This is a genomic window from Nitrospira sp., from assembly GCA_030653545.1.
GTDB lineage: Bacteria > Nitrospirota > Nitrospiria > Nitrospirales > Nitrospiraceae > Nitrospira_D.
Genome location: JAURZE010000015.1, coordinates 57205 through 103233, shown reverse-complemented (window position 1 = coordinate 103233; position 46029 = coordinate 57205). Strand labels below are relative to the sequence as shown.

At 57.3% G+C, this 46029-nt stretch carries 40 protein-coding genes (1 of these 40 only partly in view); 8 read left to right on the top strand and 32 right to left on the bottom strand.

Annotated features, from left to right (window positions below):
- Positions 1-182 precede the first annotated feature (182 nt).
- The 29 genes from Q7U39_06060 to Q7U39_05920 all read right to left on the bottom strand — a co-directional run bounded on the left by Q7U39_06060 (position 183) and on the right by Q7U39_05920 (position 36916).
- Positions 183-1625 carry a sigma-54 dependent transcriptional regulator gene (locus Q7U39_06060; protein MDO9117500.1) on the bottom strand — a complete coding sequence of 481 codons (1443 nt, stop codon included), beginning with the start codon at positions 1623-1625 and terminating at the stop codon, positions 183-185.
- Entirely contained in the window at positions 1622-4801 is a 3180-nt protein-coding gene (locus Q7U39_06055; GenBank protein MDO9117499.1) for a PAS domain S-box protein, read from the bottom strand. Before Q7U39_06055 ends, Q7U39_06060 begins: the two co-directional genes overlap by 4 nt.
- Positions 4802-4919: 118 nt before the next feature.
- Complete coding sequence (secF, locus tag Q7U39_06050; GenBank protein ID MDO9117498.1) at positions 4920-5837, bottom strand: protein translocase subunit SecF; 918 nt, start codon at positions 5835-5837, stop codon at positions 4920-4922.
- A 55-nt stretch (positions 5838-5892) separates the two neighbouring features.
- The gene (gene secD, locus Q7U39_06045) at positions 5893-7536 is read right to left on the bottom strand and encodes a protein translocase subunit SecD (GenBank protein MDO9117497.1); all 1644 of its coding nucleotides are present in this window, start codon (positions 7534-7536) and stop codon (positions 5893-5895) included.
- 162 nt (positions 7537-7698) lie between these two features.
- Positions 7699-8037: a preprotein translocase subunit YajC gene (gene yajC / locus Q7U39_06040; GenBank protein MDO9117496.1), complete on the bottom strand. Its 339-nt coding sequence runs from the start codon at positions 8035-8037 to the stop codon at positions 7699-7701.
- A gap of 19 nt (positions 8038-8056) precedes the next feature.
- Positions 8057-9223 carry a tRNA guanosine(34) transglycosylase Tgt gene (gene tgt, locus Q7U39_06035; protein MDO9117495.1) on the bottom strand — a complete coding sequence of 389 codons (1167 nt, stop codon included), beginning with the start codon at positions 9221-9223 and terminating at the stop codon, positions 8057-8059.
- A gap of 17 nt (positions 9224-9240) precedes the next feature.
- A complete protein-coding gene (argS, locus tag Q7U39_06030) occupies positions 9241-10965 on the bottom strand; it encodes an arginine--tRNA ligase (GenBank protein MDO9117494.1) in 1725 nt (574 codons plus the stop codon).
- A gap of 83 nt (positions 10966-11048) precedes the next feature.
- A complete protein-coding gene (locus Q7U39_06025; protein MDO9117493.1) occupies positions 11049-12062 on the bottom strand; it encodes a glycosyltransferase family 9 protein in 1014 nt (337 codons plus the stop codon).
- Positions 12062-12673 carry a molybdenum cofactor guanylyltransferase gene (locus tag Q7U39_06020; GenBank protein MDO9117492.1) on the bottom strand — a complete coding sequence of 204 codons (612 nt, stop codon included), beginning with the start codon at positions 12671-12673 and terminating at the stop codon, positions 12062-12064. The genes Q7U39_06025 and Q7U39_06020 overlap by 1 nt, the downstream gene beginning before the upstream one ends.
- A 93-nt stretch (positions 12674-12766) precedes the next feature.
- Complete coding sequence (locus Q7U39_06015) at positions 12767-14557, bottom strand: c-type cytochrome (protein MDO9117491.1); 1791 nt, start codon at positions 14555-14557, stop codon at positions 12767-12769.
- Positions 14558-14594: 37 nt separating this feature from the next.
- Entirely contained in the window at positions 14595-15632 is a 1038-nt protein-coding gene (locus Q7U39_06010; protein MDO9117490.1) for a cytochrome c, read from the bottom strand.
- A 38-nt stretch (positions 15633-15670) separates the two neighbouring features.
- Entirely contained in the window at positions 15671-16981 is a 1311-nt protein-coding gene (locus Q7U39_06005) for a c-type cytochrome (GenBank protein MDO9117489.1), read from the bottom strand.
- 78 nt (positions 16982-17059) lie between these two features.
- The gene (locus Q7U39_06000; protein ID MDO9117488.1) at positions 17060-18970 is read right to left on the bottom strand and encodes a cytochrome ubiquinol oxidase subunit I; all 1911 of its coding nucleotides are present in this window, start codon (positions 18968-18970) and stop codon (positions 17060-17062) included.
- A 68-nt stretch (positions 18971-19038) separates the two neighbouring features.
- The gene (locus Q7U39_05995; GenBank protein ID MDO9117487.1) at positions 19039-19164 is read right to left on the bottom strand and encodes a hypothetical protein; all 126 of its coding nucleotides are present in this window, start codon (positions 19162-19164) and stop codon (positions 19039-19041) included.
- 58 nt (positions 19165-19222) lie between these two features.
- A complete protein-coding gene (locus Q7U39_05990; GenBank protein ID MDO9117486.1) occupies positions 19223-19345 on the bottom strand; it encodes a hypothetical protein in 123 nt (40 codons plus the stop codon).
- Between the two features lie 176 nt (positions 19346-19521).
- Complete coding sequence (locus Q7U39_05985; GenBank protein ID MDO9117485.1) at positions 19522-20469, bottom strand: SUMF1/EgtB/PvdO family nonheme iron enzyme; 948 nt, start codon at positions 20467-20469, stop codon at positions 19522-19524.
- A 5-nt stretch (positions 20470-20474) separates the two neighbouring features.
- Positions 20475-21392: a formylglycine-generating enzyme family protein gene (locus Q7U39_05980; GenBank protein ID MDO9117484.1), complete on the bottom strand. Its 918-nt coding sequence runs from the start codon at positions 21390-21392 to the stop codon at positions 20475-20477.
- Between the two features lie 39 nt (positions 21393-21431).
- Entirely contained in the window at positions 21432-21827 is a 396-nt protein-coding gene (locus Q7U39_05975) for a hypothetical protein (protein ID MDO9117483.1), read from the bottom strand.
- Positions 21828-21847: 20 nt separating this feature from the next.
- Positions 21848-22504 (bottom strand): DUF3047 domain-containing protein, encoded by a 657-nt coding sequence (locus Q7U39_05970; protein ID MDO9117482.1) that lies wholly within the window; start codon positions 22502-22504, stop codon positions 21848-21850.
- 19 nt (positions 22505-22523) lie between these two features.
- Positions 22524-24404 (bottom strand): cytochrome ubiquinol oxidase subunit I, encoded by a 1881-nt coding sequence (locus tag Q7U39_05965; protein ID MDO9117481.1) that lies wholly within the window; start codon positions 24402-24404, stop codon positions 22524-22526.
- Between the two features lie 4 nt (positions 24405-24408).
- The gene (locus tag Q7U39_05960) at positions 24409-25488 is read right to left on the bottom strand and encodes a hypothetical protein (GenBank protein ID MDO9117480.1); all 1080 of its coding nucleotides are present in this window, start codon (positions 25486-25488) and stop codon (positions 24409-24411) included.
- A 90-nt stretch (positions 25489-25578) separates the two neighbouring features.
- Positions 25579-26073 carry a PCP reductase family protein gene (locus tag Q7U39_05955; protein ID MDO9117479.1) on the bottom strand — a complete coding sequence of 165 codons (495 nt, stop codon included), beginning with the start codon at positions 26071-26073 and terminating at the stop codon, positions 25579-25581.
- Positions 26074-26077: 4 nt separating this feature from the next.
- Positions 26078-26791, bottom strand: a complete 714-nt coding sequence (locus Q7U39_05950; protein MDO9117478.1) for a DUF420 domain-containing protein — start codon at positions 26789-26791, stop codon at positions 26078-26080.
- A 7-nt stretch (positions 26792-26798) separates the two neighbouring features.
- Complete coding sequence (locus Q7U39_05945) at positions 26799-27785, bottom strand: methyltransferase (protein MDO9117477.1); 987 nt, start codon at positions 27783-27785, stop codon at positions 26799-26801.
- Positions 27786-27953: 168 nt separating this feature from the next.
- Complete coding sequence (locus tag Q7U39_05940) at positions 27954-28751, bottom strand: hypothetical protein (protein MDO9117476.1); 798 nt, start codon at positions 28749-28751, stop codon at positions 27954-27956.
- Positions 28752-28968: 217 nt separating this feature from the next.
- The gene (locus Q7U39_05935) at positions 28969-30333 is read right to left on the bottom strand and encodes a HEAT repeat domain-containing protein (GenBank protein ID MDO9117475.1); all 1365 of its coding nucleotides are present in this window, start codon (positions 30331-30333) and stop codon (positions 28969-28971) included.
- Positions 30334-30352: 19 nt separating this feature from the next.
- Positions 30353-30997, bottom strand: coding sequence for a hypothetical protein (locus Q7U39_05930; protein MDO9117474.1), 645 nt, complete (start codon positions 30995-30997; stop codon positions 30353-30355).
- Positions 30994-31935, bottom strand: a complete 942-nt coding sequence (locus tag Q7U39_05925) for a carboxypeptidase regulatory-like domain-containing protein (GenBank protein ID MDO9117473.1) — start codon at positions 31933-31935, stop codon at positions 30994-30996. The genes Q7U39_05930 and Q7U39_05925 overlap by 4 nt, the downstream gene beginning before the upstream one ends.
- A 139-nt stretch (positions 31936-32074) precedes the next feature.
- Positions 32075-36916, bottom strand: a complete 4842-nt coding sequence (locus Q7U39_05920; GenBank protein ID MDO9117472.1) for a multicopper oxidase domain-containing protein — start codon at positions 36914-36916, stop codon at positions 32075-32077.
- A gap of 392 nt (positions 36917-37308) precedes the next feature.
- On the opposite strand from Q7U39_05920, the gene Q7U39_05915 reads away from it, so the two are divergent.
- From Q7U39_05915 to Q7U39_05880, 8 genes are all read left to right on the top strand, one after another.
- On the top strand, positions 37309-38382 hold the full coding sequence (locus Q7U39_05915) for a sensor histidine kinase (protein ID MDO9117471.1): 1074 nt from the start codon (positions 37309-37311) through the stop codon (positions 38380-38382).
- Positions 38379-39014: a response regulator transcription factor gene (locus tag Q7U39_05910; protein MDO9117470.1), complete on the top strand. Its 636-nt coding sequence runs from the start codon at positions 38379-38381 to the stop codon at positions 39012-39014. The genes Q7U39_05915 and Q7U39_05910 overlap by 4 nt, the downstream gene beginning before the upstream one ends.
- A 128-nt stretch (positions 39015-39142) precedes the next feature.
- Positions 39143-39559, top strand: a complete 417-nt coding sequence (locus Q7U39_05905; protein ID MDO9117469.1) for a response regulator transcription factor — start codon at positions 39143-39145, stop codon at positions 39557-39559.
- 18 nt (positions 39560-39577) lie between these two features.
- Complete coding sequence (locus Q7U39_05900; GenBank protein MDO9117468.1) at positions 39578-39808, top strand: hypothetical protein; 231 nt, start codon at positions 39578-39580, stop codon at positions 39806-39808.
- 72 nt (positions 39809-39880) lie between these two features.
- Entirely contained in the window at positions 39881-41704 is a 1824-nt protein-coding gene (locus Q7U39_05895; protein MDO9117467.1) for an APC family permease, read from the top strand.
- 23 nt (positions 41705-41727) lie between these two features.
- A complete protein-coding gene (locus Q7U39_05890) occupies positions 41728-42831 on the top strand; it encodes a PKD domain-containing protein (GenBank protein ID MDO9117466.1) in 1104 nt (367 codons plus the stop codon).
- 115 nt (positions 42832-42946) lie between these two features.
- Positions 42947-44089, top strand: coding sequence for a hypothetical protein (locus tag Q7U39_05885; protein ID MDO9117465.1), 1143 nt, complete (start codon positions 42947-42949; stop codon positions 44087-44089).
- Positions 44090-44385: 296 nt separating this feature from the next.
- Entirely contained in the window at positions 44386-44583 is a 198-nt protein-coding gene (locus Q7U39_05880) for a ribbon-helix-helix protein, CopG family (GenBank protein MDO9117464.1), read from the top strand.
- 156 nt (positions 44584-44739) lie between these two features.
- Here the strand turns inward: Q7U39_05880 and Q7U39_05875 are convergent, their stop codons facing one another.
- The 3 genes from Q7U39_05875 to Q7U39_05865 form a co-directional block, all read right to left on the bottom strand.
- The gene (locus Q7U39_05875; GenBank protein ID MDO9117463.1) at positions 44740-45006 is read right to left on the bottom strand and encodes a type II toxin-antitoxin system death-on-curing family toxin; all 267 of its coding nucleotides are present in this window, start codon (positions 45004-45006) and stop codon (positions 44740-44742) included.
- A 122-nt stretch (positions 45007-45128) separates the two neighbouring features.
- Positions 45129-45299 carry a hypothetical protein gene (locus Q7U39_05870; protein MDO9117462.1) on the bottom strand — a complete coding sequence of 57 codons (171 nt, stop codon included), beginning with the start codon at positions 45297-45299 and terminating at the stop codon, positions 45129-45131.
- A gap of 58 nt (positions 45300-45357) precedes the next feature.
- Positions 45358-46029 carry the end of an HEXXH motif-containing putative peptide modification protein gene (locus Q7U39_05865; protein MDO9117461.1) on the bottom strand. The gene runs 894 nt beyond the window's last position, so 672 of the gene's 1566 nt are visible here — the last part of the coding sequence; the start codon falls outside the window, past its right edge; its stop codon occupies positions 45358-45360.

The window sequence follows — 46029 nt, the reverse complement described above, 5'->3', positions numbered from 1 at the left end:
CGCCCACTGCGCCAGTTGCTGGCGTTCGGGATCAGTCAGCTGCAGGGACGGGGCAATGCGCATAGGCCAGTCCTCCTCTTGGGGAGGAGTATACCCGTACGGTATAATAAGTAAAGCTATTTATGTATCACTACACTAGGGGGAAGGGAGTAAAGACAAGAGAGCCGGAAACAAAATGCTCGCTATTCCTCTTCTCCCTCATCCCTCGCCGAAGGGATGCCGTAGCGTTTGCACTTTTCCCACAAGGCTTTGCGGGAAAGACCGAGGATTTTCGATGCGGTGGTGCGACTCCCCTCCACCCGTTCCAAAACAGAGAGGATGTAGTCCTTCTCAAAGGCTTCTCGGGCGGTCGAAAGCGCGGTGAGAGAGAATTCTTTCTTTTTGGGCTTTCCGGTTAACCCCTCATTACAAAAGCCACAGGACTCTTGCGGCTCACCGCCCAGATAGGGGCAGGCCTGAAAGCCGCACAGATCGGACGGCTGAATCGGCTCCCGGTCGCGGCCCAGCGCCACGGCGCGCTCAACCATATTTTCCAACTCGCGCACATTACCCGGATAGGAATAGCGCAGCAGCAGCTCGCGCGCCGGCTGGGCAAATCCCCGCAGCTTCTTATTCATCTTGGTTGAGCAGGTCTGCAACACATGATCGGCGATGACGGTAATATCCTCCTGCCGCGCGCGCAGCGGTGGAATCACCACCTGCACGACGTTCAAACGGTAGAAGAGATCCTCCCGGAACCGGCCCGCCGCCACTTCTTTCCGCAAGTCTTTTTGCGTCGCGCAGACCAGCCGCACATCCACATCGATCGTCTGGTTACTCCCGACCCGTTCGAACTTCCGCTCTTGGAGCACACGCAGCAGCTTGACCTGCACGACCGGAGAGATTTCCCCGATTTCATCCAGGAACAAGGTGCCACGATTGGCCATTTCGAACCGGCCCCGTCGTTGACGCAACGCGCCGGTGAAGGCGCCCTTTTCATGACCGAACAGCTCCGCCTCCAGCAGCGATTCTGGAAGGGCCGCACAACTCACCTTGATCAAGGGATAGTCCCGCCGCGGGCTGTTCTGATGCACGGCATTGGCCGCCAGCTCTTTCCCTGTCCCGCTTTCGCCCAGGATCAGCACCGTGGAATCCGTGGCCGCGACCGTCTTGATCTTGTCCAGCACCGCCCGCATTTTCGTGTTGGATCCGAGAATACCGCCGAAACTGAACTTATCCTCCAGGATCTCCTTCAGATCCTGATTCTCTTTGCGAAGTGCGACCACGGTTCCCGCCCGTTCGACAATCAGCAACAGCTCATCCATTTTGAACGGCTTGGTAATGTAGTCGAAGGCGCCGAGCTTCATCGCGCCCACGGCGGTTTCGACGGAGCCATGCGCCGTGATCACCACCACTTCGGTCTGCGCCCGCGCCTCTTTCGCTGCCTTCAGCACCGCCAGCCCGTCGGCGCCCGGCAATCGCAGATCGGTGATCACGAGATCGTATTCCCGCCGGCGCGCCTCTTCGATCCCTTCGGTTCCCGTGGCCGCGGCGCAGACGTCATGACCGACCGCTTCAAGCGCATCGACGATGGACAAGCGCATCAAGGGTTCGTCGTCGACGATCAGAATCGTAAGCGGCGTCATGAAACCCGCTCCACCGGCTGCCGCTCGCGGGAGACGGGCAACCAAAGAGTAAAGACTGTGCCTTTGCCGACTTCACTATCCACAAGAATCTTGCCTCCATGACGCTCAACAATCCCGAGACTCACCGACAAACCCAACCCCGTCCCTTCACCTTCGCGCTTGGTCGTGAAGAACGGATCAAAAATCTTCGGCAGCACCGCCGCCGGAATACCGGACCCGGTGTCTCGAATTTCCACCAGACAGATCCCCTCTTCGACCCAGGTCCGGATCGAGAGGACGCCGCCCTCTTTCATCGCCTGGACGGCATTCAAAATCAGATTCATCAAGACTTGCTCGATCATATGCCGGTCGATCATGACCGCCGGCAACCCGTTGCCTAGAGAGGACTCGAGCACAATCCGATTCGGCGCGAACAAATGGGTCGTCAGCACCAGCACCCGTTCGATCACCGTGTTGATGTCGGCCGGCGCAAACTCCGGCTGATGCTGCTGAGAGAAATCCAACAACTGCCGGACGATCTTCTGCACACGGTGCAATCCGTCTTCCATCGAAGCCAAATACTCCTCGCGCCGGGCCGGTGCGATCGTCCCCTTTCCGAGATTGTAGAGGCAGTTCAGGATGCCACCTAACGGATTGTTGATCTCGTGGGCCACTCCCGCCGCGAGCTTGCCGACGGACGCCAATTTCTCCGAATTCCTGATTTGCTGTTCCAGTTTTTTCGTGTCGGTCATATCGCGGGCGATCCCGAGGACGCCAAGTATCTCCCCGTCCACCCCGTGCAACGGCGACACACTCACCATAACAGACCGGGCCTCGCCCGTGCGGGTAACCACTTCGACCTCGTACACCTGCTTTGCGCCGATATCGAGCGTGCTCTTGAGCCGGCGCCCCCGGTGCCGCTTAGATAACAGGGACAGGTAGGGCCGGCCAATGAGGTCGTCTTTCCGGTAACCCCAGGCTTCAATCTTACTGTTGACGTAAGTGAAGCGCTGTTCGGTGTCCAGCGTGTAAATGACATCGTTCGCATTTTCAAGCAGGTTTTCTAGATACTGCTTCGTCTCTTCGATTTCCTTCGTGCGCTCCCGGACTTTCACTTCCAGTTCATCTCGGTAAGACCGCAGCTGCCGTTCCATCCGCTTCCGGTCGGTGATGTCGCGGAGCTGCACCATAATCAACGGGGCCTCGGCGGCGCCGGTGCGAATCAGATCCATTTCAACCGGGGTCTCGACACCGGCGGCGGTGAGAACAGCGATCTCGTGGGTAGGGACCTGCCGCTGCCCTCCGGCCAATTCCATCAACAAGGCACGAACCCCCTCGCGAAACGCGGGCAGAGCGATGTCGAAGATACTGCGCCCAACGACCGACGACTCCGAATAGCCCAAGGCCTGCTCTTCCCGCTGGTTGACCGCCACGATCTTCCCGTCGCGATCCACCATGAAGACGGAGTCGGCCACAAGATCGAAGAGCGCCTTATAGCGCGCCTGCGACGCGACCAACTGCTGAGTCCGCTCGGAGACGGCCGTTTCGAGTTTGCTCGTATATTGCTGAAGCTGCCGCTCCAACTGATGCCGCTCGGTCACGTCCCGTACGAATGCGCGCGTATGGACGATGCCGCCCCCCTCCTGATCGAACAACGCCGTGGCATGGATCTCCACGTCGATCTGACGGCCGTCCTTCGCAAGAAAGATCGTTTCAATGGTGTTGCGGCCTTTCACCATGAGCCGTTCAAGATAGCTCAGGACATGCCCCGCCTGGTCCGGCGGCACCACGTCCCAGAGCCGCATGGCCAACATTTCGTCGAGGCTGTACCCGAGTTTCTCCAGCCCGGTCTGGTTCACATGGACAAATTGCCCTGCCCGGTCCAGCTGATAAATCATTTCCGGGGAATGCTCGATCAGATCCCGATACTTTTCCTCCAACCGCCGCACTTCGAGCATCCGCTGTTCGATTTGCGCAAACGACAACTTTAGATTAGCGGCCATCTGATTGAAGGCGCCGGCCAGGTGTTCGATCTCATCCCCTGTTCGGATCTGCAAGGTCTGATCGAGCCGGCCGCTGGCGATCTCCAGAACACCGTCGTGCAAGATTTTGATCGGCCTGGCGATCCGCCGGGCCACGATCAACCCCGTGCCCACCAGCACGGCAAACACCACCACTCCATACAGCAACACTCGGCCGACGAGACGTCCCAGAGGAGCGTAGGTCTCTTCCGGATCCTGCCGAATGACCGTTACCCATTGTTTTCCGCCCATACTGCCGGGCGCCAGGGGTTCGCTGAACCGCACCGGAGCGAATCCGATCAAGGCATTGTGGCTCCCATGGGAGTCGTCAGGCGCGATGGCCCAACCGGCCTTCTCCTGCACGATGGTCCTGACCAGTTCCGGCGTCATCGTATGCTCTTCAGGCGACAACACCGGACAAATCAAGGAAACGCCGTCGGAGTTGAAGAGCATCGCGTGGCCGGATGAGCCGATCGACACTTCGCCGATCGAATGGAACAGCGTGTCGCGCCGGAGCAAAATGGTCACGGCGCCGATGACCCCCCGGCCACCGTCCTCAATGATCGGCACCGCCACGACCACGACGTGCGTTCCGAAGGCCGGATCGAAGGCGATATCGCTGACGTACGGACGGGATACTTGCGACTTCACCAGCGCCGTCCACCAGGGCGTCTTGCCGTAGAAATACTCCACCTGGGGGATCGAACTCACCACGAGGGCGCCGCGGGCGTCCGTCACCAGAATCCCGACGTAATCGGACTTCCGGATATCGTGCCAGCGGATGAGATAATTCGTGACGATGCGGTTGATGAACAGCGGGAACTCGCTGCGGGTGTCGCGCTGGCGCCAGCGTTGCTGCCAGTCTTTGATCATGGCATCAATCGCACGCTCGTCCTTCCCCTCATAGGTGCGGTTCGACTCCGTCACGGCCGTGCGGAGGAAGGGGGTGGTCCCGAGTTGCTGCGCTTCGTTGATCCCGCGCGTCACATGCATCTCGGTCCGACGCGACGCCTCGACCGCCACTTCCTTGAAATTGGCGCCGATAGCCTCGCGGAGGGCCCGCCGTTCTTCCACGTAACTGAGCAGGAGGGAGAGACTGAGTGGCAGGAGACCCACCATCACGATCGCCGTGATGATTTTCTGCTGGAGACTGTGAGACCGACTCCAGAGTGTCATACTGATGCCCCAAGCAGCATGCGGACAGAAACCGACGGCATCCGGAATCCGGGGGGTTCGCGCCTGCCGACCAACCGGCGTCGGCGCACAGGCGCGAACAACGAGCGCCCCGTTTCCGTTAGCTCCGCTTCATCATCCGTCCGCTGGCGCCCGGCCAGAGGAGAAGCAACGGACTGGCGACGAACACCGACGAATAGGTTCCGAAGATGACGCCACTCAGAAGGGCGAGCGAAAAATCATGCAAGACTTCGCCGCCGGCCAGCGTCAGCGGGATCAGCACCAGCACCACCGTCAAGCTGGTGACAATCGTGCGGCTGAGGACCTGGTTCACCGCGCTGTTGATCATGCTCTCTTCCGAGTCCCGCCGCCTGATCCGCAAGTTTTCTCTGATCCGGTCGAATACCACGACGGTATCGGTCAGTGAATAACCCGCCAGCGTGAGCAACGCCGTCACCACGAGCAGGGTGATTTCTTTATCCAGCAGATAAAAGGCACCCAGCACGGCGAGCACATCGTGGAACGTGGCCAGGGCGGCCGCGACGCCGAAGCGCAACTCGAACCGGGCCGCAATGTACATGATGATTCCGGCAAACGAGATGACGATCGCGATGAGCGCATCTTCCTGCAGCTTCTTCCCGATGGTCGGGCCGATTTCCGTCGACGCATCCACGACAAATTTATTATTCGGGAATTCTTTTGAGAACACCGCCATGACCCGTTCGGCCGTCTTTTCCTCAATGGTGGTCGAGGCTTTAATGCGGACGAGCAATTTATTGTCCTGCCCGAATTCCTGCAACTCCGCATTGCTCAGCCCGTTCGACTCCAGAGCCTTCCGCGCCTCCTCGATCCGAATCGCCTGATCAAACTTGAGCTGCACGGCCGTCCCGCCGGCAAAGTCGATCCCGAGATTGGCGGCCCCGCGCGAGATCTGCACCAGAGCAATCAACCCGAACAACACCATAATGCCCGAAAAGATAAACGCGATCTTGCGCTTACCCATGAAATCGAAGTTTGTTTTTCCGAGAATCTCTAACATGCTCACTCCCTTTTCGTCGTGTTCAGCTCTCAGTCTTCCGCCATCAGCATCACGGCTAAATGCTGAGCGTGTCCACTTTCTTACCTTGATTCAGCAGATCAAATACGACCTTGGTTCCGACGAAGGCCGTGAACAGATTGATCGCGATCCCCAAGCACAACGTCACGGCAAATCCTTTAATCGGACCGGTGCCGAACAAGAACAGCGCCACGCCCGTGATCAACGTCGTCACGTGCGCGTCGATGATCGTGAGCAGCGCCTTGTCATAGCCGCCGTCCACCGCCAGGCGCACGGCTTTTCCTGCCCGCAATTCTTCGCGAATGCGCTCGAAGATCAGCACATTGGAGTCCACGCCCATACCGATGGTCAGCACAATGCCCGCGATGCCCGGCAACGTCAGCGTGGCGTTCAGGGCCGAAAGCGCTCCGAGCAAACAAATCAGGTTGAGCAAGAGCGCGAAATCGGCGATCACTCCGGACAAGCGGTAATACACGATCATAAACACCACCACCAGCAGTCCGGCGATGAAGGTGGATTTCATACCCTGATCGATAGAATCCTGTCCAAGCGACGGCCCGACGGTGAGGTCTTGAATGATCTTCAATGGAGCCGGCAATGCGCCGGCGCGAAGGACGATGGCCAAATCGTTGGCCTCCTGCGTGCTGAACGTCCCGGTGATCTGAGCCCGTCCGCCGGAGATCCGGTCCTGAATTACCGGCGCAGAATAGATCGTGTTGTCGAGCACGACGGCCATGCGCTTCTTGATATTCTCACCGGTGATCCGCTCAAACTCCCGACCGCCTTTGCCGTCAAAGGTAATAGAGACATAGGGGTCGTTGAACTCTCCGATGGAGACCCGCGCGTCGCTCAAGACATCGCCCGTCAGCATCACCCGCTTCTTCACGAGGTACGGCGTCCGGAATTCCCGGCCGGTGTCTTTGTCGACTTGGTGCTCGAACAGGATCTGATCGCCCTCCGGCACCTTGCCCTGGAACTGCGCCAAGACTTCGGCCTCTTTTTCCTTCGGGATGCGGGCAGGGAAATCCATCTTCATCTGATTGTCTTCGTCGAGCATCTTGAACTCGAGCAAGGCGGTTTCCTTGATGAGATCCTTCGCCCGCTTCGGCTCTTTGACACCCGGCAATTGCACGACAATCTGCTTCAATCCCTGACGCTGTACCAGCGGCTCGGACACGCCGAACTGGTCGATCCGGTTCCGAATCGTTTCGAGCGCCTGATTGATCGCCGAATCCTTGATCCGCTTGATCTCCGTCTCGCGCAACTCCCAGACCAGACTGTTGGCCGACCCCGCGGCATCCACTTCAAAGAACGTGGGATACTCATCCACGAGCTTCTGGATCTGCGCTTTCAGTTCGGCGTTGGCAAACTGAATAGTGACCTGATTCGCGGCGGTCCGTTTCACCGATTCAGCCGGCAGCTTCTTGTCGACCAAGACATCCTGCAACGATGCGACCGACCGCTCGACGGCGATCTCGACCGCCCGGTCTTCATCGACCTCCATCACCATGTGAATGCCGCCCTGGAGATCCAACCCCAGCGTAATGCCCTTATCCGGCAGAATCTTCCGCGCCCAGTCGGGCAAGGCCTGATACAACGGCTTGTACGACGGCAGGAAGAACACCACCGACAGCACAACCACCAGTGCAAGCAATGCAAACCGTCCACCAACTTTTTTCATGTCTCTGCCACCCTCTCTTGCAGAATGCTGAAACAGCCCGCCAGCGTCGTTCTCGCCGCGCTCAGAGGCTCACCGTACCGCCGCGTACGCCTCGCCTTTTCGCTTGCTGCGGCCTTGCCGGGCAGCCTGTTCGAGCATTCTCGTGTGATTAACGTCGTCCGGCTACTCTTTGTCGTCGTCTTCCGCCCGTATTTTCGCGATATGCTCTTTCTGAATCTTGACCTTGGTATTGTCGGCAATCTGCAGCGTCACCGTCTCTTTCCCGAGATTCGTGATGGTCCCCCAGAAGCCCGACGCCGTGATGACCTTGTCCCCCTTCTTTAGATCGTCGAGCATCGCCTTTTGCTGCTTTTGCCGCTTCTGCTGCGGCAGAATCAGCAGGAAATAGAAAATCACAAAGATCAGGACAAACGGCACCAACGAGAGCAGCGAACTCGATGTGCTCCCGCCGCCCCCGGGCCCCTCAGCCCACGCCACCGACGCCATCACGACCATCATCATAACTCTGGCTCCCCTTACGCTAGTCGAGGCCGGCCCGCGGTTCCTGCGCGGCGATTGCTGTCTCGCCGCCGGTCCGCTCGGCTTCCGCCCGCGCGCGATAAAACTCCTCGCGCATTGTGAGAAATGTCCCTCGCTCGATCGACGAGCGCACTCGTTGCATCAGATCAGCAAAATACCAAAGGTTGTGAATCGTATTCAGTCGCGATCCGAGCATCTCCTTCACGTTGAAGAGGTGATGCAGATAGGCGCGCGAATAGCGTTTGCATACCGGACAGCCGCAGTCGGGATCGATCGGCCGTTCGTCCTGTTTGAATTGCGCCTGCTTGATGGATACACGGCCGAACCCCGTAAAGAGCCATCCGGTCCGCCCATGGCGGGACGGCACCACGCAATCAAACATATCGACCCCGCGAGCCACCCCTTCGATGAGGTCCTCCGGAAGGCCCACCCCCATCAGATAGCGCGGCTTGGACTCCGGCAGTTCCGGAGCGGTCACATCCAACATCGCATACATATCGGCCTTGCTCTCCCCGACGGACAGTCCACCGATGGCATAGCCTTCAAAATCCAGCGCCACCAGCTCCTGGGCCGACTGTCTCCTGAGATCGGCTTCCAGTCCGCCCTGGACAATGCCGAAGAGCGCCTGATCGTTCCGGCGCCGGCTCGCCTGACAGCGTTTCGCCCACGACGTCGTCCGCCGCAAACCCTCCAGAATCGCCGCGCGCGACGCCGGCAGGGCGACACATTGATCGAACGCCATGATGATATCGGCGCCGAGCGCCTCTTCGATTTCGATCGCCGTTTCGGGCGTGATGAAATGCGTCGAGCCGTCGATGTGCGACTGAAACGTCACGCCCTCATCGGTGATCTTGCAGAGTTTCGCCAAGCTAAAAATCTGAAACCCGCCGCTATCGGTCAGGATCGCGCCAGGCCATCCGGTAAATGCGTGCAACCCGCCCAACTCCGCCACAATTTTATGCCCGGGCCGCAAGTAGAGATGGTACGCATTATTCAGCATGAGCCTGAACCCGAGATCGTGAAGATCCTCGGGCTCCAGCCCTTTCACCGGCCCCAACGACCCCACCGGCATGAACGTGGGCGTGTCGATGACGGCCCGGGCGGTACGGAGCTGTCCCAGCCGCCCCTTGGTCTGTCGGTCCTGCTGTTTGATCGTGAACTGCATCATCGTGCGAGTACGTTCCGTTACATCTGCTCGGGAGCTGAAATCCCCAGGACGGTCAATCCGTTTTTCACGACCTGCTGTACAGCCCGCATCAACACCAACCGAGCTGCCGTCGTCTTAGGAGATATCTCCTCCGCCACGGGCGCGTCGCCGGTCTCCAGATCGGCCGCCGGAGGAAGAATCCGATGCTTGTTGTAAAAAGTGTGCAGCAGGGCCGCGAGCTGCTGAAGATAGTAGGTCAGGCGATGCGGCTCAAACGCCAGCGCGCTCGCCTCCAACACTTCAGGAAACATCGAGAGCTTCCGGATCAAGGCAAGCTCGTCGGGATCGGTCAGCACCGTCAGATCGGCTTCCGCCGCCGTCGGGCAGGCAATTCCACGCGCCGCGGCCACCCGCCAGAGGCTCGCAATCCTGGCATGGACATACTGCACGTAATAGACGGGGTTGTCCGAGGACCGCTGCTTGGCCAACTCCAAATCAAAATCCAAATGCGTGTTCGAATCCCGCATCAGAAAGAAGAACATGGCGGCATCGACACCCACCTCATCGATTACCTCGCGCATCGTAATGAATTCGCCGGAGCGTTTCGACATTTTGACTTCGACGCCGCCTCGCAACAACTTCACGAGTTGCACCAGCACGACCTGTAGCCGCTCTTTCGGATGCCCGTAAGCTTGAATGACCCCCTGCATGCGCGGGATATATCCGTGGTGATCGGCGCCCCAGACATCGATCAACAGGTCATAGCCCCGCTGGAGCTTGTCGCGATGGTACGCGATGTCGGAAGCGAGGTAGGTACATTCGCCGTCCTTTTTGCGGACGACGCGATCCTTTTCATCACCGAATCGGGACGACCGAAACCACCAGGCCCCGTCCTCCTCAAATAAGAGGTCCTGACTCTTTAGCTCTGCGAAAGCCCGCTCGACGGCGCCGGACTCAATGAGCGAGGCTTCGCTGAACCAGGACTCAAACTCAATGCCTAACATCGACAGATCTTCACGAATGCGCTGCAGCAGGGTCCGATAGGCCAGATCACGACAGCGTTGCTCGGCCTCCACCGGAGACATCGTCGCCAGCGTCGCCCCGTCTGACTCCTGAATCTGTTCAGCCGCAAGACGGATATACTCGCCGTGGTAACCGTCTTCCGGAAACGTGACGGGCGTCCCCGCAAGCTCCTGCAACCGTGCGTACACGGAAGCGCCCAGGAGTTTCATCTGTCGGCCGGCGTCATTGATGTAGTATTCACTGACCACGTCGTATCCGACCGCTCTCAGCAGCCGTGCCAATGCTTGACCAACCGCGGCGCCTCGCCCATGCCCCACATGAAGCGGCCCGGTGGGATTGGCACTGACATATTCGACCAACACGCGCTTCCCGACTCCGACCACCGACGTGCCGTAGGCCGCGCCTTTCCGCTCGATGTCCCGCAAAACTTCTAACCAGATGGCAGGCTTGACGGTCAGGTTGAGAAAACCTGGCCGGACGATCTCAACTCGCTCGAATAATTGATCGCGGGTCAACAGATTATCGGCAATGATCTGAGCAATGTCATGGGGTGCGCGTTTCTCTGAGGCCGCGAGAGACATGGCAACAGTAGTGGCAAGGTCACCCCACTCCGGACGCTTGGGCGCATCCAGGGTGACGGTAGGCCAGGACTCGATTTTCAACTGCCCCTTCGCCTTTGCGTCAGAGAGAGCTCCCTGGACCGCATTCGCCACCTGTTCTTGCACAAGCCCCTGCGTCACAAAATCTCCTAAGTCCTTAGAGAAGAAAGAGAAAAACAATTTTGCACTGTAGCATATGGTACATAGTGTGACAAGGTGAGGCGTCAGGAATTTGTTACCCGACGGTAGCGAAAATCGACGGTATCAAGCGCCTCGAAAACCTTCTCCGGCATCACATTCAGACAAGACTTTGCCGCACAGACTCGCACCGCGTCCCAGCCTACGCACAAGCAGCCTCCTCCCCTCACGACAGTCACTTGCTCCCCGCGCGGAGCCCATTGCCGCTCATCGGTTGGCCCGAACATCGCCACCGTCGGCACGCCCAGGAGGGCAGCCAGGTGGGTCACGCCAGAATCGTGGCCGATATACCCCTGTGCCTGCGCCAGGATCGCGGCAAGCATCGTGATGGACGGAGGGCGAAGCATCAACATTCCCGGAAGACCCAGAGCCTGGATGGCGGCCTCGGCTTGCTCATCAGCAGGCCCTAGCACCATCACAGGTAAGAACCGCTTCGCCTGACATCCCCGAATAAGCATGCCCCACGTCTCCGCTCGCACACACTTGTGCGTGCTTCCGCTTCCCGGGTGGCACATGATCAGAGGCGCCGTTTGTTCGATCCCGACGGCACGAAGTGCGTCCATCCCCGCCTGCAGCACCTGATCGGGAAGACGGAGACGGATGGAAGGGTTCGCACCGACCGGAAATTCCCCCTTTAGCGTCTCCAGAAACCGATCGCTTTGGTGATGCCCCCCGGCATCAGCCGGCGATTGCAACATCACACGTGGAACTCCCACCTCCTGGAGCCCACGCCGGATCGAACCATCCCGATCACTCAGCCATCCAACCACAAGATCGCATCGCCTCAAGAGGTCATGCGGTAGATCTGAAATCTGCACCCTTCCGGAAAACAGCGCGCTGAACCGGCTTGATTCGATCGGCAAAGATTGATCGATCACCCCGCACTGACCCAGTAGATGCCCTACGTCAGACCCCGCGAGCAGGATCATCTTGTGTTGCGGGAAGGCACTCCGCAGGACGGCCATTGCACCAATCGACAGCAACACATCACCCAGTCCGCCAGGGTGAATCACCAGGATCGTGCGCTGGGAGGCGGGCATTATCGAGTCAATGAACGGTTACGAAGTGCGGCTCTCGCCGCGGCGAGATCAGCCGGCGTGTTCACATTCTGAAACGATCGGGCGAGGGCATCACGCTCGCCCCACTCGTCGGCCAAAACGACGGTTGTGTGGAGTGAGGGTTCTGAGACAATCTGTTGGATCTTCAGAGTATGCATGGTGGCCATGCGCTCCAGGACAGGCAATGCGCGTTTACTATAGAGCGCGTGAAGAGATTGCAGCCCGGTCGGCAAACGTGCCATCACAATGTCTGCTGCAGGATCGCGATCGACAAACCAGCGGATCATGTCGGGATTCAGAAACGGCATATCACAGGCCACGACGAAAATACGCTGCTCCGAAGCCTTTACCAAACCTGTGTAGAGGCCGCCGAGACTTCCACAACCTGCAATGAGATCTCTGTGAACGAGGCATCCGGAGACTGTGAGCGGCGGACTATCCTGCGCAATAATCACGAGCACTTCAGGAAAGAGCTGAGCCATCACCGAGGTCGTTCGCGTCAATAACGTCTCCTCCCCGACCAGTAGGAAACGCTTATCCTCCCCCATCCGCCGGCTCTTGCCGCCGGCCAGCACGACTCCAGTGACATTCATACAGATCTACCGCTTCATGGCGTGAAAACACGAAGGGGGTGGGTTTCCCCACCCCCTTCATTCGCTGCTCAGCCACTCACGTACAGAGTGCGCTTAGAGCGTCTTGCCCTTCCGCTTGTTTGCGCGGCGCGTCAAGACCCATGCTTCCAACAGCACGATCCCGCCGGCAATGACGAACGGATAGATATACACTTCACGGGGCGTCGGCGGCTGCATGAACGTGTAGTAGAAAGCCGAGACGGCCATCTTGCGTCCTGCATCACCGTTATGACCATCCCAGGCAAAGAACACGGTCGGGATGTATTTCCCCATTTCGAACAGCGTATCTTCGTCATAATCCTGGTCCTTCTTGTTTCCGACTGGACGCTGAATCATGACGTACCAACGACCGTTCTTCCATTCAGACTTGAGAATCTTTAGATTCTCTTCATAGCTATCGCGCTCTTCGAAATCCTTATCCCAACCGGTTCCCTTGAAAGCCCGGAGAGATCCGTCAGCTTCCCACTTCACAATATCCACGGGATATTGCTCATTGCTTCCGAAGAGATACCGCGGCTTGATCGGAGCAGGAAGATCCTGCCACTTGACCGGCGTCTCAATTGCGACCGCGTCATTGTACACTGCGTAATTATTTTGATGCGCGGCGATAGATCCTTCTTCACCGGTCTTCGGATCCTGCTCCTTCACATCGATATTCACTTGAGTCGGAGCCCAGGGCAACTTCCCTTCGGCCACGCTCTTGGTACGATCGTCCCATTCGATCAAGTACACAATCGACTTTTCGTTATACAGCGACCGAACCCAGAGATCATCGATCCGGTTCACGAAGTTACGCGGCTTGTGCGTGATCTGACCACCCATGGCGATAAGGCGCTTTTGGGTTTTCTGCCAGGCTTCGTTCTCGATATCCGTGGGGATCTCACCTTCCACCGGATTCGAGGGAAGCACGAAGTTGACTTTCGGCTTATCCGTCTGTGGATCGATTGAGAGCGGATTCCCTTGAGCATCTCTTTCGCACAAGGAGTTCACAAAGTTCGCAATATCCCAACGATCATCGACTGACGTGCTATCCGCAAACGACGGCATCGGAGTTCCATTGACGCCGGTCGAGAAGGTCCGGAAAATATTCTTCACATTGTACGGATCCTGCCGGCTTCCACGGAAATTCCAGCACTTGTGCCAATTGGCAGGCTGAATCGAGAAACCCCAGTCATCCTTCAGATTGAAGGCGTTACCATCGCCACGGCCTTCCATGCCATGACATTCCACGCACTTCTTTTCTACGATCAGCTCGGATCCTCTCTTCTTGCTTTCCTCTGTCGCCTCTTTCGGCTTCAAATCGGCCATCTGAAGAATCGTCTGGGATTCCGACTGCTTATCGGTGAATTTCCGATCCTTCACCAACTGCGTAGTGACGAAGGACAACACCTGAAGGCGTTGCTCTTCGGTCAAAATACCTTCCCATGAAGGCATCGCAGAACCAGGCAAACCATGGGTCACCGTCTCAAAAAGGTCGTTTTGCCCGGGAGTCGGCTTTTTGGCATCAAACAACGGCAGTTCACCGCTGGCAGTATGCCGGATCTTGAAAGTCCCCTGGTTGAAGTTGCGGGGACGCGGCCAGAGTCGGTCGGCGCCGGGCCCGTCGCCGGCTCCATCCACTCCATGACACCAGACGCACTTGGTAAAGTAGACGCGCTTCCCGGCCTCGATCATGTCTGCAGCCGGCTCTGGCGCCAGTTCACCCTTCTTAAATCCCTGCGGAACTTCCTCGGCAGATGCCGAGAGGACCAACGGGCCGGCAGAGAAAAGAGCCAGTCCAAAGGCCGAGGCAAGGACGATCCCTGCTTTTTTGCCCATCGACGTATTCATCATTTTTTTCCTCATGTCGTAATCCAGGGTTATCCGTTATGCCAGTGGACTTTTAGTCCCAGGTCCTGGGGTAGTAACCCGTATGCCAATACTCAAACAAAATGACCTTCCAGATCTCGTCGACGGTCAAATGCTGTTCCCATGGCGGCATCACTGAGGCCCAGGGGAAACCTTCGTTCGGCAATCCAATACCACCCTTGGCAACGCGCCAGAAAATGAAGGTCTCCTGGAGCTGAGCGATTGTGCCTGGATCGGTAAAGTTCGCAGGAATCGGGTTAAACGCAAAGGCGTGAAGACCACGACCATTTAAATTGTCGCCGTGGCAGAAGTGGCAGTTCTGGAAGAAGATTTCTCCACCTTCCTTCACATACTTCAGATAGCCCTGATTCTTCTCATCCCACGGATTGGCATTCGGGGCCATCAAGCGCCCCATGCCCTGCTCAACGATCAGCTTGTTGCTATATTCCTGATCAAACTTCCCTTCCGGGTTGACCCGGTACGGATTCTGGGAGGTCTGGAGAGTGTAGGTCTTACCATGAACTTTCGTGCTGGCCGGAGGGGCCGGATGCACCGTTCGCAACTCAACCGGCTCTTCCGACGTTGGCTTCATCGCATTGAAGGAGGTGAAACCAACAAGAACCGGAATCAGAACGAGATACGCGTAGCGGAGCATCTTGTTTGCTCCACTCTGGGCATCGAGAACGTTCATGATCGGCTGCTTAAACTTTTTCCAGTCGTCCTCGTTCGCGGACACCCACATAAAGACCGCGACGAGCGACACCGTACCATACATGGCTCGAACGCTGAACGGGATGGGCGGATAGACGCGGAATTTCAAATAGAGCAACACAAAAGCCCAGAACCCGATTCCCTGCCAGAAGCGGGGAACCGCCATACCCATTGAACTGAGCATGTAGCTCAACCCGGCAAAGCCGACAACGAAGCAGGCTACCTCAACCAACATCTGGATCGGCATGTAGCCTTCGACTAAGCGGACGGTATTCGACGGGACGACGTCGAGGATCATCCCGACTAGCAGGAGGAGCGCAATAGCTCCTACCAGCGCGCCGACTGACATCAATGCTTTCATGAGTTCACTCCCTTTGGTCTAAAAGATTCACAGCTCAGTTACGAAATCTTTGGAGGCTCTTTTCCCTCGTAGACTTGCGAGAGATAATCCACAATCTTCTTGAGCGCTCCCGCACTGAGTTTCTGACCAAACACCTTGGGCATCGTATTATCAGGGAATGGCTTCACCACATAGGCACTGGGTGATACGATCGACTCCATAATGTAGTCGGATGTCGACTTGGCCGTTCCCTTATACTCCTTGTCCTTAATGCGACCAGGTGCATTCGTCCCCTCAACCAGCTTAGGGCCGATTGTCCCATTCGCACCCGGGATTCCAGGAATCGTGTGGCAAGATACGCACTGTGCTTTTGCAAATATCTGGTCCACAGGCTCGGTCCCGTCAGCCATAAGAGCACTAGGCGGCCCGGTTTTTTCTTCCTGCTTCTTCGGCCGATCCGCTTCAGGAATAAACTTCTCGTACGACTTCACAATCTCGTCGAAAGATGGAGCATCACGGCCTTCGCGGACATACAACCATGTATCCACGGCTGCGAGCTCATCAAGGCTGAGCGATATCGGCGGCTTGTGAATCGCCGGCATCGGGCTTTCCTTGTCATTGGTTCCCTTCACGCCGAAACCAGCCACGACGTAGCAGTTCGGGCAGGCGTGCGACTCAGCAATATACTCCTGTCCATTTTCAGCAGTGCCTGATCCAGGGAACGCTTCCTTTTGGGCATAGTCACGCTTGGCGGCATTGCCCTTCGAATATTTCGGATCTTCAAGACGCTCTTTGCCGGCGCGCTCGGGCAAGCCGCTCAGATTGGGAGCACGTTCACCCAACATGCCAGCATGGAATGCGTGACAGAGCGGACACTGGCCTTTGCCGATAGCACCCTGCTCTTTGTTTTTCCCAACGCCACCGAAAATAATCTTCTCGCCTTCATCGGCCAGCTGTTGCGCCGTCATACCGCTATACTCGAGCTTCTCTTCCTTCGGCGGGAAGCCACCTTCGACCTGCGGCAACCAGTTTCCATAACCGGAAAGAAACGCGGCCACAAAAAACATGAGCCCGCCGATTTTGAGCAATGCCCCAAAATTAGGGAAATAAATCGCTACCATAAAGGAAGCGGCGGTAATCATCACAAGCGAGACCGGCAAGAGCCGATTCTCGCCGTAAAAATTACCCGTGTAATTTACGATCGCAATAAACAAAAGAAACGTTGCCGCCATCCCAATGATCGTCTTGAGCGTGGCCCGCTTCTTTGCAACGGGATCACTGATGGAAAATTGGAAATACACCAAGAGGCCGGCCAGCAACGCCAGTGCCGGCCACCCCATCGCTAGTGCTTGATTAATCAAATCGCCCACGGTTTTAACCTCCTGCGGCTACACCGGGGGAAGGCGCTTGCACGGCCTCCCCCCTGAGCCAGTTGCTCAATAAGATGGTTAGTGGCTACCTGCCGGCTGAGGCGCGCTACCAGGAACCCCCGCCTTCTCACCAGCCGGAGCCTTCTTTGCCGCTAAGCTTCCAAGCCAGAATACGAAAAGAATACTGATCCAGAAGAACAGCACGTTAAAAGAAATCATGTTCGCAGCAAATCCAACCGTGTGCGTATAGGCCCACGGTGAATTGTCCCGCATGATTTCATTCACGTGCCAGAAGAGGCGAACCGATGAGCGAATGTATCCCATCAAGCCCATCATCCAGGTAAATGCTGTCGCCAACATGATCAGCGCATACTGCGAGCGGGCAGAGATCTTACCCCACTCGATCGGCCCCATTTGTTTGGCACCCTTCATCATGACGCTGTTCAAAGCGAACATGAAGAAGAGACAGGAGAGCGTTGTCGCCACCTGCGGGACAGACAATCCAACTCGGACGTTAGCCGGGATGTAGTATCCGTAAATCGCCAGCCCAATAATATTGACGTAGGCGAAGAAGAAGAAACATCCCATAAAGATGTTCCCGAATTTCGACCAAGAGACAGTCGAAATCTTGTTGCCGCGCATATACCAGACGAAGCTCAACACCGTGGTGGTGATGATGACGTTGATGCCGCCGTTTTTCGCCGACATGACGCCATAGTTACCCAACACCGGGTGCTGCTGTCCGCCCATGGCCTTCAATTCCGCCGGAGTCATGACCATCGTGTGCGGCGTAATAAAGACCAAATACCCGCAAGCGAGGATAAACACCAGGTACTTGATGTAACGTTGATACTTCTCCGCTCCACGCATGCGTCCCATCGCCTGCCACAAATAGTAGTTTGTGCTCAGGAACAAAATACCGATCATGGTGGCCTGAATAATGAAGAGCCAGGCCAACAATCCACCCATGAGCGTAATGCCCATCTGTTGGCGATACGCATAGACTTCGCGCATGAGCCAGTAACCGGCAAACGGCAACGGGATCAAGAACGCGACACCGAGCGCCATCGCGATGTAGCCCATCCAATCATAGTGGGCGCGATCCTCATCGGTCTTCGACGCTAAGAACTTGTACGCCGCGTAAGCCGCAACCACGCCACCACCGAAGGCCATATTGCCAAGGATGCGATGGAGGTTGAGCGGGTTCCACAATGCCGTATGAAGAACGTGCCAGATATTTCCAAGGAACCGCCCCTGCTCGTCAACACCGGCCGGAGACATCATGAATCCGATCCACGAGTTCGCCAGGAACATGAGCAAGGTCCCGATGATGTTCAAAATCACCGACATGCTCAGATGGATCCACTTCAGGAATCCCTCTTTCATCTTGTCCCAGCCGTAGTAGTAGATGTAGAGGGTGCCGCTCTCAGCCACGAACATCAACGCATAGATGTGCATGACCGGACGGAAAATGCTGGACAGATAACCGAAAAACGCAGGATAGAGAGTGAGGAAGGTAAAGATCAGAATACCGCCAAGCACGGCCGTCAACGAGTACGCCGTCAGACTGATCTTAATAAAGTCATAGGCAAGCTGATCATACCGCTTCGCCAACGCCTTATCCTTCGTCACCACACCCATGAATTCGACGACCATGCAGAAAATCGGAACGGCGAGCACGAAGCTGCCGTAGTATAGATGCTGCTGGTTCGCGAACCAGAGGAGCACGCGACTCTCGAAGTTATACCGGGGATAATCCCTCGGGCCGTCAACTGTCTTCGGGGCAGGCGCGCCAACCACGATACCTTCCGTCTTATAATAGACGTCACGCCCCTTCTCAACCTTCGCATCCTCCTTCTTTGCCGCGTCAGGCGCATCCGCACCGATTGCCAGTGACGGAAGCGACACCACCACAGGAAACAGGAGGAGGCCAACCATCGCGCAGAGCGCCATGATTGAGAACACTTTCTTCCGGGTTACAAGACCCATGGGATACCTCCTTAATGCTTTACGAAAAAGATTCATCACAAGCCCCAAAAATCCTACGCAGCGCCAAACTACTTACGGAACATGTACCAGAAGTCCAGGCCCTGCATATCCATCAGAAAATGGTCAACCATCAGGAAGTATCCTACGCAGATCGCCACAGAGATAATCCCATACAGAATATTCTGCCCCATCATCTCCTCCTCATCAGATCGATCAAAGTTTCACAACCGTCAGACTCGCAGCGGCCCTGAACTAGCAGGGGCACTGAATGCCAGCAAACCAATAGAAAAACCACAAACCAACCGCGCAAGTGATGTAGAAAATCATCTTGCCGACCTTAACCATCAAATCGCTGTCTGCTGTTGCCGTCGCCATCTTGCCTCCCCTTCCATGCTCGAAATAGTGAGTGAAGCCCGTGAATTCCTTGACACCCAAAAACCTGTGTGTTATTCAAAATTCCTTAGCTGGCGGCCATAACAACACAAGGAAACCCATGACAAAAAACTCAAAAATTTTCGACATTATAGTTTTGGCCGGTATGGTTGTCAATATCATTTTGGCCGTGTTTCTGATTCTCTACTACTTTGATTTTCTATAGATTTCTCGCTGCGATTCGCCGTCTCACCCACGCCATTTTCCACTGACATCGCGCACCGAAATCCGATCGTTTCATCACGAAAATCCGGGACCATTTTGCTTCGACTGGTGAGGCGAAGATCGCCCCCAGTCGTCGTATACGCACCCCCCCGCATCGTTCGATAGACGCCATACTCCGGACTTGGCGGATTTCGGTCTGGCGATTCCTTGTAATACCCCTCCGCATACCAGTCCTGGACCCATTCCATGACATTTCCCGCCCCATCCATGACACCGTAGGGACTTATGTCTGCCTTGAATGATCCCGCAGGAGCACTCGCCTCGAATCCGTCGTTGACTCGCGCCCAGTTGGCCCCATCAGGCTGTTCCGTATTTCCCCAAGGCCACAGTCGACCATCTGTACCACGCATGGCTTTTTCCCATTCTGCTTCTGTAGGCAGCCGCCTGCTCTTCCACTGACAGTAGGCCACGGCATCGTCCCATGACACATAGATAGCCGGTTGATTCGGGCCGCGCATTTTGGACACATTCTTGGCGTATCGAGAAGGAGGCCCCGCCTTCCGGTGACCGGTGGCCGCAGCAAACTGCCCATACTGCGAATTGGTTACTTCGTAGCGGTCGATTCGAAATGCATCGAGGAAGATCTCCCTGGGCGGCCCTTCGTCAAGCCCACCCATATCGGTCCCACGCAGAAAGGTCCCGGCAGGAATCAGGATCATTTCTTCATCTATCGCCGCTTCAGCTGCAGCAGGCATGTCACCAGGCTGTACCGAAACCGGGGAACCGGGATCACTCTCTTCGAAAGGAGTCGTAGTCGTCCCGCGAAGGATGGCAATAATCGGCATGGCCGCAAACAGCAAGACCACGATAAGAAACACCACCTTGAATCTGGTTTCCAGCATGACCGCTACTGACCGACCGCATCGCCGCTCAGCTCCAAATCGCCGGCGCAACGAATTCCAATCGTAATATCATTCCGCCAATGCTTAGCCGCGAATCGTTTGGAGAGCCTGGCGTTTTGCTCGGTTTCCCTCCAGGAGCCACCACGCACCACTTTCAGATCACCCTCATCGGGCCCCTTCGGGTCACGATAGCCACCCTTTTTGTAGTAGTGCTCGTCATACGTATCCGCGACCCATTCGGCGACATTTCCCGTCATATCGTGCAATCCGTAGGGGCTCCGGCCGGCCTCAAACGAGCCGGGAGGCGCCAGATACTTGTATCCATCCTCAGGCCCATCCACATTGGCCACACCATTCATGAACTTGTCGCCCCAAGGGTATTTCCGTTTCCCCTCACCCCGCCCGGCCTTCTCCCATTCAGCCTCTGTCGGCAATCGCTTACCGGCCCACTTACAATAGGCGACCGCATCGTCCCAGGAAACGCTCATCGCCGCCAGCTCAGGCTTTAAGACTTTCGACTGGTCGTCTTCGAATACTTCAATCCTCGGGAGCTGCCGCTTGGTCATCTTGGCAAAACGCAGGTACTCATCCTGCGTCACTTCGTATCGATCGATAAAGAACCCTTTCAAGAACACCTGTCGCTCAGGCGCCTCATCCGGATCCCCATCGCTACTCCCCATCGTAAACGGCCCCGCCGGCACCTGCACCATCTCGCGCCCTTCATCGCCGATTCTCGTTTTATACATCGAGAAATCCTGCGCAACCGCCTTCGCCGCGACCGGGCGGGATTCCGTCTGGATACTCATGGCTAATTCCCGCATCTGCTTGGCCTTATATGACTCATAGACTAGCCCTGCGATCAGGAGAATGAATGACCCGAAGACAAAGACGATTGACCCGATCAGTACACCCCTGTTTTCCATAAGTCTCCACGCGCCCGGATAAATCTGACAAGACACCTATTAGCGAGCGTCCTGAGTCACCTCTTCAACCGACGCACCCGCCCCTTCGGCCTTGCGGGCCGCGCGCATATCCAACAACATCGAGACCTGAACTCCGAGAAATCCGCCCATGGCCGCCCCGGCACCGGCCCCATACGAGATCCGTTCCGGTCCGGCCAATAGCCAGGCCAGCAGACCGCCCAGGACTGTTCCAACTAAAATACTGATCAGAAACCGTCGCCCCCCGAGGAACCCTACGACACCCCCCATTACAAGCCCAATCCCAATCGCCAACGGTATGAATTCACTGCCCATGATGAGGCCAATCAGCGTTCCCACTGTCCCCATCACCACCACACCGAACACGATGTCCACGAGCTTTCTGATGGGAAGCCCCTGATCTCCAGCCCCAGTCATGGCAACTGCGACTCCCTCCGTTACTTGGCAGGACCGGCCACCAGCGAGCCGAAATCAATCTCCACTCCAGGCGCGGCAATGATCGAAATGCCCCAGGCCTTGGGCGCCGGCTCATGTTGATGAATGCGCTTGAAATCCTCATAAACATTCACACGCTCTTCAAACCACTGGCCGACGTCTTTAGTCCCGCTCTGCATAACGATCTCTGATCCGCTGAACATGCCGCCTTCCGTCAGGGTCCCTTCCGGCTTGGTCCCGCTCCAGACATACTTTGTGAACACCGGGATAAACAACAAATCGGTATCGAGCGAGGCATAGATCGCCGCGATTTGATCCGTTCCAGCCGGAGCCTTCAGCAAACGCCACCGCCAGGTGAGCACGGGATAGGCTTTGGGATCCCAGTCGATCTTCTTTTTCTTGATCCGTTGTCCGGCATCTTTGGCCGACAAAAAATTTACACCATTTTCAGTTTGCACCTTATACGCGTCGCGCCCCTTGGAATGACTGCGCTGGTTCTCGTGATCCCAGGACGAGGGAAAACCATCCGCTTCTTTCCCTTGGAAATCTTCCAGCACCAACACTTGGCTTTCTGCATAGACTGACTTAGTGATGACGGTTCCGACACACAACGCCATACTCGCCAGAGCCACTACACTCCACACCATCCGACCATTCATAGGCGTTTCGACCCTTTCTTTACGATGAGGCTTCTTGCGACGAGGAGGGAGCCAACGCCGGCGCCTGCTCCTCGAAAAACTCTTCTCCCATTACTGGCTGCTGTTCGCGCTGACACATCCAAAAGAGCGCGAACACCGCTCCCCAAAACACCACCATGTTTAGCGTGACCATTTTCGCAGCAAACTCTAGATCGGGAGTAAACGCCCAGGGAGAGACATCGGCCATCAGCTCGCTGACGTGCCAGGACAGACGCCCGGACGATCGAATGTAGCCCATCAACCCCATCACCCAGGTAAACGCCGCGGCCAAGCCGAAGAGCCCCACCATGCCGCGCACCGAAATCTTCCCCCATTGCACGGGGCCGTGCACCACCGAGCCCCGCAGCATGAGACGGTTGATCACGACACCTGCCAGAATCACCGTCAATGTCGTAAAGGCTTGGGGCGACGACAATCCCACGCGGATCTTCGCGGGCAAATAGAAGCCGTAGATCGACAGCCAGATCACATTCACGAGACCCACCGTGTACAAGGTCCCGATCAGAAGATTCCCTGTCTTCACCCAGGACACCGTCATCGTTCGATTGGCACGCCGATAGTAGAGAAAGCTGAGCGCCGTGATGAGAATCATCACATTGACTGCGCCGTTCTTTGCTGACATAACTCCGTAATTCCCGACCACCGGATGCTGTGCCCCGCCCATCGCCTTCACTTCCGCCCCTGACATCAAGACCGTATGCGGCGTCAACCAGATGAAGAGGGCCATCGTCAGCACGCCAAGCAGGAACTGGTAGTACGGCTGGTAGCGCTCCCCGCCCTTGATTCGCGCCATACTCTGCCAAATGTAGTAGTTGATCCCTAAGAGCAACGCCCCGATCAGCAGCGCCTGCACGACAAAGAGCCAGGTCAGTAAGCCGCCCATCATGGTCACGCCCATGCTCTGGCTGAAGGCATACACCGAACGCATCAGCCAATACCCGGCGATCGGCATCGGCAGCAACGCACAGACCGTGACGAACAGAAAGATGTAGCCTACCCAGTCGTAATAGGCCCGCTCTTCGCTGGTCTTGCTGGTGAAAAACCGGTAACAGGCATAGGCCAGCACCACCGCCCCGCCGGACATAATGTCCGCGAGAAATCGATGGACGTTCAGGGGATTCCAGAGAGCGGAATGGAGCAAGTGCCAAACATTCCCAAGAAACCGGCCCTGCGCATCGACGCCGGCCGGCGCCATCATAAACGCCGACCAGGCGTTGGCCAGCAAGAGCAACGATGTCCCGAAGATATTCGTCAGAATGCCGATGGCGGCGTGAATCCACTTCAACCCGCGTTCAGCCATCCGATTCCAGCTGTAGTAATAGATGATCAGCAGCAGCGACTCTCCGACAAACACGATGGCATAGACCGGCATGAACGACTTGAACGTCCCGCCCATATACTTCATGAACGACGGGTAGAAGTAGATGAACATGGACAACATGAGGCTCCCGACCACCGCGGTCACCGAGAGAGCCAGCAAGGCGACCTTCGCCAAGTCTCGGGCCAAGCCGTCATAGCGAAGCGACAACGCCGGCTTTTTCGTAATCAATCCGGCAAACTCCAGCAAGGCACAAAACAGCGGCAGCGCGAGGACAAATCCTCCAAAGTAGGTATGCTGCTGCGTCACGAACCAGACCAGGAGCCGGCTATCGAATGAACCAACCCGTGAATAGACGGTCTCATGAGGTCCCGGAGCCGGCGGACCTTGCGGCGTGCCCTCTGTGCCAAAGTACAAGTCCGTCGTGCCTTCGGCAAACGACAGACTCGGTCCATTCCCGATCACGGGCAACAGAGCGGCCAGAATTGTGACACACACAACCACTGCGATCATGGAACCGGTCATCCAGCTGCGACGACGCATACGACTACCCCTTTGATCCCGTCTTGCTTAAGGCCATGTCGCCGGCCAGTCCGTTCATGCTGCCGGACGCATTTGCCGACTTGCCAAGAATCCCCATTACGAAGGGACAACGCAGCATCCCGCTCGATAACTGCGGCGCCTGCTCATCTTCGACTTGCCGGCGATGACCCAGATAGTACCCGTACAGCGTCATGATCGCCGTAACCAACGCGCCCCCTACAACGGCCTGCCCTGTCGCCATTCCTGGCTGCCTGCCGACAAACAGCACCAGACCCATGACAACCAAATAGTACGTGGACGCAAAGGCCATCCCGGGCCACCACCAATACTTCAATAACTCGGTCGGCGCTGTCCGCTTAAGTGTCTCCACCCATGCCACGGAGGGGCGCAAGCCACCGAAATACGCGCACAGCGTGAGGGCACCGCCCAATACGGTGACGCCCAGTAACTGAGCCAACGCAGCCATCTGCCCATCGGCGATCACCTGCCCGGACAGTCCCATCAAGCCGCCGACGCCCAGACCGACGAGTCCCCACGGCCCCACCTGAGAGAGCCGACTCTGCACTAAGGTACGAAGCGCGGCTCCATCCGGAAAGGTGAGAAACAGGCGTCCCTGAACCGCAAGCTTCCGCACATAGCCGATTTCAAACGCATCGCGGGCCACCGACGTACAGGAGATAATGATCGCCATCATGGCCGGACCATCCGGATGCTGTAGATAGCTGTACCCCACCACCCACAACAGTGCGAGCACCAAGAGAGAGAGCTGGATCCCGTAGACGGCGCCAATCCAGCCGGCCAGCCAAACCAGGAGTCGGCTCCCATCTTCTCGTGCGATCACCGTCCACGAAGCAGATCGTCCAACTCGATAGGCCAAGAGTGCGGTGACCATCGCCACCAGACTGCTCACGGCCAGCAAGACAAGCGGCTCCGTCAACGGCACTACATGCTTTGCGAGGCGATAGACCCCGAACGCAACCAATCCCGGCACAAACATGACGAGACGCTTCTGCTTGCGTACGGCATCTTCCGTCACCGCCAGGCTCAGGCTCGGAAGCACCCGCAATGCCATTCGATGCAACATCACAACTCCAGTGATGGGTGATAGGTGATGGGTGACAAGTAATGGAAAACGCGCATTCCTCTTCGCTCATCACTCATCACAGATCGCTCATCACGCTTTCTGCGCCGCCATTCCAAAATACTTGGCCTTGAGTTCTTCCATCAGGGCCACCGTGATTCGCGTCTGTCCGCGATCGGCCGCCGTTCGTTCCAGTTCAACCTTCGCCATCGCGCGGACGGGAGCCGGCACTTTACTCAGACGCCGTTCCGCCTCAGCATCCCATTCAATCCGCTCGCCGGTGCGCGGGCGAAGCAGCACATCGTACGTCACGACCCGTTCGCCACGCGTCCGCAGATCCTGCTCGACCTCGTCCCGAAATAGCGGCGCCAAATACGGCGGCATTCTTTCAAGCCGATGCAAGGCATCGTCCGTCCACGTCAGTCGATCGACCAAACCGTTCATCTGTCCGGCCGGGACATCCACGCCGACTTTGAGCCCGCAGCCGCGACATTCCGATCTGATAAACCACTGGAGCGCCCCATCATCGTACGCTCGCTCTTCAATGCCCTCGGTATGCATCCAGCGCCCGCAACCACAGGTCAACATAGGGCTATCCAATCTTGCCGGGATACAGAATGTAGAGCATCGTGTACGTAAAGGTGCCGGTGGCAAACAGGATGCAATAGATGACCATCGTAAATCGGCCCAGCGCGCGATGCCGACGGCCGCCGTCCGGCCAAATACGCTGGATCGTGATCTCCACCGCGAGCACGATCCCGACCAACAACAGAAGCCCGAGATACACCTCCAGCTTCCGCATGGAGAAACCGGCCGTCGCCACACGGGAGAAAAACAGCCCGAGCACCACCACCGTGACTCCACCGAAGATCAGTCCGACCTTCTTCCACGTCGTCAACAGTATCGACTCGCGCAACGACCGCACTCCGTCGACCACTTGCTGCGAGCGAAACCCCAGGACGATCATATAGACCGCCATGACCAATCCGATGATGACGAGAATAATGTGGAACGTCAGGACCGGGATAAAGACATAGTCGTACAGCGCCTGCGACCCCCCAAAGCCTTCTTTGCCCTCCACCGCCAGCACACCCAATTGCCGGAACAAATAGTAGGCGATGAAGAAGCTGAGCATCGAGATCATCCCGCCCAGCATCAACCAATGATGGGCGTCGGCCTTGCGCTGTTTCGCCTGGATCCAGCCCAGAATAAACAAACCGGTGAAGAGCGTCGCCATGAACTGGCTCAAGTCCGCGCCGATCGTGGCATGCGTCCCGAGAAATCCAGGATCTTTGAGCCAGTCCATCACACGCTTACCTTGTCCCTTTCAGGCCCTGTACCACAGCGGTTTTCTCCAGCTCGGCAGCCGAGGAAAACCCTGCGGCAGTCATCCATTGAATGGCGTCGCTGGTCTTGTAGCAGCCACCCTGTTGCGTGTTGACCAAAATGTGGACCGCAAAAGCCGTCGTCCAGGCAGGACCGGTCCCCGCCTCATCCAGAAACCGATCCTTAATAATCAACCGTCCTCCCGGCGCCAAATGAGCCAGGACTTTCTTCACAAGCGCGGCATTGGTCTCAAAGGTCTGGTAATGCAGAATGTCGGACATCAGTACGACATCATAGGGACCGCCGAGGCTATCCGTATTGAAGTTCCCCGGAAGCAGCGCAATCCGTGAGTCGAAACCGGCTTCCTTGACCGTCTTCTCCGTTAAACGCAATGTGGCAGGAAGATCAAAAACGGTGGCCGTGAGTTCGGGATAGGTCTGACAAAAGGCAATCGCATTCGTTCCCGCACCACCGCCAAGATCCAACATGCGAACGGGGCCGGCCAGGCTCAGCCGTTTGGCAAATTCAGGCCCGCTCTGCTGGCCGATCCGGTGAAGTACGGCGAGTACATTGGTACCCAATTCAGGATCCGTCTCAAAGACATGTCGATCGACGGCCCGCTGCCCTGTTCGAATGGTCTGCTCTAACTTTCCCCAATTCTCCCATTCTGCATCGTGCAGCAGGAGCAAGTGCCCGATATATTGAGGGGAATGCTTGACGAGATGAGTGGCCGCTGCCGCTGAATTGCCGTATGCCTCAGCCTCTTTATTCAACAATCGCATCGCAACCAGCGCATTTAAGAGAAGCGTCAGGGTCGGCTCATGGGCGCCAAGACGGCTGGCGACCTCCTGAGCCGTTTTCCCTTTCCCATCGAGACAGGAAAAGAGGTCCAGGCGCACGCCGGTCAGGAGAATTTTCGTCTCCCAGTAATACCCGAGTTGAAAGATTTCGGCGAGCGAGAATTCTCGTGACACACCAATCCCCTTGAAGCATCCTGACTCAGAAAATTGGCATCTTACCCAGTTCAGAAAGTGAAAGGCAAGGCGACTCAGCCGGGGGAAAACTCAGCAGAAACACAAAGGGCAGCGGATTGCTCCGCTGCCCTTTGTGGCGGGATGGTCCCGCTGAAACTGGAAACAGGCTTACTTGATTTCAGCCTTGAGGTCAGCCTTCCCGCCTTCAGGAACATCCACCTCGAACTCCACCTTCTTGCCCTTGGCGGCAAACGGATGCCAGGCCACCACTTTGTGCTTGCCGGCCGGGACATCCTTGAGCTCGAATGTACCATCGTCCTTCACCACGGCGAAGTGTGCATTCGTCACCGGGAGGAAGAACGACTGCATGAACTCATGCTGGTCGCACTGTAACCGATAGAAGCCATCCTTCTCAGCGCCACCACGGAACACAACCGGCTTCTCCAACTTATCGCCCTTCTTGGCCAAACCGATATTGAAACCGGTTGCCGAGCTCGAACCCTTCACCACGAAGCTATGCGGATTGTGAAGGACGCCCAATGTCGACTTGGGGTCATCGGGGTCGGCATCTTGATTTTCGACCTTGAAATTCTTGTTATTCACAACCACGCCAGAGAACGGGAGGAACTCACAGAACGCCGCGACAACTTCGGTGCCCGCGTACCCATCCATGAACGCCTTGTCTTCGATATCGACCACGGCAACGACCGCACCCTTCAGACCGCCATCCTTACCCACTTCGACGGTCTTCAAGAAGCGCTTATCGCCATCCATCAAGCTCTTGTTCGGGTTCTTCGGGCAGAACTTGGGGTTCGGGAACTTGGCGAAGGAGAATTCCTTCTGTTCAGCCTTCCCGGCATAGGTTACTTTCCCGGCAACGGTTCCGCCGGCATTCGCCAAGAGCGGGGCTGCCACCAACGCCACCGCGGCCGCACCAAACACAACTGATAACGCACCCTTCTTCATGAGACTGCCTCCTTGTGATGAACTAACTGCCCTGATTTCTCACTCGTGGTTCCCTTCCATCAACCCACCGGCCTGCTGAGAGGAATGAAGGGATCACTTCCTCTCTGGTGTACTCGATCGCATCACGCTGGCGAGGCTGATCGTAGACCGAGTGTATATATAAAAGTCTACCTTACTCTGTCAATCTGAAACAAGAGGGCAGACTCATGCGCCCCCACTAGGGTTTCGATTGGAGCAGATGCAAAAGTCCTCCTGCAGCCGTCGCCCGGACGGCTTCATTGGCATCGTGCATCCCCTCCATCATCAGGGGAATCACTTCACGATCTCCGATATGGCCCAGGGACCGAAGAGCGACAATCTTGGGACCGGGTAACGTATCGGCCGTGAGGCCACCCAAAAACGCGATCGCGTCTTTGGCGTTCGTCTTGGTCGCTTTCCCGAGCGCAAAGGCAATCGAAGCGCGGGCGGCCGTATCGTTTTGCTGCGCGAGCCCTCTGGCAGTCTCGGCCACCATCTCAAACGGTTGACCGAGTTGAAGCAAGGACGCCACCGCCGCCGCCCGTACCGTCACCTGTCCATCCCCCAATAACTGCTTGATGGCCGGGACAGATTCAATCGTACCTAACTCTGCCAGGCTCGACACGGCGGATTCTCGTACCGCCGGGATGGGATCCTTCAATAACAGTTCGATCTTCTCGCGAGCCTCTTTCCGTCCGAGTTGCCCCAGCCCTCTCGCCGCAGTCCCCCGTACGGAAGGCTGTGCGTAGGTTAAGAGCTCCGTCATCAGGGGCGCACCCCGCTGATCCTTCAGGTCGGCGATGGCCCGCATGGCATCGGTCCGATCGTCCGGGTTGGCCGCATCGGCGACCTTCCGCAACTCATCCCAGGCCTCTTTTTTCCCCAGCCGGATGAGCGCCGCAAACGCGGCAATCCGTACCGGCGAAAGTTCGTCCTTCGCCGCAGCCTCAATGAGGGGCAGGACGGAAGCATCTCCGGAGCGCCCGAGCGCTTTGACGACACGCGCTTTGACCAGTCCCGCCTGATCCTCAATCGCCCCGCGCAACTTCTTCGACTTTCGCCCGGCTTCCGAGCGACCCAGCCCTTCGACCGCCAAGACGCGCACCGGCCCGGACCCATCGCTCAATCCGTCCTCAAACAGGGGCACCGCCTCATGAACGTCAATTTCCTTCAGTGCCGTGTAAGCCGCCCCGCGCATTTGCTCGCGCATGTCCTTCACAAGCACCACAATCAAGCCCAGCGCCACCTCGCGAAGCACCGGCTCATCATCCCGCTTGAGAGACTGGGCCAGCAGGTCGTACTCATCCAACGCGTCTTTCGGCTTGCCCAGATTGATCAGGGACCGGATCTTGAGCCGCCTGACATCAGGGGCAGCAGTTTTGTCCTTATCGAGCTTGGCCAGTTCATCGAGCACCTGCTGATAGGCTTTCTTCTCAAAGGCCGCGTGGGCTTCTTTGGGAACCGCCGCCGCCCCGGCCGTGAGCACAGACGGATCGAGCCATGCAAACACGCATAGAAATCCTGCGATTGCCACAACACTCTGATTGCGAACCATGTGCGTCATCAATGTTCCTTGTCGCCCACTACCCCTGCACTCTCGGACCTGCAGGACTTGCCCGTTTTTTATACCCGGGGGGTTCATCGAAATAGTAGTCCGGCTGGGGAGAGAGCCGAATCCGCTCATACTCCACGGACCAGTCTCGATCGCGGCTCACCAGCTTCAACACAATCCCGGCTTCCACATCAACCCATTCAAAAAACCGCTCCACCCGGCCGTGGCGATCCGTCTGCACCTCGAACAACTGCGCCGGCCGGCCAACCGCCGTCGCATCCCCGATCAAGACCCGTTCTTTCTCACCGGGCAATGTGGGCCGGACCGGCAACACGTCGTCCACGTCTACCGGCGTCACCAGGAGTTCTTTCCGCTGTGCGAGAAGATACCAGGTTTCGGCTTTGTCCAGACGAATAATCTCAATCGCGGCATACCCGTAGTCGGTCTTCAACGCGTATTTATACTCCAACCGAATCCGGTCGCCTTTCGCAAACACCTGCGCCTGATGCTTCTTGCCCTCTACGTGCTTGATCAGCGTCCCCGAAAACTCCGCACCCTTCGCGGCAGACTCTTCACTCCAGGCAGGGTTGCCGGCCGACACTGTCAGCAGCGCAAGCACGACGGCGGCCAGGCCACTTCGCAGACTTTGAGCAATGCACGTAACGAGACCGATCAATGCTGATGTTCCACAAGCGGCTGGATATCGATCGAATAGCCCAGGGACTCCGGACCGAAACGGGGATTGTCCATCACCTTGTAGGCGGACCGATTTCCTTTGGGAGCCTGTAGCGAGAGCTGTTCCGTCAGTTTGCCGTCAGCCTGGATCGTGACCATCTTCGTCAGGCCGGGACCGGTCTGTGGATGCCATACCACCAACTGGTAGGTCCCCGGTGGAATGTGATCGATCTTGAAGGCACCCGCATGATCGGTCAGCGCATAGTAGGGATTATTGACCGCCATCGCCCAGCTTTCCATGTACGCGTGAAAGCCGCACTGCATATAAAAGGTCCGGCGGCCCTTGTTCAAATACACCGGCCCCACCAGGGACGCTCCCGGCGCATGGTTATGCAGCGCATGAATATCGCCGCGACGATGCTGATGATTCATGACCAGCGGCGTGTTAAATAATGTCCTCGCGCCGGCTTCCGGGGACGTTTCATATCCTTGAATATCGTGCATCACCGGATCCATGTTAATGACTTCCACGGCATGGCCGTTCCGCACAATCGTCATGAACGGTTGAAACATGCAATCCCGCGCTTCGATCAGCGGCACGGAGGTTTCAAACGGCTTCCCTGCCTCTACCCCCTCCAGCAACACGATCGCGTCCTTCAGTCCGGCATCTGCGCTCACGACAAAATCGCGCAACAACCTCCATCCACGACCGTTTGAAATCCGCCCGCAATAGGCAGGGTCGGGAAAAGTGATGAGGTTGAAGCCCTTGGGCTCAGGGACCGCGCCCTCCAGCCGCACAATGCCTTCAATCGAACCACCGTGAGGCACGTCAATCACGTCATAGGCCAGCGCCGGAGACGCGCTTACCGCTATGAGCAGCAACCAGATGATTGCTATCTTTCCGTTGCCTGTGTTCTGCCGCCCTGCCTGGCCATTCATCGTAGGTGCCTCCGTAGAGAAATGAACTATCCAGTTGCAGTATCGTACCAAATGGCCGCTAGAAAGAAAAAGGGGGAAGCCTCGCGGCTTCCCCCTTCCATCTCATCCCTCATTCCTACTGAACGTAGGAGAAAAGAGGTTACTTCGCTGCGACCGGGATCACCTGCATCGGCTGTCCAACCGATGCACTCTTCATCCCGGCGCCAGTCCCGTGCAGCGGCAACAACCGCTGGTCACCGGACGGCAACACCCGCACATAGCCCCACTGGCCGGACTGCGAGTACGGCAACCGCTGGTTGCTGTACACGTAGTCGCCTGGCTGACGGTACGGACCGCCTGCCGAGGGGATAAAGGCATCAATCGTCTCGGAACCGGAGAACTCCACGACACTGATCTGGTCAGCGCCGCGCATGAACGGCTCAATCGGCCACTCGTGCTTTTCCACGCTGAACATCCCGTTCTGTTCATTGCTCACACCCAGGATGTGAATCCGGACAGGATCGCCCGCATGCGCCTCGATGAGAGGCGTTGCCGGATCCTCAGGCTTGTCGGCTTTGCAAGGCTGGAACACCTTGCCCAACGAACACCCCTGCTCTTCCCGGAACTTGTAGGGTTCGGACCGATAGTTCACGCCGGTCAAACCGGCCACATTTTGCACATAGGGCATGAAGCTCGTGCCGATGATGTTGTCTTCGTCCTGGAAGAACAACGCCACGTCACGATAGTTCGGCCGATTCTCCATCCCGGGCATCGAGTGATCGAGGATCACGTCGGCCGCCCAGGCATTCTTGGTCGAGAGGTCGGCACCGGTCTTCGGATCGCGATACTTCGCACCCTTCGGACCCACCACAATGGCGCCGAACAGCCCGTTGCGCGGATTGGTCATCACATTGCCCCAATCCCAGACCAACGAGGTCGTTTCACCGTTAAAGGGATCCGCATAGTACGTATAGGTCCGCTCGGCGCCCGGAGCGATCGTCTGATCGCCGGGGTTATTGCCGATATTGGCGCCCATCGATTCCTTCGGATCAAAGGCCAAGCCGATGGCCGAGAAGGACGCCTTGCTTTCCTTCATCTTGTTCTTCAGGTTCACTTTCACGCAATCACCGACGTTGACACGAAGAGTCAGGGGCATCGGCTGCGCGCCGCTGGCCACCTTGGCGGTATCTTCTTCCAAGGCAAAGATCTTCGCGTCGGGATTGGTCATGAGAATCTTGCGCTCGAAGTCCACTTCGATGGTCTCAGGCGCCTTCGCGTTGAACTTCATGGATGGGAAATCCAATGCAACCACGTTGAACGACTTCACCGGAGCATCAGCCGGACAGACCGGCAATGACTTCGGGATTTCGCCCTTGCTGGAGAAGCCAGACGTGAGCTTCTTCAGGTCGGCCTGTTCCTTGTCATAGACACGAATGATGCCCCAGCCGCCTTCGGAGAACTTTGAAGACCGGCCGTTGAAGTGAATGTAGTCGCCCGCCTGGAAACGCGATCCACCGGCTTGGGGCACCACGAGGTCGTAGCGCTCGGCAATCCCGATATGAATCGAATTCTTCCGGTTGGCGTCACCCGCATAGCGCTCCGTCAAGAACGTGTGGCCGGACAAGGTCCAAACCATCGACTCGTTCATGAGGGTATGGAGGAGACGGAACACCATCGTGTCTCCCACATAGGCCCGCAGGGTCGGCGTATAGGGATCGCCGTGGATGCTGCTGTTGAAGATCTGCGACGAATCCGGATTGGTCGCCAACCGCTGCGCGATGGGACCGGCCCGGAAGTTCAGACCGCTGCCGGTGGTGTGCGTACCACCGTTCAGGAACGGCATCGGCGTCATGTAGATCTTTTCCGGCATCATGAACGACACGGTCTTTCCGGCCTCGAGCGCCACTTCGATCGGCTGCCCGGGAGGATTGCCCGCGGTCACAACGTTGACGGTGTGGGGCACGGTGTCGTGCACTTGCACCATCAATTCACGGAAGCTGTTGTTCACGCCATGACCCACCGGCTCGACGGTCCGGATGTCGGCGATGGGGCCGCTCCGGATGTCCTTGCCGCTCTTCGGATCATGGTAGGTCGAACCGACCGGCTCGGCGATGAAGGTACCGAACCCGCCGTGCGGCCAGGTGGTCGCACCGAACGCATGGTCGTGCCAGAACACGGTTCCCACGTCCGCATCGACCCAGAACCGCTGCCGGACGAATTCCACCGTGATGATGTCGTTCGCCGGATGGTCGTTCTTCAAGCCCTTCGCCAAAACGATCGTGTTGCCGTTGATCGCCTTGATGCGGGAGATTTCGTTGCCCTTCACGTTGTCGGCGCCCACCATGATGAGCGTCCCGACATGGTACTGCTTGGCGTTCTTCACGGAGAGGCTGGTCGCGCCCTTCTTGACCGCGCCCGTCAACACCGTGTTCATCGGGGCCGGAAGGCCCTTCTTGTTCTTCTTCTCCAGCATCGTGAACGGGCGGACTGACTGCTCGTACGAGAAGCCGGTGATAACGCCGTCCGACGCCTGGTTGTCGAACTGCAGGAAATGCCAGTGCGTGTTGATCTTCGAGGACTGGAAGTTCGTGTAGTCGTCGTCGTCCCACTCACTGGTCAGCGTCCAGTCCAAGCAATCATAGATATTGCCGCGGACCACCAGCGGATACTTCAGATCGTCGTTGGCGCGGATCGCCGCTTCTTCTTCATGGAGCACATAGATCAAGCCGTTCGGATCGATGACCGGCGGCTCTTTTCCCTGTGCCTTCGCAATCTTGATCGGCATCTTCACGAAGTGGACGTTGTAGCTCTTCCGTCCGGCATTTTCCGGGCAGAGGCTCCATACGCCGTTTTCACCGGGAAGCGCCTGATCGACACTCTCTTCACCGTTGGCATCCCGGCGGATCATTTCCAGCCAGGGCGCGCCGACGTGGTTCGGCGAGAACATCACGCGCCGACCAAAATGCGGCGTGAGATGCGGCCACGCCACCTTACCGGTCAACGGCTCAAACATGATCGGATGCCGCTTGCCCGGGTGTGTGGACTTGTACTTGGGATTATCGATCTCGCTTTCCTTTTCGCTCATCGCCACGTTGCCGTTCCACGCCCAATCGAGGACGGTGGCATCGTACGACTGAGTCTGACCCTTTTCGTCATCCTTGTGACCAGGCTTGCCCATCGTGGGCATCTGCATGGCAACCCAATCCTTGATATTGATGACGGCCGGGTTACCCTTCCAGTTGCTCTTGCCCTTATCGGTAATCGTAAACTGCTTGCCGAACCAGTCCACGGTCTGACCGATCAGCTTGTCGGAAGCGATTGGGGTCTTGATACGGCCCTTGCGATCCGGCAACTCACGAAGATCCGGCATCACGTCGTTCCGCAGCTCACCCTGCTGAATCGTGTTGTACACACGCCAGTAGCCCCACATGCCTGCGACATAGTGGTGCGCCACGTGGCAATGGAAGAGGAAGTCACCGGCCAACTGCTGGCAGAGACCGGAACCGCACTCGGTTTCCAGGTCGAGGGCTTCTGACGGCCCGATGACTTCCACGTCGACACGATCGGTCTTGGCACGAATGACCGGGTACTTGACCGGGCCGTTGGTGCTGGTCGCCCAGAGGTTCATGTCATCGATCGCCCGCGGGCTGCGCGGCCACCGGATCGTGCCTCCGTGCGGGTGGTGGCTGTGGAACACTTCCGAACCACCGTGGACCAGACGGAACTTTGCCGGGTCACCGATGTAGGAGCGGGGAATCGTCGGCGACGGATCGCCGAAGGTGTACGAGCTATAGCCCATCGACTCGTCTTCAAAGCCGAAGTACTCGTGCTGCACGTGCATGTTGTTGATGCCGAACGGCTCGCTGCGATAGTTGATCGCGCGGCCACCGGGACGATAGGCGTCCGTCAACGGATCGCGCTGCGGGAGGAAGTCGCCCTTCTTATTCAAGGGGCGGAACGCTTCATCGCCGACTTCATGGTAGTAGAGGACAAACTCGCGGAAGTCCGGGCCCGTCCCGTTCTTGATCATGACCTGCCAGCCGCTGGCGGCCGGAGTCGCATCGCCGCTGCCGAGCGCTTCCCAATAGGAAGAACCCCGGGGCTCCACGACGAAGGAACCGAACATGCCCATGACGGTCAGCTCGCGATCGTTGCTGAACGTATGGAACTGACGGACACCTTCCTGGGTGTTCGGGTGGATATACCACTCGTAATCGCCGCTCTTGTCCTTGGCGACAATTGTATCCGAGTTGGTCGTGGTGGCGGCGGCGCCTGTCGCGCTCACCACCATGGAGGATCCATGGATATGAAGGCTGACTTCTTCGCCGCCTTCGAGCTTGTTGCTCAGCTTGAGCTTGACGCAGTCGCCCTGGTTGGCTCGGATAGTCAACGGCTGAATCCACTGGGCTTGCACGCCGGCAATGACCGCGCCGGGATCGAACCCTTCCTTGTCGCGGGCTTCCTTGTTCTTCGCTTCTTCCGCGCGGACCTTGTCCAAATTCTCATCCAGCACGTACATGTAGCCGGGATAAAAATCGAGCCACTGATTCAGCGTGATCTCGACGTTGATCGCAGATACGTTGTACTGCTTCACCGGGGCGGTTGCGGGGCACTTGCCGCCGCCTACCATCGCCACCGGCTCAATGCGGGGATCGGACACCAACAACATGTCCTGTCCGCCCGCACCGTATTGGTGCATCATCGACTGGGTGTTGTACATACCGGTGTTGACGCCCTGAACCTGCGGATCATGGTTCATGTGTTCCATGATGCGCTGGTGCTGCTGCTCGACCATCGAGGACCGCTCGCCCCTTCCGGACATGGCGTCTTCGACGATTGTCTGACCCTTGAGTTGCTCCGCCCAGGCGGGGAGCTGGTGATTCATCGCCACATGGGACGATGCGCTCTCAGCGGATGCGAGCGGAGCCCATAAGAGAGCGACCGCCGCCATCGCACCGAGCATGCGGGTAGGCACACAAACCCGTGAAGTGTGAAAAAACATGGACCGGCCTCCTTGGTATGATGAACGACACAAACCCAAAAACATGAAACGAAATGCAAATGACGCTATGTATATAATCCCTTCATGCCTTGGAACGACACGAAGACATCGGAGCCTTTCAAAAGAGGCAGAACGATACTGAACTCTCGATTCTCTGTCAACCCCCTTGGACAGTTCAGCGCTCAAAGTGTGGCTGATTGCCTCACCCGTTGGCCGTCTGCCATTTCCACGCTCCCACACCGGTCAGAACCTGACCTAACTTTCGCCACCTCCACCGTTCTCTGCGGTCGATTCACCTCAGACCCACTTGCCGCGCCGCCCGTCACCCTCACATAATGCGTGGGGTCTGCATGTGTCCCCCTCCCTGCCCCTGACGGAACCGACAGGATGTCATGACGCCTCAGCTGCTTCACGTTCTTATCATTGGGGTCAGCCTTGCGCTCTTTGGCCTCGACCTCTTAGTGCCATTGGGAGTCGCGAACGCCGTGCTCTATGCAGGCGTAGTATTTCTTGCCGCACTCAGCCCGTCACCCCGACTTCCCATCGTGACCGCCGCGGGATGCTCTGCCCTCACCATCGTCGGCGCATGGTTCAGCCCATCGATTCCAGGCGTCCCGCCCTGGGTGGCCCTGTCGAACCGGACATTCAGCCTGGTCGCCATATGGGCGCCAATCCTGTTCCTCGCCCAACGCCGGCAGACAGAAACGCTGCTCCGGCGCGTCAATGAATCGCTGGAAACCCGTGTGCAGAGCCGTACGGCTGAAATTGCCGCAAAGGAGCTGGCGCTTCGCCAGACGCAGGAAGAACTGCGCGCCCTGACCAGCCGCCTCCTGACCGTGCAGGACGAAGAACGGCGGCGCATTGCGCACGACTTACATGACGATATCAATCAGCGGCTCGCGATGCTGGCCCTCGGTCTTCGGACGCTGGAACAGCCTGAACACACCCTGCCCGAATCGGTCCGCACCACCCTGGATCAAAGCCAGGAGGACATTCTCACCCTCTCGAACGACGTCCGACACATGGCCTATCGCTTTCACCCCTCGATATTGGACGACCTTGGCCTGGACGCCGCACTGCGGCGCTTGCTCGACGATTTTACTCATCGGACAAAGATTAAAACGCTGCTGGTCAATCCACCCTTCATCACCTCGCCGTCCAAAGCGATTGCCACAGCCGTCTACCGAATCGTCCAGGAATGCCTCTCGAATATCACCCGCCATGCCAAGGCCACGTGCGTGGAAGTGGAACTCTTCAGCAATGAGCGAGAGCTTGATCTCACAGTTCGCGATAATGGCGTCGGGTTCGAGGTCGGTGCCACCCAACACGGACGACAAGGCCTTGGCCTCTTCAACTTACGCGAGCGGGCACTGGCGCTTCGTGGAACATCTCGCGTACAGTCTCAACCAGGGCAAGGTACGGAAATCCACGTGCATCTCCCGCTGTTCGAGCCTTCCTCTCTATGAAGAAACCGACCGTCATTCTCGCTGACGACCACACCCTGGTACTCGAAGGCTTTCGGCGCCTCCTCGAAACCCACTGCGAACTCCTGGCGACGGTCGGAGACGGACAGGCGTTATTGAAGGCGGCCGCGCAACATCGTCCCGACATCGTCATCCTGGACATTTCTATGCCTGTGATGAACGGCATCGAAGCCGCCCGCACCCTAAAATCCAAGTTCCCCTCGATGAGGCTGGTGTTTGTGACAATGCATGCGGATCCCGCCTACGTTCGCGCGGCTTTTCAGGCCGGGGCCTGCGGCTATCTCCTCAAGCAATCTCTGGGCGCCGAATTGACTCAGGCCCTCCACACCGTGCTGCGGGGGCAGTCCTATGTGACCCCACTGATTGCCAAAGATGTGGTCGACGGCGCGCTGAGCCATGACCAACCGCCTCTCGTTGAACTGACCGCGCGGCAGCAGGAAGTCTTGCAGCTCATTGTTGACGGCCATTCAGCGAAAGATGTCGCCACCAAACTGAATATTTCGCATCGAACGGTCGAGTTCCACAAAGCCCAACTCATGCAACAACTGGATCTTCACAGCACCGTTGAACTGATTAAGTTTGCTCTGACAAACGGGCTGGCACGCCTGTCATAGACGATATCCGCCCCCCAGCCTCCTTGGTAATTTTCTCCCGGCACCCTCGTAGTCTTACTGGTGCCATTCTCCCGTTTTCCCTCTATAGTCCCCGCCGGTTACAGGCCGAAACCGAGGGAGTCGGGATCGTGACACCAATTACTCGTCCCGCCATTATCATCGGCGATTCATCACGCGCTATGCTGGCCCTCACAGAGGCCTTGGTGAATAGCGCCTTTGACGTGGTCGCCAGCGTGATGGACGGCGAATCACTGGTGCTGGCCGCACACCATTACAAGCCGGCTCTGGCCCTCCTCGATTTCACGCCCTCGTTCGGGGACGCCTTAGCCGCAAGCCGGCAGCTCTCCCGGGAACTCCCGGCAACCAAGATCGTCTTCTTTTCAACCCATGACGACACTGCCTATGCCGAGGCCGCTTTTGAGGCAGGGGCCTCGGGCTTTCTTGTCAAACAACGGACCAGTGACCTGACCAGCCTGCTGACCAGAATCCTGCGCGGCGAACGGATTCAGCACCCTGCAATCCTCCCCACCCTTTCGCGTCAGTAGGGGCCACGATCACGGAGAATGAGCAAACCCATCATGCCCGAATCCACCACACGAATCGTTCCCATGTGCGAACTCTGCCGACGAGTCTATGACCATAGTAACGACGCCGGCCATACAAGCGTCTGGACCCAGCTCCAAGCCTACGTCACCCGACACAACCTCCATGCCAAGCAGGTCGTCTTTGCTCAGTCCCATTGCGAGGACTGTCGAGATGGCTACGCTCTCGGAGCGACGTACGGCCAGTCATAGCTCTCGGCCTTCTACCAGCCAGCCCGCTCCCGCGTCTTTTCCTTCCTCCTGCCGGTTGTGCGATAATATAAGATGCTTCTGAAACGTTGGCTCGTCGGCGACCCTCTGAAGACGACACAAGCGGCGCACGAACGGCTTTCCAAAACGCTGGCTCTGGCCATTTTCTCCTCCAATGCGATTTCATCGGTGGCCTACGCCACGGAGGAAATTCTCCTCGTCCTGATTCTGGCCGGCTCCGCCGCCGTCTCCTGGTCGATTCCCGTGAGCGTCGCCATTCTGATGCTGACCCTGATTCTGACGATCTCCTACCGCCAGATCATCTACGAATACCCCGGGGGAGGCGGCGCCTATATCGTCGCTCGATCCAATCTGGGCGAACTCCCGGCCTTGATCGCCGCCGGCGCGCTGATGATCGACTACATCCTGACGGTCGCCGTCAGCGTGGCCGCCGGCATTGCCGCCCTCACGTCAGCCGTCCCCATACTCTTCCCTCACCGGGAGGCACTGGGATTGACGGCGATCCTCTTCATCATCGTCATGAATCTCCGCGGCGTGCGCGAATCCGGAAAATTCTTCGCAGTCCCGACCTATTTTGCCATCGGCGCACTCGGCATCATGGTCGTCATTGGGACGATCCAATCTCTGGTCGGACCAGGAGCTGTGCCCGTCGCGCCTCCCACCACGGCCGGCCAAGACAGCTTTGACGGGGTAACGCTGTTTCTGATCCTGCGCGCCTTTGCCGCCGGCTGTTCGGCGGTCACCGGAATGGAAGTGATCTCGAACGGCGTGAAAGCCTTCCGCGAGCCGGAATCCAAGAATGCCGCGACGACCATGATCTGGATGTCGGCCATCCTCGCTGTTCTGTTTATGGGCATCAGCTGGATGGCCTACCACTACGGCATTCTCGCCAAAGCAGATGAAACAGTCGTCTCGCAACTAGCACGCCTCACATTCGGTTCCGGCGCCATCTACTACGCGGTCCAAATCAGCACCATGCTCCTCCTCATCCTGGCCGCCAATAGCGCCTTCGCGGGATTTCCTCACCTGTCGTCCATCCTGGCCAGGGACGGGTATATGCCGCATCAGATGGCCAGCTTTGGCGATCGACTGGTCTTCTCCAACGGTATTTTCATTCTCGGGTTTTTCGCCTGTCTGCTACTCGTGATCTTCCGTGGCGACACTCACGCCTTAATCCCCCTCTATGCTATCGGCGTCTTTGTCTCATTCACCCTATCCCAAGCCGGCATGGTCAAGCGCTGGCTGGTCAAACGGGGCCTGCACTGGCGCAAAAAGCTCGTGGTGAATGGCATCGGCGCGATCACCACCGGCGTGGCAACCGTCATCATTGCCACCACCAAGTTTGTGCAGGGCGCATGGATCGTCTTTCTGCTTGTCGCAATCCTCATCATGATGTTCCGCGGGATTCGAGCGCACTACAAAGCGGTCGCCGAACAGGTATCGCTCACCCGGGACACCCGCCCGCCGCGGCCCCGCCGCAACCTTGTGATTATGCCGATCGGAGGGGTCAATCGCTCGGTGGTCCGCGCCGTGGACTATGCCCGAAGCCGGGGCGGCGAGATTCGCGCCATCCTGGTTGATGTCGACAAAGAAGAAACCGCGCTCGTCGAAATGAAGTGGGCCCAGTGGGGCTGCGGCGTGCCGCTTGTCGTCCTCCCATCGCCTTACCGCTCCATTCTCGGGTCGATCCTCGACTACATTGAGGACCTCCAACAGAAGGATCCTGATTGCTGGATCACTGTCGTCATCCCGGAGATCTTGCCGGCCCGATGGTGGCAGAATATCCTCCACAATCAACGGGCGCTGCTCTTGAAAGGAGCCCTGCTCTTCAAAGATCGTGTCGTGTTGACCGATGTGCCCTACCACCTGACGAGGTAGCAATGGTTCATGAAGCGCCAAGTGTGACGCGTCAACCGTGGATTCGAAGCCTGTACCTCTTGACCTTGGCTGTCGGCAGCCTGCTGTCAGCAGACCCAACCTTTGCGTTTAAAATCGCGGCCCCGGCCGACGGCGCCACGCTGAAATCCGGTCAAGCCGTCACCGTCACAGTCGATCTGGGCGCAGACAGCGGCATCGTGAAGGTCCGTTACTACTGGTACGGGGAACAGGCCGAGACCCTCGTGCAGCAGGACGACTCCGAGGTGTCGATCATGCCCCAGCAAGATAGGCTGAGCGATGATCGCTTCTCCCGGAAAGACAGCATCTCCGGCGCCCCGGTGGTCGCCGTCGCCGCCCTCTCCTCCAGTTCGGACCAAACGCCGCCGTTCGGCGGCTCCCTGAAAGTTCCACAGGAAGCGATCGGACTGATGCGCCTGCTGGCCGTCGCAGAAATTTCACGTGGACGTTTGGGAACTCGCACCGTGTTCGACGAAGTCATGGTGAAGGTTGAGCCGGAAGCGGCCCTGCAGACGATCGACTTCGAGACGGACAAACCGTTGCAACTGGGACGCACAGGGCAGTCATCGGCCTTCGGCCATGTCGATTCGCTGGGCAAGGTCTTCGAACTTCCAGTCGTCGGCGAGTTCGCCGACGGAGTCGTGCGGCCGCTCGCCTCGCCGGCCAGCGGCACCAGCTACCAGAGCGCTAACCCCGCCGTCATCAAGGTCCTGAGCGGTGGAATGCTGCAAATCGTCGGCAACGGCAAGACGATCCTGACCGTGACCAATCGCGGCAAACAGGCATCGCTCGACATCCATGTGACCGTGAACGATGAGCCCAACGAACCACCGGTCGCTGATGCAGGCAAGAACAAAACGGTGAAGGCTGGAACGAAGGTGAAGCTGAGCGGGTTGAACAGCAGCGATGCGGAAGGCGAAGCGCTCTACTATTCGTGGAGCCAAGTCCGCGGCAGTAAAGTGCCGCTCCTCGATGTGAATGGCCCCGAAGCCTCCTTCCAAGCTCCCCACGTCTCCGAGCCCCGCACCTATCGATTCAAGCTACGCGTGACGGATAAGAAGGGGGCAGATAGCCTGCCGGCGTTTGTAGATGTGGTGGTCGAGCCGTGAGGATTGCAATGAATACCAGGGAGTGAGTACTACTTTGATTCTGCCTCGCTTCGCCTTTACCGAACGACCTTTTCGAACACCCTGAAGAAGATTTCCACCTTCACGAATAACGATTGTGAGATTAATACTCCCTCGATTCGTTGCAATTGACTCCTCAATACTCGCCTCTTGGGCCAAAGACGCTTTGGCCAAAAATCCTAAACTTTGCAGCTCAGCACACGAAGTTCAAAAGCGCCTGTTCGATGCTACCTGGACACCGATCATATGCTTACACCACTTCATAGAACTTGTACGCCATGCTGATATAGAAATAGGTCGGAGACGAATAGATTTTCTCAGATCATTCTCGCAAATAGCCTGGATCGGCAGATCCTACAATCCGAAAATGCTAGGAGCAGTCGTCGATGTTTTTGAGGCAGAGGTTGCTGCCATAGCTGCGTTCCCGACCATAGACTTTCATAAAATGCGAGAAGCAGTTAGGGCACGACTCCTTCAATACGGACCGCCCACAGATATCGCCATGCTTGATGATTGGGAGTCCATGCACTCAACACTCGAAGCAATGGCGACTCGCGAGCAGGAAGTTTCTTCAATTCTACATTCTGAGGGTAGAATAAACGATGCCACTGAGATCGGGAAGCTTCGGAACATCCAAATCAACGACCCCGGGGCCTTTAAGCAGCCACTGATTGAAGAAATCTCCAAGACCACAGAGGACTTATCTCAGCGCGGAGACGCTAGGCTCATTGATCCTCACAGAACAGCTGAAGACTTTGTCAGCATGGTGGCTAAAAACTTGGGCGAAGCAATACAACGAAGCAGCAATGCTTTTGATGCTTTCGTGGAACAGCATGATGTCCCTAAGAGCGATATTACCGATAGCACAACCTTAGGTGAGTTTAAGCGGTTAGCACGACTTCGAAAACTCGCAAGAGTTGCTACTAATCAAATGGAGATAGATCTCGAACTAGTTTGGGGAAATATTCGAGATGCAAAAATACCTTCAGAAATACTTCAAAGGGCAATTCGAGATGCCCGAAGGTCGGCGCCTCGAGCCAGCGGAAGCGACCTCGGGGATGATTATCTCGCTTGTCTCGCCCCCTATGTAGATGCAATCATCGTAGACAAACGTACTCACGAGTTTCTAACACAGGCGGCTCGACGCGATCCCTATATTCACGAGGCTGTGGGCTTCTTTGCTAAAGCCACCTCCTACAACCAGCTTCCCGAAATACTCGCAAATTACCAAGATCTATAACGCTGAGTTAGCAATGTCGTCCGCACAGGTCCAAAGACTTGGCGGGCCTGATGAAGCTCCTTGATAGGCAGCGGAGGACGGGGCCGAAAATGGAGTAATAAATCGTTTCTCAGCAGGAACGAGAATGGTGCTTTGAACCGTCCTCTCTTGACCACCAGACCAACCCGTACATTCGATGAACTTGGTGAAGCTTCTTTATATGAGGGCAGGTTCACTTCAAGAGTTTGCCCTCAGAAATCCTTTCCCCTATGCTAACTTCATTATGAGTTGCAGCATCCAAAGCGAAGGAACCAATCATGGCAACGGTCACGATTTCTCTTTCAGATGAAGAAATGCGGCGATTGGAGGTATTGGGTAAACGCGAGGGGCTGACGGTCGAGCAGATCGTGCGCCTCGGCATCATGGACTTCATTGGTCAGCCTGATGACGCATTCCGTGCCACTGCCATGCGGGTGATGGAGAAGAATACCGAACCCTACCGCCGCCTTTCGTGACCTATAGCTTCTTTAGCCTGCCAGCCGTTTCAGCATTGATCCGTACTGTTTGCGAAGGTCCTTGGCAATCGCCTTGATCCCCGCCCGGCCTACTCCAACCTTGGCTTGTACCTTATTTGAATTCGTGTCCATGGCATCACCTCTATGGGCTTTTGATCAACGCCGGGCGATTCGAACGGTTTTGTCTCTGAACCACTTGGTAATCTGATCAAGGCCTGGCTCCATCGTCGTCACATGTATTGTAAACCCTTCCAAATCAGTATTCGTCGTAGTCACGCGATAGCCGTTCACTTCCAGAAACAGGGCGGCGGTCGCAATACTGATCCGTTTATTCCCATCGAGAAAGGGATGATTTCTCGTCAGCCCATCCAGTAAAACCGCGGCCTTACTGAACACGTCTGGATAGAACTCAGTATCAGCGATGACCGCCTGCGGAAGCGCGAGAGCCTACTGTAGTCCACCGAGATCGCGGACACCGTGCTGCCCACCCGTCTCCTCGATCAAGCGATCGTAAAGAAAGAGAACCTGCTCGACACTGAGATAGATCACCGCTTGGCGAGGGCTTCGAGAGCGGGGCGATAGCGGTCGATGAACGCATCGACCTGCGCCGCAAAGGTTTGTTTTACCTTGCGCCGCATTGCAGCAGATTCTGGAAGGCTGCCCTTCTTGGCTTTACTAACAGTAGCCTTCCTGACTTTAAGAACGTGCCGCTTCATGGTTGGGATGATACCCCAGCCTTCGCACAAGAACAACGAACCAGGGGGATCGGCCTGCTTACACCGCCCCCAACCGCACCGGCCCGAAGGCTTGGCGGGCCTGCTGAAGCTCCTTGATGTGGCGCCGGATGGCGGGGCCGAACGTGGAGCGCATGACCGCTTCGCGGTGGCAGAGGATGTGCGCTTCGGCATTCCCGATCTGCTCTTCCAGCTGCCTCACTAAACGTGCGCCGGATCCGGTCAACCACTTCAGATGCCCGCCGGCATATTCCAGATCCTGAATCGAGTAGCGGACTGATTCGATCTCTTCAAGGCAGCGAAAGCGCGCCCGCATGAGATCGCGCTGCGTTAATCCGGCCGCTTTCCACTGCTTCATTCCCTGCTTCGTCTCGGCCCACGACGAGAGCCGCTCGAACAGCAGCGCCCCCATGGTGAAGGTAAAGGTCGCGTGCAGAATCCCGCGCAATGGGCGCAGGCTCCGGCGCCAGGGCGAATAAAAGATCTGCTGATTGCGGTCGCCGTGATACATGACGTGTTTGCGCAGGAGCAGATTCAAGTGGTGGTGGCTGTTCTCGTGAATCAGATCGTCGATAAGGTCGAGATTGTCACGGTCGAAACAATTGATGAAGGAGAGGCCGGGACGATGGCGGTAACTGAAACTGACGACGCCCTTCGCGTTGAGCGGAATAATCCGCGAGGTCAACAGCGCCAGGACCTCATGCCCTTCAGG

Coding starts and splice junctions, on each gene's coding strand:
- yajC (MDO9117496.1), bottom strand. CDS start 8,037: ATGATGATGGTCGTGATGGCGTCGGTGGCGTGGGCTGAGGGGCCCGGG.
- Q7U39_05990 (MDO9117486.1), bottom strand. CDS start 19,345: ATGGCGACGGCAACAGCAGACAGCGATTTGATGGTTAAGGTCGGCAAG.
- Q7U39_05950 (MDO9117478.1), bottom strand. CDS start 26,791: ATGGACTGGCTCAAAGATCCTGGATTTCTCGGGACGCATGCCACGATC.
- Q7U39_06010 (MDO9117490.1), bottom strand. CDS start 15,632: ATGAAAGCATTGATGTCAGTCGGCGCGCTGGTAGGAGCTATTGCGCTC.
- Q7U39_05915 (MDO9117471.1), top strand. CDS start 37,309: ATGACGCCTCAGCTGCTTCACGTTCTTATCATTGGGGTCAGCCTTGCG.
- Q7U39_06015 (MDO9117491.1), bottom strand. CDS start 14,557: ATGAGGAAAAAAATGATGAATACGTCGATGGGCAAAAAAGCAGGGATC.
- Q7U39_05960 (MDO9117480.1), bottom strand. CDS start 25,488: ATGTTGCATCGAATGGCATTGCGGGTGCTTCCGAGCCTGAGCCTGGCG.
- Q7U39_05870 (MDO9117462.1), bottom strand. CDS start 45,299: ATGAAGCGGCACGTTCTTAAAGTCAGGAAGGCTACTGTTAGTAAAGCC.
- secD (MDO9117497.1), bottom strand. CDS start 7,536: ATGAAAAAAGTTGGTGGACGGTTTGCATTGCTTGCACTGGTGGTTGTG.
- secF (MDO9117498.1), bottom strand. CDS start 5,837: ATGTTAGAGATTCTCGGAAAAACAAACTTCGATTTCATGGGTAAGCGC.
- Q7U39_05900 (MDO9117468.1), top strand. CDS start 39,578: ATGAGCAAACCCATCATGCCCGAATCCACCACACGAATCGTTCCCATG.
- Q7U39_05880 (MDO9117464.1), top strand. CDS start 44,386: ATGGCAACGGTCACGATTTCTCTTTCAGATGAAGAAATGCGGCGATTG.
- Q7U39_05925 (MDO9117473.1), bottom strand. CDS start 31,935: ATGAATGGCCAGGCAGGGCGGCAGAACACAGGCAACGGAAAGATAGCA.
- Q7U39_06055 (MDO9117499.1), bottom strand. CDS start 4,801: ATGACACTCTGGAGTCGGTCTCACAGTCTCCAGCAGAAAATCATCACG.
- tgt (MDO9117495.1), bottom strand. CDS start 9,223: ATGATGCAGTTCACGATCAAACAGCAGGACCGACAGACCAAGGGGCGG.
- Q7U39_05935 (MDO9117475.1), bottom strand. CDS start 30,333: ATGACGCACATGGTTCGCAATCAGAGTGTTGTGGCAATCGCAGGATTT.
- Q7U39_06025 (MDO9117493.1), bottom strand. CDS start 12,062: ATGCCCGCCTCCCAGCGCACGATCCTGGTGATTCACCCTGGCGGACTG.
- Q7U39_05955 (MDO9117479.1), bottom strand. CDS start 26,073: ATGTTGACCTGTGGTTGCGGGCGCTGGATGCATACCGAGGGCATTGAA.
- Q7U39_05910 (MDO9117470.1), top strand. CDS start 38,379: ATGAAGAAACCGACCGTCATTCTCGCTGACGACCACACCCTGGTACTC.
- Q7U39_05995 (MDO9117487.1), bottom strand. CDS start 19,164: ATGATGGGGCAGAATATTCTGTATGGGATTATCTCTGTGGCGATCTGC.
- Q7U39_05975 (MDO9117483.1), bottom strand. CDS start 21,827: ATGACTGGGGCTGGAGATCAGGGGCTTCCCATCAGAAAGCTCGTGGAC.
- Q7U39_05895 (MDO9117467.1), top strand. CDS start 39,881: ATGCTTCTGAAACGTTGGCTCGTCGGCGACCCTCTGAAGACGACACAA.
- Q7U39_05970 (MDO9117482.1), bottom strand. CDS start 22,504: ATGAATGGTCGGATGGTGTGGAGTGTAGTGGCTCTGGCGAGTATGGCG.
- Q7U39_05985 (MDO9117485.1), bottom strand. CDS start 20,469: ATGCTGGAAACCAGATTCAAGGTGGTGTTTCTTATCGTGGTCTTGCTG.
- Q7U39_06020 (MDO9117492.1), bottom strand. CDS start 12,673: ATGAATGTCACTGGAGTCGTGCTGGCCGGCGGCAAGAGCCGGCGGATG.
- Q7U39_06000 (MDO9117488.1), bottom strand. CDS start 18,970: ATGGGTCTTGTAACCCGGAAGAAAGTGTTCTCAATCATGGCGCTCTGC.
- Q7U39_06060 (MDO9117500.1), bottom strand. CDS start 1,625: ATGACGCCGCTTACGATTCTGATCGTCGACGACGAACCCTTGATGCGC.
- Q7U39_05965 (MDO9117481.1), bottom strand. CDS start 24,404: ATGCGTCGTCGCAGCTGGATGACCGGTTCCATGATCGCAGTGGTTGTG.
- Q7U39_05940 (MDO9117476.1), bottom strand. CDS start 28,751: ATGAAGAAGGGTGCGTTATCAGTTGTGTTTGGTGCGGCCGCGGTGGCG.
- Q7U39_05980 (MDO9117484.1), bottom strand. CDS start 21,392: ATGGAAAACAGGGGTGTACTGATCGGGTCAATCGTCTTTGTCTTCGGG.
- Q7U39_05920 (MDO9117472.1), bottom strand. CDS start 36,916: ATGTTTTTTCACACTTCACGGGTTTGTGTGCCTACCCGCATGCTCGGT.